General features: G+C 59.4%; 50 protein-coding genes and 3 pseudogenes (2 of these 53 cut by a window edge). 25 read left to right on the top strand and 28 right to left on the bottom strand.

The features are described from left to right. The 6 genes from hslU to E1573_RS05290 all read left to right on the top strand — a co-directional run. On the top strand, window positions 1-862 hold the 3' portion of the coding sequence (gene hslU / locus E1573_RS05315) for an ATP-dependent protease ATPase subunit HslU (RefSeq protein WP_133211348.1). It extends 482 nt beyond the left edge of the window; 862 of the gene's 1,344 nt are visible here — the last part of the coding sequence; its start codon lies beyond the left edge, outside the window; the stop codon is at window positions 860-862. A 93-nt stretch (window positions 863-955) separates the two neighbouring features. Continuing rightward, entirely contained in the window at window positions 956-1,333 is a 378-nt protein-coding gene (locus tag E1573_RS05310; protein WP_133211346.1) for a gamma-butyrobetaine hydroxylase-like domain-containing protein, read from the top strand. A 347-nt stretch (window positions 1,334-1,680) separates the two neighbouring features. Next, on the top strand, window positions 1,681-3,360 hold the full coding sequence (gene phaC, locus E1573_RS05305; RefSeq protein WP_133211344.1) for a class II poly(R)-hydroxyalkanoic acid synthase: 1,680 nt from the start codon (window positions 1,681-1,683) through the stop codon (window positions 3,358-3,360). A 62-nt stretch (window positions 3,361-3,422) separates the two neighbouring features. Next, complete coding sequence (gene phaZ / locus E1573_RS05300; protein ID WP_133211342.1) at window positions 3,423-4,271, top strand: poly(3-hydroxyalkanoate) depolymerase; 849 nt, start codon at window positions 3,423-3,425, stop codon at window positions 4,269-4,271. 118 nt (window positions 4,272-4,389) lie between these two features. Continuing rightward, window positions 4,390-6,072, top strand: a complete 1,683-nt coding sequence (gene phaC / locus E1573_RS05295) for a class II poly(R)-hydroxyalkanoic acid synthase (RefSeq protein WP_133211340.1) — start codon at window positions 4,390-4,392, stop codon at window positions 6,070-6,072. Between the two features lie 13 nt (window positions 6,073-6,085). Beyond that, window positions 6,086-6,700, top strand: coding sequence for a TetR/AcrR family transcriptional regulator (locus E1573_RS05290; RefSeq protein ID WP_133211338.1), 615 nt, complete (start codon window positions 6,086-6,088; stop codon window positions 6,698-6,700). Window positions 6,701-6,771: 71 nt separating this feature from the next. On the opposite strand, the gene E1573_RS05285 is transcribed toward E1573_RS05290, so the two are convergent. The 3 genes from E1573_RS05285 to E1573_RS05275 all read right to left on the bottom strand — a co-directional run bounded on the left by E1573_RS05285 (window position 6,772) and on the right by E1573_RS05275 (window position 8,380). Further along, window positions 6,772-7,509 carry a phasin family protein gene (locus E1573_RS05285; protein WP_133211336.1) on the bottom strand — a complete coding sequence of 246 codons (738 nt, stop codon included), beginning with the start codon at window positions 7,507-7,509 and terminating at the stop codon, window positions 6,772-6,774. Between the two features lie 10 nt (window positions 7,510-7,519). Continuing rightward, window positions 7,520-7,939: a phasin family protein gene (locus E1573_RS05280; RefSeq protein WP_133211334.1), complete on the bottom strand. Its 420-nt coding sequence runs from the start codon at window positions 7,937-7,939 to the stop codon at window positions 7,520-7,522. A 165-nt stretch (window positions 7,940-8,104) separates the two neighbouring features. Further along, window positions 8,105-8,380, bottom strand: a complete 276-nt coding sequence (locus tag E1573_RS05275; RefSeq protein WP_133211332.1) for a polyhydroxyalkanoic acid system family protein — start codon at window positions 8,378-8,380, stop codon at window positions 8,105-8,107. 126 nt (window positions 8,381-8,506) lie between these two features. Here E1573_RS05275 and ubiE point away from each other — a divergent pair, with 126 nt between their 5' ends. The 13 genes and pseudogenes from ubiE (at window position 8,507) to E1573_RS27170 (ending at window position 18,656) form a co-directional block, all read left to right on the top strand. Beyond that, window positions 8,507-9,277, top strand: a complete 771-nt coding sequence (gene ubiE / locus E1573_RS05270) for a bifunctional demethylmenaquinone methyltransferase/2-methoxy-6-polyprenyl-1,4-benzoquinol methylase UbiE (protein ID WP_133211330.1) — start codon at window positions 8,507-8,509, stop codon at window positions 9,275-9,277. After that, on the top strand, window positions 9,277-9,900 hold the full coding sequence (locus E1573_RS05265; RefSeq protein WP_133211328.1) for an SCP2 domain-containing protein: 624 nt from the start codon (window positions 9,277-9,279) through the stop codon (window positions 9,898-9,900). The genes ubiE and E1573_RS05265 overlap by 1 nt, the downstream gene beginning before the upstream one ends. Continuing rightward, the gene (gene ubiB, locus E1573_RS05260) at window positions 9,897-11,498 is read left to right on the top strand and encodes a ubiquinone biosynthesis regulatory protein kinase UbiB (RefSeq protein ID WP_133211326.1); all 1,602 of its coding nucleotides are present in this window, start codon (window positions 9,897-9,899) and stop codon (window positions 11,496-11,498) included. Before E1573_RS05265 ends, ubiB begins: the two co-directional genes overlap by 4 nt. A gap of 74 nt (window positions 11,499-11,572) precedes the next feature. Beyond that, entirely contained in the window at window positions 11,573-11,965 is a 393-nt protein-coding gene (gene hisI, locus E1573_RS05255) for a phosphoribosyl-AMP cyclohydrolase (protein WP_133211315.1), read from the top strand. A gap of 1 nt (window position 11,966) precedes the next feature. Continuing rightward, window positions 11,967-12,302 carry a phosphoribosyl-ATP diphosphatase gene (locus E1573_RS05250; RefSeq protein WP_133211313.1) on the top strand — a complete coding sequence of 112 codons (336 nt, stop codon included), beginning with the start codon at window positions 11,967-11,969 and terminating at the stop codon, window positions 12,300-12,302. A 25-nt stretch (window positions 12,303-12,327) separates the two neighbouring features. Further along, window positions 12,328-12,597: a twin-arginine translocase TatA/TatE family subunit gene (locus tag E1573_RS05245; protein WP_133211311.1), complete on the top strand. Its 270-nt coding sequence runs from the start codon at window positions 12,328-12,330 to the stop codon at window positions 12,595-12,597. 3 nt (window positions 12,598-12,600) lie between these two features. Next, entirely contained in the window at window positions 12,601-12,981 is a 381-nt protein-coding gene (gene tatB / locus E1573_RS05240) for a Sec-independent protein translocase protein TatB (protein WP_133211309.1), read from the top strand. Beyond that, entirely contained in the window at window positions 12,978-13,769 is a 792-nt protein-coding gene (tatC, locus tag E1573_RS05235) for a twin-arginine translocase subunit TatC (protein WP_133211307.1), read from the top strand. Before tatB ends, tatC begins: the two co-directional genes overlap by 4 nt. Beyond that, complete coding sequence (locus E1573_RS05230) at window positions 13,766-14,473, top strand: 16S rRNA (uracil(1498)-N(3))-methyltransferase (protein WP_133211305.1); 708 nt, start codon at window positions 13,766-13,768, stop codon at window positions 14,471-14,473. The genes tatC and E1573_RS05230 overlap by 4 nt, the downstream gene beginning before the upstream one ends. 24 nt (window positions 14,474-14,497) lie before the next feature. Beyond that, window positions 14,498-15,565 (top strand): annotated as a pseudogene (locus tag E1573_RS27185) (methyl-accepting chemotaxis protein); the annotation flags it as partial. 30 nt (window positions 15,566-15,595) lie between these two features. Further along, window positions 15,596-16,468: a methyl-accepting chemotaxis protein gene (locus tag E1573_RS27180; protein ID WP_371925132.1), complete on the top strand. Its 873-nt coding sequence runs from the start codon at window positions 15,596-15,598 to the stop codon at window positions 16,466-16,468. 235 nt (window positions 16,469-16,703) lie between these two features. Next, window positions 16,704-17,798, top strand: a pseudogene (locus tag E1573_RS27175) (methyl-accepting chemotaxis protein); the annotation flags it as partial. Continuing rightward, window positions 17,784-18,656 carry a methyl-accepting chemotaxis protein gene (locus E1573_RS27170; RefSeq protein WP_371925131.1) on the top strand — a complete coding sequence of 291 codons (873 nt, stop codon included), beginning with the start codon at window positions 17,784-17,786 and terminating at the stop codon, window positions 18,654-18,656. The pseudogene E1573_RS27175 and the gene E1573_RS27170, both read left to right, overlap by 15 nt. Window positions 18,657-18,742: 86 nt before the next feature. Here the strand turns inward: E1573_RS27170 and E1573_RS05215 are convergent, their stop codons facing one another. The 7 genes from E1573_RS05215 to pip all read right to left on the bottom strand — a co-directional run bounded on the left by E1573_RS05215 (window position 18,743) and on the right by pip (window position 27,444). Continuing rightward, window positions 18,743-19,477: an amino acid ABC transporter ATP-binding protein gene (locus E1573_RS05215; protein ID WP_133211683.1), complete on the bottom strand. Its 735-nt coding sequence runs from the start codon at window positions 19,475-19,477 to the stop codon at window positions 18,743-18,745. Further along, window positions 19,470-20,432 (bottom strand): amino acid ABC transporter permease, encoded by a 963-nt coding sequence (locus E1573_RS05210; RefSeq protein ID WP_133211299.1) that lies wholly within the window; start codon window positions 20,430-20,432, stop codon window positions 19,470-19,472. The genes E1573_RS05215 and E1573_RS05210 overlap by 8 nt, the downstream gene beginning before the upstream one ends. Before the next feature lie 78 nt (window positions 20,433-20,510). Next, on the bottom strand, window positions 20,511-21,314 hold the full coding sequence (locus tag E1573_RS05205; protein ID WP_133211297.1) for a transporter substrate-binding domain-containing protein: 804 nt from the start codon (window positions 21,312-21,314) through the stop codon (window positions 20,511-20,513). 190 nt (window positions 21,315-21,504) lie between these two features. After that, complete coding sequence (gene mdoH, locus E1573_RS05200) at window positions 21,505-24,078, bottom strand: glucans biosynthesis glucosyltransferase MdoH (protein WP_133211295.1); 2,574 nt, start codon at window positions 24,076-24,078, stop codon at window positions 21,505-21,507. Then, window positions 24,071-25,777, bottom strand: coding sequence for a glucan biosynthesis protein G (locus tag E1573_RS05195; RefSeq protein ID WP_165957294.1), 1,707 nt, complete (start codon window positions 25,775-25,777; stop codon window positions 24,071-24,073). Before E1573_RS05195 ends, mdoH begins: the two co-directional genes overlap by 8 nt. Before the next feature lie 261 nt (window positions 25,778-26,038). Beyond that, window positions 26,039-26,476, bottom strand: coding sequence for a D-aminoacyl-tRNA deacylase (dtd, locus tag E1573_RS05190; protein WP_133211293.1), 438 nt, complete (start codon window positions 26,474-26,476; stop codon window positions 26,039-26,041). Next, a complete protein-coding gene (gene pip / locus E1573_RS05185; protein WP_133211291.1) occupies window positions 26,473-27,444 on the bottom strand; it encodes a prolyl aminopeptidase in 972 nt (323 codons plus the stop codon). The genes dtd and pip overlap by 4 nt, the downstream gene beginning before the upstream one ends. A gap of 193 nt (window positions 27,445-27,637) precedes the next feature. Between pip and E1573_RS05180 the strand changes: the two genes are divergently transcribed. Then, window positions 27,638-33,307 (top strand): NEL-type E3 ubiquitin ligase domain-containing protein, encoded by a 5,670-nt coding sequence (locus E1573_RS05180; RefSeq protein ID WP_133211289.1) that lies wholly within the window; start codon window positions 27,638-27,640, stop codon window positions 33,305-33,307. Window positions 33,308-33,354: 47 nt separating this feature from the next. Here E1573_RS05180 and hutG read toward each other — a convergent pair whose 3' ends face one another. The 7 genes from hutG to hutC all read right to left on the bottom strand — a co-directional run bounded on the left by hutG (window position 33,355) and on the right by hutC (window position 41,752). Next, window positions 33,355-34,158 (bottom strand): N-formylglutamate deformylase, encoded by an 804-nt coding sequence (hutG, locus tag E1573_RS05175; RefSeq protein ID WP_133211287.1) that lies wholly within the window; start codon window positions 34,156-34,158, stop codon window positions 33,355-33,357. 10 nt (window positions 34,159-34,168) lie between these two features. Further along, a complete protein-coding gene (gene hutI / locus E1573_RS05170; protein ID WP_133211285.1) occupies window positions 34,169-35,374 on the bottom strand; it encodes an imidazolonepropionase in 1,206 nt (401 codons plus the stop codon). A gap of 15 nt (window positions 35,375-35,389) precedes the next feature. Next, window positions 35,390-36,799, bottom strand: a complete 1,410-nt coding sequence (locus E1573_RS05165; protein ID WP_133211283.1) for an amino acid permease — start codon at window positions 36,797-36,799, stop codon at window positions 35,390-35,392. 106 nt (window positions 36,800-36,905) lie between these two features. Next, window positions 36,906-38,438: a histidine ammonia-lyase gene (gene hutH, locus E1573_RS05160; protein WP_133211281.1), complete on the bottom strand. Its 1,533-nt coding sequence runs from the start codon at window positions 38,436-38,438 to the stop codon at window positions 36,906-36,908. A 67-nt stretch (window positions 38,439-38,505) separates the two neighbouring features. Then, window positions 38,506-40,185, bottom strand: a complete 1,680-nt coding sequence (gene hutU, locus E1573_RS05155; protein WP_133211279.1) for a urocanate hydratase — start codon at window positions 40,183-40,185, stop codon at window positions 38,506-38,508. Window positions 40,186-40,472: 287 nt separating this feature from the next. After that, window positions 40,473-41,045: a HutD family protein gene (locus E1573_RS05150; protein ID WP_133211277.1), complete on the bottom strand. Its 573-nt coding sequence runs from the start codon at window positions 41,043-41,045 to the stop codon at window positions 40,473-40,475. Beyond that, on the bottom strand, window positions 41,042-41,752 hold the full coding sequence (hutC, locus tag E1573_RS05145) for a histidine utilization repressor (RefSeq protein ID WP_165957296.1): 711 nt from the start codon (window positions 41,750-41,752) through the stop codon (window positions 41,042-41,044). Before hutC ends, E1573_RS05150 begins: the two co-directional genes overlap by 4 nt. Before the next feature lie 142 nt (window positions 41,753-41,894). Here hutC and E1573_RS05140 point away from each other — a divergent pair, with 142 nt between their 5' ends. Then, complete coding sequence (locus E1573_RS05140; protein ID WP_133211273.1) at window positions 41,895-43,259, top strand: formimidoylglutamate deiminase; 1,365 nt, start codon at window positions 41,895-41,897, stop codon at window positions 43,257-43,259. A gap of 75 nt (window positions 43,260-43,334) precedes the next feature. On the opposite strand, the gene E1573_RS05135 is transcribed toward E1573_RS05140, so the two are convergent. The 6 genes from E1573_RS05135 to bamE all read right to left on the bottom strand — a co-directional run bounded on the left by E1573_RS05135 (window position 43,335) and on the right by bamE (window position 46,266). Next, complete coding sequence (locus tag E1573_RS05135; protein ID WP_133211271.1) at window positions 43,335-43,631, bottom strand: hypothetical protein; 297 nt, start codon at window positions 43,629-43,631, stop codon at window positions 43,335-43,337. 172 nt (window positions 43,632-43,803) lie between these two features. Then, window positions 43,804-44,082, bottom strand: a complete 279-nt coding sequence (locus E1573_RS05130) for a hypothetical protein (RefSeq protein WP_133211269.1) — start codon at window positions 44,080-44,082, stop codon at window positions 43,804-43,806. Beyond that, on the bottom strand, window positions 44,079-44,792 hold the full coding sequence (locus E1573_RS05125) for a DUF4225 domain-containing protein (RefSeq protein ID WP_133211267.1): 714 nt from the start codon (window positions 44,790-44,792) through the stop codon (window positions 44,079-44,081). Before E1573_RS05125 ends, E1573_RS05130 begins: the two co-directional genes overlap by 4 nt. Further along, the gene (locus tag E1573_RS05120; protein ID WP_133211265.1) at window positions 44,789-45,274 is read right to left on the bottom strand and encodes an Hcp family type VI secretion system effector; all 486 of its coding nucleotides are present in this window, start codon (window positions 45,272-45,274) and stop codon (window positions 44,789-44,791) included. Before E1573_RS05120 ends, E1573_RS05125 begins: the two co-directional genes overlap by 4 nt. Before the next feature lie 162 nt (window positions 45,275-45,436). Beyond that, window positions 45,437-46,012, bottom strand: coding sequence for a lipocalin family protein (locus E1573_RS05115; RefSeq protein WP_133211263.1), 576 nt, complete (start codon window positions 46,010-46,012; stop codon window positions 45,437-45,439). Then, a complete protein-coding gene (bamE, locus tag E1573_RS05110) occupies window positions 46,012-46,266 on the bottom strand; it encodes an outer membrane protein assembly factor BamE (RefSeq protein ID WP_133211261.1) in 255 nt (84 codons plus the stop codon). The genes E1573_RS05115 and bamE overlap by 1 nt, the downstream gene beginning before the upstream one ends. A gap of 233 nt (window positions 46,267-46,499) precedes the next feature. On the opposite strand from bamE, the pseudogene E1573_RS27165 reads away from it, so the two are divergent. Both E1573_RS27165 and E1573_RS27160 read left to right on the top strand, forming a co-directional pair. Then, window positions 46,500-47,537, top strand: a pseudogene (locus tag E1573_RS27165) (cache and HAMP domain-containing protein); the annotation flags it as partial. A 24-nt stretch (window positions 47,538-47,561) separates the two neighbouring features. After that, window positions 47,562-48,392 carry a methyl-accepting chemotaxis protein gene (locus E1573_RS27160; protein ID WP_371925130.1) on the top strand — a complete coding sequence of 277 codons (831 nt, stop codon included), beginning with the start codon at window positions 47,562-47,564 and terminating at the stop codon, window positions 48,390-48,392. Between the two features lie 87 nt (window positions 48,393-48,479). Here E1573_RS27160 and E1573_RS05100 read toward each other — a convergent pair whose 3' ends face one another. The 3 genes from E1573_RS05100 to E1573_RS05090 all read right to left on the bottom strand — a co-directional run bounded on the left by E1573_RS05100 (window position 48,480) and on the right by E1573_RS05090 (window position 52,683). After that, window positions 48,480-49,076, bottom strand: a complete 597-nt coding sequence (locus E1573_RS05100; RefSeq protein WP_133211257.1) for a DUF924 family protein — start codon at window positions 49,074-49,076, stop codon at window positions 48,480-48,482. Window positions 49,077-49,079: 3 nt separating this feature from the next. Beyond that, window positions 49,080-50,090: a class 1 fructose-bisphosphatase gene (locus E1573_RS05095; protein ID WP_133211255.1), complete on the bottom strand. Its 1,011-nt coding sequence runs from the start codon at window positions 50,088-50,090 to the stop codon at window positions 49,080-49,082. A gap of 142 nt (window positions 50,091-50,232) precedes the next feature. Next, window positions 50,233-52,683, bottom strand: coding sequence for a glycogen/starch/alpha-glucan phosphorylase (locus E1573_RS05090; RefSeq protein ID WP_133211253.1), 2,451 nt, complete (start codon window positions 52,681-52,683; stop codon window positions 50,233-50,235). Between the two features lie 197 nt (window positions 52,684-52,880). Here E1573_RS05090 and E1573_RS05085 point away from each other — a divergent pair, with 197 nt between their 5' ends. Beyond that, window positions 52,881-53,288: a YkgJ family cysteine cluster protein gene (locus E1573_RS05085; RefSeq protein WP_133211251.1), complete on the top strand. Its 408-nt coding sequence runs from the start codon at window positions 52,881-52,883 to the stop codon at window positions 53,286-53,288. Between the two features lie 130 nt (window positions 53,289-53,418). Here the strand turns inward: E1573_RS05085 and typA are convergent, their stop codons facing one another. Continuing rightward, a complete protein-coding gene (gene typA, locus E1573_RS05080) occupies window positions 53,419-55,242 on the bottom strand; it encodes a translational GTPase TypA (RefSeq protein WP_133211249.1) in 1,824 nt (607 codons plus the stop codon). 128 nt (window positions 55,243-55,370) lie between these two features. Next, complete coding sequence (thiI, locus tag E1573_RS05075) at window positions 55,371-56,825, bottom strand: tRNA uracil 4-sulfurtransferase ThiI (protein ID WP_133211247.1); 1,455 nt, start codon at window positions 56,823-56,825, stop codon at window positions 55,371-55,373. Between the two features lie 331 nt (window positions 56,826-57,156). Between thiI and glnA the strand changes: the two genes are divergently transcribed. Next, window positions 57,157-57,671 carry the 5' end (the start) of a type I glutamate--ammonia ligase gene (gene glnA / locus E1573_RS05070; protein ID WP_133211245.1) on the top strand. The gene runs 892 nt beyond the window's last position, so 515 of the gene's 1,407 nt are visible here — the first part of the coding sequence; its start codon is at window positions 57,157-57,159; its stop codon lies off the right edge, out of view.

The following is a 57,671-nucleotide window of genomic DNA, read 5'->3' as shown; positions in this document are numbered from 1 at the left end:
CAAACGTCTGCGTGAAGGGCAACTGGACGACAAGGAAATCGAGATCGAAGTGGCCGAAGCCATGGGCGTCGACATTTCTGCGCCGCCGGGCATGGAAGAGATGACCAACCAGTTGCAAAACCTGTTTGCCAACATGGGCAAGGGCAAGCGCAAGAGCCGCAAGCTGAAAGTCAAAGAAGCACTGAAGATGGTGCGTGACGAAGAAGCTAGCCGCCTGGTAAACGAAGACGAACTCAAGGCCAAAGCCCTGGAAGCGGTCGAACAGCACGGCATCGTGTTCATCGACGAAATCGACAAGGTGGCCAAACGTGGCAACGTCGGCGGCGCCGATGTTTCCCGTGAAGGCGTACAGCGTGACCTGCTGCCATTGATCGAAGGCTGCACAGTGAACACCAAACTGGGCATGGTCAAAACCGACCACATCCTGTTCATCGCCTCCGGTGCCTTCCACCTGAGCAAACCAAGCGACCTGGTACCTGAGCTGCAAGGCCGTCTGCCGATCCGCGTTGAACTCAAGGCCCTGAGCCCGGAAGATTTCGAGCGCATCCTCAGCGAACCGCACGCCTCGCTGACCGAGCAGTACCGTGAGCTGCTCAAGACCGAAGGCCTGCACATCGAGTTCGCACCCGAAGGCATCAAACGCCTGGCCGAGATCGCCTGGCAGGTCAACGAAAAAACCGAGAACATCGGTGCCCGCCGCCTGCATACCCTGCTCGAGCGCCTGCTTGAAGAGGTGTCGTTCAGCGCCGGCGACCTGGCCAGCGCCCACAACGAAGCGCCGATCCGTATCGACGCCGAGTACGTCAACAGCCACCTCGGCGAACTGGCACAGAACGAAGACCTGTCGCGCTACATTCTGTAACTTAGCTGCAAGCTTTAAGCTGCAAGTTTCAAGCTGGACACCGGTGTCTTGCAGCTTGTAGCTTGCAGCTTATAGCCCAAGAGCAATTTAGCCATGCCCCGAATTCCTACCGGTATCAACCTGCACAAAGCCTCCAAGACCCTGTCGCTGACCTACGGGCCTGATGAGGTGTACCACCTGCCAGCAGAGTTCCTTCGCGTGCATTCCCCTTCCGCCGAGGTCCAGGGCCACGGCAATCCCATCCTGCAATTCGGCAAACTGGGTGTTGGTCTCACGCAGATCGAAGCGGCCGGCCAATATGCACTGAAACTGACCTTCGATGACGGCCACGACAGCGGTCTGTTCACTTGGGAGTACCTGGAGCAGTTGTGTTTGCGTCAGCAAGCGCTCTGGGACGACTACCTCCAGGAACTGGAAAAAGCCGGGAAATCCCGCGACCCGTCCGAGTCCATCGTCAAGCTGATGCTCTAGTTCGGGCCTCCCAGTATTTAGAGCGCATTTTCTAATTCTATTTGCTTGAATGCCTGCGTAACGGCCAATGGATGGCCGTCTTGCGCAGCACTCGAAAGTCGGGTAACCAATAGATCTGGCAAGTTCCCTGCATCCTTTTGACGCAGGGTCGGGCCGGTATGTAGGTGTCGCGAGCGAAAGCAGGCCGTCTTCTCAAGCAGAACAAACCCGCATGGCTCATCGTCGTTTGCATCCGGCCACAGGACCGTAGTTCGAAATCACTGGTCACCCGAGCAGCAGTACCGGACCTCGTCTGTGTAACGCGCACAGCACACCGGTACTCGTCTCAGGACAACGGAGCGTCGTAGATGAGTAACAAGAACAACGATGACCTGCAGCGCCAAGCCTCGGAGAACACACTGGGCCTGAACCCAGTGATCGGTTTGCGCCGCAAGGATTTGCTGACTTCTGCGCGCATGGTGCTGGGCCAGGCCATTCGCCAGCCATTGCACAGCGCCAAGCATGTCGCGCATTTCGGCCTTGAGCTGAAGAACGTTATTTTCGGCAAATCTGGGCTGCAACCGGAGAGCGATGATCGTCGCTTCAATGATCCGGCCTGGAGCCAGAACCCGCTGTATCGCCGCTACCTGCAAACCTACCTTGCCTGGCGTAAAGAACTGCACGACTGGATCGACAACAGCAACCTGTCGGAACAGGACATCAGTCGCGGTCACTTCGTCATCAACCTGATGACCGAGGCCATGGCCCCGACCAACACTGCCGCCAACCCGGCTGCGGTCAAGCGCTTCTTCGAAACCGGCGGCAAAAGCCTGCTCGACGGCCTGTCGAACCTGGCCAAGGACATGGTCAACAACGGCGGCATGCCCAGCCAGGTGAACATGGAAGCCTTCGAGGTCGGCAAAAACCTCGGAACCAGCGAAGGCGCGGTGGTGTATCGCAACGATGTGCTGGAGCTGATCCAGTACAAACCGATCACCGAGCAAGTGCACTCGCGCCCGCTGCTGGTGGTACCGCCGCAGATCAACAAGTTCTACGTATTCGACCTCAGCCCGGAAAAGAGCCTGGCACGTTTTTGCCTGCGCTCCAACGTGCAGACCTTCATCGTCAGTTGGCGCAACCCGACCAAGACCCAACGCGAATGGGGATTGTCGACCTACATCGATGCCCTCAAAGAAACCGTCGATGTCGTGTTGGCCATCACCGGCAGCAAAGACCTGAACATGCTCGGCGCCTGCTCAGGCGGCATCACTTGCACCGCATTGCTGGGCCACTACGCCGCGCTGGGCGAGAACAAGGTCAACGCCCTGACCTTGCTGGTCAGCGTGCTCGACACCACGCTCGACACTCAAGTCGCCCTGTTTGTCGATGAACAGACCCTGGAATCGGCCAAGCGCCAGTCCTATCAAGCCGGTGTGCTTGAAGGTCGTGACATGGCCAAAGTGTTCGCCTGGATGCGGCCCAACGACCTGATCTGGAACTATTGGGTCAACAACTACCTGCTGGGTAACGAGCCGCCGGTGTTCGACATCCTGTTCTGGAACAACGACACCACGCGTCTGCCGGCCGCCTTCCACGGCGACCTGATCGAATTGTTCAAAAGTAATCCACTGACCCGTGCCGATGCACTGGAAGTGTGCGGTACCCCGATCGACCTGAAGAAAGTCACCGCAGATATCTACAGCCTGGCTGGCACCACCGATCACATCACCCCCTGGCAGGCTTGCTACCGCTCGGCCCAGTTGTTTGGTGGCAATATCGAGTTCGTACTGTCCAACAGCGGGCATATCCAGAGCATCCTCAATCCACCGGGCAACCCGAAGGCGCGCTACATGACCGGTAGCGAACTGCCAACGCAGGCCACCGAGTGGCAAGAGAATGCGCACAAGCACACCGACTCGTGGTGGCTGCACTGGCAGAACTGGTTGGCGACGCGATCCGGTGAGCTGAAAAAAGCACCGACGCGTCTGGGCAACCGGGCGTACGCTGCTGGCGAGGCCGCACCGGGGACTTACGTACACGAGCGCTGATTGCAACGGCCGCCGAGGTCACTGGCTGGCCTCGGCGATTCATCCACCACAGGGCCTCGCGCATGCCGCAACCGTATATATTCAGAACTGTCGACCTGGATGGCCAAAGCATCCGAACCGCGGTTCGCCCCGGCAAGCCGCACTTGACGCCTTTGCTGATTTTCAATGGCATTGGCGCCAACCTGGAGCTGGTATTTCCGTTCATCCAGGCCCTGGACCCTGATCTGGAGGTGATCGCCTTCGATGTTCCAGGGGTCGGGGGCTCGTCCACACCCAAGCACCCCTACCGCTTTCCCGGCCTGGCCAAGCTCACCGCACGCATGCTCGATTACCTCGACTACGGACAGGTCAATGCCATCGGCGTGTCCTGGGGTGGCGCACTGGCGCAGCAATTTGCCCACGACTACCCCGAACGCTGCAAAAAACTGGTTCTGGCCGCTACTGCTGCTGGCGCGGTCATGGTGCCAGGCAAGCCGAAAGTGCTGATGCTGATGGCAAGCCCACGGCGCTATGTACAACCGTCCCACGTGATTCGCATCGCCCCGCAGATTTACGGCGGGGCCTTTCGCCGCGATCCGGACCTGGCCATGGCACATGCCGCCAAGGTGCGCTCCTCAGGCAAACTCGGTTACTACTGGCAGCTGTTTGCCGGGCTCGGCTGGACCAGCATCCACTGGCTACACAAGATCCAGCAGCCGACGCTGGTGCTGGCCGGAGACGACGACCCGTTGATTCCGCTGATCAATATGCGCTTGTTGGCCTGGCGCATTCCCAATGCCCAGCTACACATAATCGACGACGGTCATTTGTTCCTGATTACCCGGGCCGAAGCCGTTGCCCCAATCATCATGAAGTTTCTCCAGCAAGAGCGCCAACGTGCTGTCATGCACCCTCGCCCAGCGCCTACCTGAGGCGCCGTGGCCGTTTGAGCCTGAGGCAAGACGCCCAGTCACCCGGTACGCGATATGAGGTTGGTGTCGCTCTTGCATTGATCTGTTTGTTGATGGCCTGACGACGGAGTGTTGCCTGATGAAAGACAAACCCGCGAAGGGGTCGGTACCGGTCCCCGCTTCGTACATGAACGTGCAGAACGCCATCACCGGCCTGCGCGGTCGTGACTTGCTGTCCACGTTGCGCAATGTCAGCCGCCACAGCCTGCGCCACCCATTGCACACAGCCAAGCACATGCTCGCCCTTGGCAATCAGCTGGGCCGTGTTCTGCTTGGCGACACCCCGCTCCAACCCAACTCGCGAGACAATCGCTTCAACGACCCGGCGTGGCAACACAACCCTTTCTACAGCCGTGGGCTGCAGGCGTATCTGGCCTGGCAAAAACAGACCCGCCAATGGATTGATGAAAGCCAGTTGGACGCCGACGACCGGGCCCGTGCGCACTTCATCTTTGCCTTGCTCAACGATGCGATGGCACCGAGCAATTCATTGCTCAACCCTGCCGCCGTCAAGGAAGTCTTCAACTCCGGTGGCCTGAGCCTGGTGCGAGGCCTGAACCACCTGCTCGATGATCTGCGCCACAACGATGGTTTGCCGCGCCAGGTCAATCCACAAGCATTCGAGGTCGGCCGCAATCTGGCAACCACCCCTGGCGCTGTGGTGTTTCGCAGTGAGCTGCTGGAGCTGATCCAATACAAGCCGATGAGCGAGAAACAGTACGCCCGGCCAGTGCTGGTGGTGCCACCACAGATCAACAAGTTCTATATCTTCGACTTGAGCCCGGCCAACAGCTTCGTACAGTACATGCTCAAGAACGGCCTGCAGACCTTCATGATCAGCTGGCGTAACCCCGACCCGCGACACCGTGAATGGGGGTTGTCCAGCTACGTCGAAGCCCTCGAAGAAGCCATGAATGTGTGCCGGGCTATCACCGGCAGCCGCGAGGTCAACCTGGTAGGCGCTTGCGCGGGTGGCCTGACCATGGCCGCGCTACAAGGCCACCTGCAAGCCAAGCGCCAGTTACGCCGGGTCAGAAGCGCTACTTACTTGGTCAGCCTGCTCGACAGCGAGATCGACAGCCCCGCCAGCCTGTTCGCCGACGAACAAACCCTGGAAGCAGCCAAGCGCCGCTCTTACCAACGCGGCGTACTCGATGGCCGCGAGATCGCCAGGGTCTTTGCCTGGATGCGCCCCAACGACCTGATCTGGAACTACTTCGTCAACAACTACCTGCTGGGTAAGGCACCGCCAGCGTTCGACATTCTCTACTGGAACAACGACAACACCCGCCTGCCCGCAGCGTTGCACGGCGACCTGCTGGACTTCTTCAAGCACAACCCGCTGACCCACGCCGCAGGCCTTGAGGTGTGCGGCACGCCCATCGACCTGCAGAAGGTCAACGTCGACAGTTTCAGCGTGGCCGGCAGCAACGACCACATCACCCCGTGGGATGCGGTTTACCGCTCTACTTTGCTGCTGGGCGGCGAAAAACGTTTCATCCTGGCCAACAGCGGCCATGTACAAAGCATCCTCAACCCACCTGGCAACCCCAAGGCGAACTACGCCGATAACCCGCGCCTGAGCAGCGACCCACGGGCCTGGTACTACGATGCCAAGCAGGTTGACGGCAGTTGGTGGCCGCAGTGGCTGGAATGGATTCAGGCGCGCTCTGGCGCCCAACGTGAAACCCTGATGACCCTGGGCAACCAGAATTACCCTCCCATGGACCCCGCACCCGGCACCTACGTCCAGGCGCGTTGAACAAGAAGAACGGATGAAAACCCGCGACCGAATTCTCGAGTGTGCCTTGCAGTTGTTCAACCAGCAGGGCGAACCGAATGTATCGACCCTGGAGATCGCCAATGAGATGGGGATCAGCCCAGGCAACCTGTACTACCACTTCCACGGCAAAGAGCCGCTGGTATTGGGATTGTTCGAGCGCTTCGAAGACGAGCTGACACCCCTGCTCGATCCGCCTCTTGAGGTGCGCCTGGAGGCCGAGGACTACTGGCTGTTCCTGCACCTGATCGTAGAACGCATGGCCCAGTACCGGTTCTTGTTCCAGGACCTGTCGAACCTGACCGGACGCCTGCCCAAGCTGGCCCGCGGTATGCGCAACCTGCTTAACGCGCTCAAGCGTACCCTCGCGGCCTTGCTCGCCAGCCTCAAGGCCCAAGGCCAGGTGGTCAGCGACACTCGCGCGCTGGGGCAATTGGTGGAACAGATCACCCTGACGCTGCTGTTCTCACTGGATTACCAGCGGGTGCTGGCCCGTGAAGGTGAAGTGGGTGTGGTGGTGTATCAGGTGATGATGCTGGTGGCGCCGCACCTGGAGAACGGCTCGCGGCATGCTGCTGAGCAGCTTGCCTTGAGGTATCTGGATGGCTGAAAGCATCGCGGGGCAAGCCCGCTCCCACCGGTCACAGGTAGGAGCGGGCTTGCCCCGCGATAAAACCCGAATCAGTTCTGGCTGATTGGGCTCACAGCTGCCGAAGGTGCCGGCGTGACAGGCGCTGCAGTAACAACAGGCGCCGCAGTTGGGGCCGGTGCTGCACTGGCAGCAGGTGCTGCGGGTTTGGCGGCGGCAGGTTTGGCCGGCGCTTTCTTCACCGCAGGCTTCTTCGCTGCTGCCGGCTTGGCGGCTGCTGGTTTCGCTGCGGCCTTGGCTGCAGGTTTTGCCGCAGGCTTGGCGGCTGCGGTTTTCGCCGCAGGTTTGGCCGCCGCTTTTGGCGCTGCCTTAGCCAGTGGCTTGGCTGCAGTCTTGGCGGCTGCTGGTTTGCTGGAGACCGATTTGACCGAAGCACCGGTCAGTTTCTCGATCTGCTTGGTCAAGGTATCGACCTGCTGATGCAGTGCCTTGACCTCATTGCGGCTCGGCACGCCCAGACGCGAAATCGCACTGTTCAGGCGCTTGTCGAAAGCCTCTTCAAGTTCGCTCCATTTGCCCAGTGCGCGGTCTTTCACATCGCCCACGCGCGAGGTGGCGGACTTGGCCGAAGCCTTGGCTGCATCAACAGAGCTCTTGGCTTGTTTTTCAGCTTTCTCGCCGTCTTTGACCAGAGACTCGAACAGCTTGCTGCCGTCCTGGTCGATCTTGGAGTAGATACCCAAACCAGCCAGCCAGATCTTGCGGGAATACTTTTCGACCCCCCCGACCCAGGAGCTGCTCTCTTTTTCGCTATTCTTCTTGCCAGCCATCCCGATCTCCTTATTGTTTACGTTCGACACGTTCAAGCAATGCCGTCAGCTCGTCGAGCTTGGCAGAGAGTGTCTCCACGTCATGTTTAGACGGAATGCCGATGCGATTCAAGGCGCTGGCGACCCGTGTGTCGAAAGCCTTTTCGATTTTGTCGAGCTGAACTTCGACCTTGCCTTTGACGCTGGTGATCTCGCCTTTGACCGAATCGATCTGGCTATTGGCAGCATCGAGCTCGTGATCGATGCGCTTTTTGCCGCGTTTCTCGACCGTCTCGCCAGCCTTGACCAGCTCTTTCAGGTAGTCGGCACCTTCCTGACCGACTCGGGCATAAGCCCCCAGGCCCGCCAGCCAAATTTTGCGCGCGTAGCCGCGCACTTCACCCAGCGTGCTCTGGGCGTCATCTTTTTTCTTCAGATTCACTTTTGCCATGCTCTGCACCTCACGCTCGAAAGATATGGAGGAACTGCCCATGGATGCTGGGCTTGAGCATAAGGTAGGGAGAAAAATTAGAATCCTCACCCTAAGGAGAATTTATCGCGGGGCAAGCCCGCTCCCACCGGAGCTGTGGGAGCGGGCTTGCCCCGCGAAATGGCTTCACACCAGAGCCTTGTCCAAAGCCCGCTCGATCTCGCTTTTGATGGTCGCGCTCATCATCGACAACATCATGCCCAGCTTCAGCTCAACCTTGATGGTGTCTTCCCCGATCTGCACGCTGCCACTGGCGCCACTGCGTTTGACCTCTACGCGGTCACCGTTCCAACGGGCGCTGAGGTCGTACTCGCGGGCCAGTTTGTCGACCAGGGTTTGGGCCTTTTCCCGAGCCGCTTCGCGGCCCAGGTTGTGTTTGCGCTCGACGCTGATCTGGGTCATTCATTCAATCCTGGGTTCAAAGGCATACTGCTTATTATGCCCGTGCCCTGACCTGCGACACACCCCGCCAAGACAAATCCGACCGTACGCCCTAGAATGGCCAGTAATTTTTTCCGGTGAAGCGATATGAACGACCAGCGCAAAGGCGACCACGCCGAACCCACCACCCATTTCGGCTACAAGAACGTGCCGGAAAGCCAGAAAGCAGAGAAAGTCGCTGAGGTTTTCCATTCGGTAGCGGCCAAGTACGACCTGATGAACGATGTGCTTTCCGGCGGCATGCACCGTCTGTGGAAACGCTTCACCATCGAGCTGTCCGGCGTGCGCAGCGGCAACCGCGTCCTCGACATTGCCGGTGGTACCGGTGACCTGGCCGCCAAGTTCTCGAAATTGGTCGGCCCGACCGGGCAAGTGGTACTGGCTGACATCAACGAGTCGATGCTCAAAGTTGGTCGCGACCGTCTGCTCGACCGTGGCGTGGCCGGCAATATCGAATTCGTCCAGGCCGATGCTGAAAAGCTGCCGTTCCCGGACAACCATTTCGATTGCGTCACCATCGCCTTCGGCCTGCGCAACGTCACCCACAAAGACGAAGCCATCCGTTCGATGCTGCGTGTGCTCAAACCCGGTGGCCGCTTGCTGGTGCTGGAGTTCTCCAAGCCAACCAACAAGCTGATGTCCAAGGTCTACGACGCCTATTCGTTTGCCTTCATGCCGTTGGCAGGCAAGCTGATCACCAACGATTCGGAAAGCTACCGTTACCTGGCCGAATCGATCCGCATGCACCCAGACCAGGAAACCCTCAAGTCCATGATGGTTGAAGCCGGTTTTGACCGCGTGACCTACCACAACATGACCAGCGGCATCGTGGCCTTGCACCGCGGTATCAAACCCTGATGCTCCTGGCCGGCGTACTTGCCAGCGTCGAACACGGTTTGAACCGTGTCCTGCGCCTGGACAGCACTGCGCTGCCGCGCCTGGGCGCACTCGATGGCAAAGTGATTGCCATCGACTGTCGCCAGCCGGCACTGCAAGTGTTCATCCTGCCCAGTGACGAAGGCCTGATGCTGGCCTCGCACTGGGCCAATGCGCCCGACTGTACCCTGCGCGCGCCGGCCAGCAGCCTGGCCCGCCTGGCCTTGAGCCAGGACAAGAGCGCCGTGCTGCACAGCCCTCAGGTTGAGCTGGAAGGTGACAGCGCCGTGCTACTGGACCTGGTCGCCGTGCTGCAAGACCTGGAGCTGGACTGGGAGTACGAAGTCTCGCGCTGGCTTGGCCCGGTCGCCACGCAACTGCTCAGCGGCCATCTGCGCAGCCGCGCCAGTTGGACACGCCAGGGCATAGCCGCTATCAGCCAGAATCTCTCCGAGTACCTGGCCGAAGAAGCCCGAACCCTGGTCGGCCAACGCGAAGCTGAAGCCCGCTTCAGTGAACTCGACACCCTCAAAGTCGATATCGAACGCCTCGAGGCGCGCATCGAGCGCCTTGCCCGATCCCTTGATACCAGCGATAACGCATGAAGCTGCTTGCCGTCCGCCGTCTGTTACGCATCCAGCGTGTGGTCATCCGCTACCGCCTCGATGACCTGCTGTTCGACCTGCCCCTGCCTTGGTGGCTGATGGCTTTACGGCATGTGATGCCGTGGCGCTGGTTGCCGCGCAAGCCGCTGGACTTGACCCGTGGTGCGCGGCTGCGCCTTGCCCTGCAGGATCTCGGGCCGATTTTCATCAAATTCGGCCAATTGCTGTCAACCCGCCGCGATCTGCTGCCTGAAGACATCGCCGACGAACTGATGCTGCTGCAGGACCGGGTACCACCTTTCGACCCACAAAAGGCTGTGGCACTGATCGAAGAGCAGCTCGGCGCGAAAATCAGTGAGGTGTTCAGCCGCTTCGACGTCGAGCCGCTGGCCTCGGCGTCGGTGGCACAGGTCCATGCTGCCAAGCTCAAGAGTGGTGAGGAGGTAGTGGTCAAGGTGGTGCGTCCTGGCCTGAAACCTGTGATCGCCCAAGACCTGGCCTGGCTGTTCCTGATCGCTCGCGGTGCCGAGCGGGTGTCGGCCGATGCCCGCCTGCTGCACCCAGTGGAAGTGGTCAGCGATTACGAAAAAACCATCTATGACGAGCTCGACTTGTTGCGCGAGGCGGCCAACGCCAGCCAGCTCAAGCGTAACTTCGAAGGCTCGGAGATGATGTACGTGCCCCAGGTGTACTGGGACTGGTGCCGCCCCAAGGTACTGGTGATGGAGCGCATCTACGGCATTCAGGTTACCGACCTGGCGACCTTGGCCGACCAGCGCACCGACATGAAACTGCTCGCCGAGCGCGGCGTGGAGATCTTCTTCACTCAGGTATTCCGCGACAGCTTCTTTCATGCCGACATGCACCCGGGCAACATCTTCGTCAGCACCGTCAAACCGTGGAGCCCGCAGTACATTGCCATCGACTGTGGCATCGTCGGCAGCCTGACCCCGGAAGACCAGGACTACCTGGCACGCAACCTGTTTGCCTTCTTCAAACGCGACTACCGCCGCGTGGCGCAGCTGCACATCGATTCGGGCTGGGTACCGGCGCACACCAAACTCAACGAATTCGAAGCGGCGATCCGTACTGTGTGCGAGCCGATCTTCGAAAAACCGTTAAAAGATATTTCCTTCGGTCAGGTGCTGATGCGTCTGTTCCAGACCGCGCGCCGCTTCAATATGGAAGTGCAGCCACAGCTGGTGCTGCTGCAAAAAACCTTGCTCAACATCGAAGGCCTGGGTCGCCAGCTCTACCCCGAACTGGACCTGTGGAGCACCGCCCAGCCGTTCCTGGAGCGTTGGATGCGCGACCGGGTCAGCCCCAAGACCTTGCTGCAGAACCTGCATGGCCAAGTTGAGCAAATCCCGCACCTGGCGGGCATGACCCGTGACCTGCTGGAGCGCATGTCGCAGCCGCACCAAGCTGACGCCCCCAGCCAGAAAAACAGCGATGGCTGGGCCTTGCGCCTACTGGGTGCCGGCCTGCTCGGCGGTGGCGCCACCCTAGCCGCCGGTGCGGCCAGCCTCAGCGCCCCGGCCGCCTGGCCCGCGTGGCTGATGCTCGCGGCAGGCCTGTACCTTATCGTGCGTCGATAGCCAGCCGGGCCGCCGACTGGCACACTAGCGCAAGGGGTCGGAAGTGGATCGGGCCCCTAGTTTCGGAGTCGTACATGAAAGACTGGCTGGACGAGATCAAGTGGAACAGCGATGGCCTGGTACCAGCCATCGCCCAGGATCACAAGACCGGGCGCGTGCTGATGATGGCCTGGATGAATCGCGAATCGCTGGCCCTGACTGCCGCCGAGCAGCGGGCCATCTACTGGTCGCGCTCGCGTGGCAAACTGTGGCGTAAGGGCGAAGAGTCCGGGCATGTGCAAAAACTGCATGAAATGCGCCTGGATTGCGATGCCGATGTGATCATCCTGATGGTTGAACAACTGGGGCATATCGCCTGCCATACCGGTCGCGAAAGCTGCTTCTACCGTGTGTACGAGAACGGTGAGTGGAAGACCGTCGACCCCGTCCTCAAAGACCCCAACGCCATTTACCACGCAGGACACTGACATGAGCGACACCCTGAACCGCCTGGCCGAAGTGCTGGAAGCGCGCAAAGGCGCCGAACCTGACAGTTCCTACGTGGCGAGCCTTTACCACAAAGGCCTGAACAAGATTCTGGAAAAGCTCGGCGAAGAATCGATCGAGACCATCATCGCTGCCAAGGATGCCGCCCACAGCGGAGATTACAGCGATGTCATCTACGAGACTGCCGATTTGTGGTTCCATAGCCTGGTCATGCTCGCCCAACTGGGTCAGCACCCTCAAGCGGTGCTGGATGAGCTGGACCGTCGCTTTGGCCTGTCCGGGCACGCCGAGAAAGCCGCGCGTCAGCCATCGGCCTAACTGAATTCAATCGAGGGATTGCACCATGGGTATTTTTGACTGGAAACACTGGATCGTCCTGCTGGTCGTGGTGGTACTGGTGTTCGGTACCAAGAAGCTGAAAAACTTCGGCAGCGACCTGGGCGAGTCGATCAAGGGTTTCAAGAAAGCCATGAACGAAGATGAGACCAAACCGGCCGAACAAACCCCACCACCGGTGCAACCCGTTCAGCCACAAGCCGCCTCGCCTTTGAACCAGCCGCAAACCATCGACGGCCAGGCACACAAGGTCGAAGAGCCGATCAGGAAAGATTGATCAATGTTCGGGATCAGCTTCAGCGAACTGTTGCTCGTGGGCCTTGTGGCCCTGCTGGTGCTCGGCCCTGAGCGTTTACCGGGGGCTGCGCGTACGGCTGGCTTGTGGATAGGCCGTCTCAAACGCAGCTTCAATGCGATCAAGCAGGAAGTGGAACGTGAGATCGGCGCCGACGACATTCGTCGCCAGTTGCACAACGAGCACATCCTCTCCATGGAGCAGGAAGCGCGCAAGATCCTCAACCCGCAAAGCGTCAGCCCTGAGACACCTGCAGCGCCAGTTGCCACCAGCGAAGCCGTCACCACTTCACCTGTCGCCAACGCCGGGACCACGCCGGCCGCCAGCACGACCACTGAACCGACACAGCCACCGCGAGCCCCATGAGCGATATTCCGGAAAACGACCAGCCGATGCCGCTGGTTTCGCACCTCACCGAGCTGCGTACTCGCCTGCTGCGCTGCGTCGCGGCCATCTTCCTGATCTTCGCCGGGCTGTTTTCCTTCGCGCAGCAGATCTACACCCTGGTGTCGGCTCCGCTGCGTGCGCACTTGCCGGCCAATGCGACGATGATCGCCACTGACGTGGCTTCGCCGTTCCTGACGCCGTTCAAGCTGACCATGATCGTTTCGCTGTTCCTGGCGATCCCGCTGATTCTCCAGCAGATCTGGGGCTTTATCGCGCCGGGCCTGTACCGCCACGAAAAGCGTATTGCCATCCCTTTGCTGATCTCCAGCATCATCCTGTTCTACGCCGGGATGGCGTTTGCTTACTTCCTCGTGTTTCCGCTGATCTTCGGCTTCTTCGCCAGCGCCACCCCTGAAGGGGTGTCGATGATGACCGACATTTCCAGCTATCTGGATTTCGTCATGACCCTGTTCTTCGCCTTCGGCGTGGCGTTTGAGATTCCCGTGGCAGTAGTTCTGCTGGTGTGGATCGGCGTCGTCGATGTGAAGTACCTGAAGAAGATTCGCCCTTATGTGATCATCGGCTGCTTCGTCGTCGGCATGATCCTTACCCCGCCAGACATCTTCTCGCAGACCCTGCTGGCCGTGCCGATGTGGTTGCTGTTCGAGATCGGCGTGCTGTTTGGCGGGCTGATCCGCAAGCGCGGCGACCATGCTGAAGACACCACTGACGATCACAACGACCAGCCGCCAGCGACTCAGCCGTGAACCTGCTGTTACTTGAAGACGCCGACTTCATCGCGGCCGACCGCGTCGTTCTGGCTGATCGGCGCTTTACCCACATGCAAGAGATTCACAAGGTCGAAGTGGGCGATACCCTGCGCGTCGGGCGCATTGGCGGCCTCATGGGTGAGGCCCGGGTGCTGCGCCTGGAGGGCCATGAAGCCGAGCTGTCGGTCAGCTTCGACCGCGAACCTCCCGCCAAACTGCCACTGACGCTGGTGCTGGCGTTGCCACGTCCGAAAATGCTGCGTCGGGTGTTCCAGACCGTCGCCACCATGGGCGTACCGAAGCTGATTCTGGTCAACAGCTACCGGGTCGAGAAAAGCTTCTGGCAAACGCCGTTCCTTGAGCCTGAGGCTATCCGTGAACAGCTGGTCCTCGGCCTGGAACAAACCCGCGATACGGTACTGCCCGAGGTCATTATCGAGAAGCGCTTCAAGCCGTTCGTCGAAGACCGCCTGCCCGCCATAACCCAAGGCACCCTCGGCCTGGTCGGCCACCCGGGGCCATTTCCGCCCTGCCCGCGCGGCCTGAACGAGCCAGTAACGCTGGCGATCGGCCCAGAAGGCGGCTGGATTCCCTACGAAATCGACTTGCTCGGTAAAGCCGGACTTGCCCCTGTGCAATTGGGGGAGCGCATCCTGCGCGTAGAGACCGCTGTAACCGCCCTGCTCGCTCGTCTGTTCTGACTTCAGTTTTGCGATCTGGCGCCGATGCATGGGCACCAGAACAACAAATCGCCCTGCCGATCGCAATGGAGTCCCACCATGTACCGTTGGTTAGCCCAGCACCTGGGCAACGTAAGCGTCAATCGAAAACTCGGCATCGGCTTCGGCCTGGTCCTGCTGCTGACCTTGAGCATTACGCTGACCGGTTGGCAGGGGATGAGCGGCATCATCAACCGAGGCGACACCCTTGGTGGCATCTCCCAGGTGACGCAAGCCACCCTTGAACTGCGCATCGCCCGTCAGAACCTGCAAATCAAGGGCGATGACGCGGCAGCGCAGAACCTCAACAACGCGCTGACACACCTGGAACGCCAGCTGCAGAGCGTGGGCCAGCGCATTGTTCTTGCCGAGAACCTACAGCGCATCGATCAGCAGAAAGAAGCCGTGCGCCAGTACCGCCTTGCCCTGGACAGCGCGGAAAAAGCGGCCCGTCAGCGTGAAGCCAGCCGTGCGGTGCTCGGCAGCAGCGCCGATGAAGCGGCCAAGTTGACCACCGAGGTCGAGCAACAACTGCTCAGTGGCAGCGACCTGAACCTGTTCAATAGTGTCGTCGGGGCCAACAAACTGCTGCAACAGGCGCGCTTTCAGGTGCGCGGCTACACCTACAGCGGCAAGGTCGAGTTCCAACAGACGGCCCTTGAAGCCATCGATCAGGCAATCTCACAACTGAAGACTCTGGCCGATGTGCTGCCAGCGAACTACACCGGCAACCTCAACCAGGCGGCCCGCGCCCTGGGTAATTACCGTGCGGCGGTGATCGAGTTCGGCACCGCGCAGAACGCTTCGGAACAGGCGGCGCAACAGATGTCTGTTCAAGGCCAGACCCTGATCGAACAAAGCCAGCAACTGACCAGCAACCTGACGCAACTGCGCGACGAAGAATCGCAGCACGCCAAGTTCATGCTTACTCTGGCCACAGTCATTGCCTTGCTGTTTGGTTTGCTTGCTGCCTGGGCAATCACCCGCCAGATCGTCATCCCGCTGCGTCAGACCCTCAATGCTGCCGACCGCGTCGCCAGTGGCGACTTGCGCCACGACCTGGTCATCGAGCGGCGCGACGAGCTGGGCCAACTGCAGGGCAGCATGCAACGCATGACCGTCAGCCTGCGCGAGTTGATTGGCGGCATCGGTGATGGCGTTACCCAGATTGCCAGCGCGGCTGAAGAGCTCTCGGCAGTGACCGAGCAGACTAGCGCAGGGGTCAACAATCAAAAGGTCGAAACCGACCAAGTGGCCACCGCCATGAATGAAATGGCTGCCACCGTACAAGAGGTCGCGCGCAATGCCGAAGAAGCCTCGGAGGCCGCGCTGGTAGCCGACCAGCAGGCCCGCGAGGGTGATCGTGTGGTCGGCGAAGCAATTGCTCAGATCGAGCGACTGGCCACTGAAATGAACCACTCCAGCGAAGCCATGGGCCTGCTCAAGAGCGAAAGCGACAAGATCGGCAGCGTACTGGATGTGATCAAATCGGTCGCCCAGCAAACCAACCTGCTGGCCCTCAACGCCGCCATTGAGGCCGCCCGTGCAGGCGAAGCCGGACGAGGCTTTGCCGTGGTCGCCGATGAAGTACGCAGCCTGGCCCAACGCACCCAGCAATCGACCGAAGAGATCGAAGCATTGATTGCCGGTTTGCAAAGCGGTACGCAACAGGTCGCCAGCACCATGGACGCCAGCCGCAACCTGACCGACAGCAGCGTCGAGCTGACCCGTCGTGCCGGGACCTCGCTGGACACCATTACCCGCACCGTCTCCTCGATTCAGGCCATGAACCAGCAGATCGCCGCCGCCGCCGAACAGCAAAGCGCAGTGGCTGAGGAGATCAACCGCAGTGTCATGAACGTACGCGACGTATCGGACCAGACCTCCGCCGCCAGCGAAGAAACGGCAGCTTCCAGCGTCGAACTGGCCCGCCTCGGCACCCACCTGCAGGGCCTGGTAGGAAAATTCCAGCTCTGAGCTTAAACAACCTGTGCTACCGCTCGGGCAGCACAGGTTGAACTTCCCCGTCTGCCTGCCAATTGCCCTCGGGCAGCCTTCCTACATTTCCCGAAATTCAGTCTTTTTCCTTACTTAGTCAGTCGAAGTTTCCTACATGGTTTGCAGGTCGAGCCTGCTTCGTGTCTGCCGATCAGCAAAGAGCAGCGCCTGATTCCTTCAGAGCGCGTGCCCCCCTTAACTGCTGGAGCCCACCATGTTCGGAGCTATGAATCGGATGCTAGGCAACATGAGCGTCAGGCTGAAACTGACCCTGGCCTTTGCCTTGGTCCTGTTGCTGACCCTATTGATCACCTTCAGCGGCTGGCGCGCCCTGGAAGACGCCATTGTGCGTTCGGAAAAACTCCAGGAAATCGCCCGCCTCAACGACATCGGCAAAGACCTCAGGGCCGAGCGCATCACCTTTCGGGTGCTCAATGATGCCCAGAGCAAAGCGCAAGTCGAACTGTCGCTGACCGCCTTGCAGGAGCTACTGACCAGCATGCGCAATCGCTATGAGGCGCCCGACGATCGGCAGATGATCGAAGACATGCAGCAAACCGTTCAGCGCTTTACCCAAGGCTTCGAGCACTTGCAACAAGCGGTAGCGTTACGCCTTGCGCGGCAACAGGCCTTGTACGCTGCTGAGCAGCGCTTGGTCGAACTCAGTGATGAACTGCAAGGCCAGGTGTTGGCGACCAGGCGTGACGATAGCCTGCAAAGCACCCAAGGCCGCTTGTTGAACCTGATCGAAGCGTTCGCACGGCATATCGACGTAGCCAACCAACAGAGCCAGGCTCCAGCCTATACCTTCGAGCCAATCGACAGTTACAGCACTGTCGGTCAGGTTGCGGTCGACGCCGCCGGGCAAGCGATTAGCCAATTGACGCCGCTGATGCAGCAGTACAGCCTGCCGGGCATCATGCTGGAAAACCTCCAGACGGCACTACCGGGCTTTCATAGCAACCTTGATCAGTATCGCCGTGCAGCCATTGAGGTAGAGAAGTTGCAGGACACGCTTGAACAACTAGGCATACGGCTGCGCGATATCAGCCGCGAACTGAGCGAGCAGCAGATTGCGCAGCGCGATGCTGAAGCGCTGCAAGCCGAAGCCGCCCTGACATTCCAGGTAGCCCTGGCGCTGATACTGGGCGGCCTGGCAGCCTGGTTGATCACCTTGCAGATCACCACCCCGCTCAAGCACACCCTGGCGCTGGCTGCACGCATCGCCAACGGCGACCTGCAGCATGCCGAGAAAGTCCAGCGACGTGACGAGATGGGCCAGTTGCAGAACAGCATGTACGCCATGACCCTGAGCCTACGTGAATTGATTGGCGGCATCGGCCAGGGCATCACTCAACTGTCTTCAGCCGTCGAACAACTGGCTGCAGTCAGTGAGCAGACCAAGGTCAGGATCGCTCAACAGAAAGATGAAACCGACCAGGTTGCCACGGCCATGAACCAGATGAGCGCGACCGTTCATGAAGTCGCCCGCAATGCCGAGCAGGCCTCGCAAGCTGCCACCGCGGCGGATCAGCAGGCACAAATCGGTGATCGCGTGGTAACCGAGGCCGTTGAGCAGATCGAAGAACTGGCCAAGCAAATGGACCGCTCGATCAATGCCATGCATCAGTTGGCGGGCGAGAGCCAACGTATCGGTAGCATTTTGGATGTGATCAAGTCGGTGTCGGAGCAAACCAACCTGCTGGCCCTGAACGCAGCCATCGAAGCGGCACGGGCCGGCGAAGCGGGCCGTGGTTTTGCCGTGGTCGCCGATGAAGTTCGAGGCCTGGCGCAACGGACCCAACATTCAACCGAAGAGATCGAGCTGCTGATTGGCAACTTGCATGAAGGCACCGATCAAGTCACTCGCCTGCTCGACAGCAGCAAGGGCCTGACCCGCGAAAGTGTCGAACTGAGTCGCAAGGCCGGTGATGCGTTAGGGCAGATCACCTATACGGTGTCGAACATTCAGGGCATGAACCAGCAGATCGCGACGGCCAGCGAACAGCAAAGCGCCGTTGCAGAAGAGATCAACCGCAGTGTGATCAACGTGCGCGAGGTATCGGATCAGACCAGTAGCGCCAGCGAAGAAACGGCGGTTTCCAGTGGTGAACTGGCACGTCTGGGGCGCCAGTTGCAGACCCTGGTGGGCCGTTTCAACCTATAACTGCCCCCCCTGTGGGAGCGGGCTTGCCCCGCGACTGCGATGTAGCTGATATACCGCAATCGCGGGGCAAGCCCGCTCCCACCGGGTTACAGCACCTGACGCAGGAAGGCTTGGGCGCGCAGGTCTTTGGGCGAGGTGAAGAACGCTTCGGGCGGCGAGTCTTCCAGCAATTTGCCATGGTCGAAGAACAACACGCGGTCCGCCACTTCGCGGGCAAAGCCCATTTCGTGAGTCACGCAGACCATGGTCATGCCTTCCAGGGCCAGGGTTTTCATGACGTCGAGCACTTCACCGACCATTTCCGGGTCGAGCGCTGAGGTTGGTTCATCGAACAGCATCACCTTCGGGTCCATCGCCAATGCCCGGGCAATGGCAACCCGCTGCTGCTGACCACCGGAAAGGCGCGATGGGTACTCATTGGCTTTCTGACCAATACCGACCTTGTCCAGCAACGCACGGGCCTTGGCCTCACGCTCCGCCTTGCCACGCTTACGCACAACCTTCTGCGCCAGGCACAGGTTCTCCAGCACGGTCATGTGCGGGAACAGGTTGAAGTGCTGAAACACCATGCCGACTTCACGGCGGTAGGCGTTTACGTCGGTCTTCGGGTCAGCCAGTTGCAGGCCATCGATCGCCACTGTGCCCTCGTCGAACGACTCCAGGCCGTTCAGACAACGCAGGAAGGTTGATTTGCCCGAACCCGACGGCCCGAGTACCACCAGTACTTCACCCTTGGCCACGTTGGTGCTGACGTGATCGACCGCACGCACAACCTGGCCACGGGTATCGAAGACTTTTACCAAGTCACGGACTTCAATCACTTTGCGCAAGCCTCCGCTCAAGCCGGCTGGCTATCTGCGACAGCGGCAGGTTGATCAACAGGTACAGACCGGCAACGCAGAACCAGATCTCGAACGTCGAGAACGAGGTGGTGATCGCTTCGCGCCCGCTTTTGGTCAGTTCGGTAATGGCAATCACCGACACCAGCGAGGTGTCTTTGACCAGGCTGATGAACTGCCCGGCCAGCGGTGGCAGCACGCGCTTGAAGGCTTGTGGCAGCACCACATGGCGCATCGACTGCCCCGCGCTCAGGCCCAGCGAACGAGCCGCTTCGCCCTGCCCCTTGGCAATCGATTGCACGCCGGCACGCACGATCTCGGCAACATACGCCCCCGTGAACAAGGCCAGCGCAGCAACACCTGCGAACTCGCGGGACAGGTTGAGCACCGTGCCGATGAAAAAGTAAAAAATGAAGATCTGAACCAACAGCGGCGTACCACGGACCAGTTCAACATACACCGTCGACAGGTCACGCAAGGTCGGGTTGTTGGACAAACGGCACAAGCCGGCGAACAGGCCAATCACCAGGCCCAGCACGCCAGAGGCCAGCGAGATCCAGATCGTTGTCCACAAGCCCCACGCCAACGGGCCGGCGGCCCAGTGATGGGTCACACCAATCAGGTCGCCTTCTGCCACATCGTCGCCGCGCGACAGGATCAGGCTGGCCGACTCGACGTTGAACACCTGTTCGCCACCACTCTCGTCGCGCAGGGTAACGCTGACCATGTCACCTTTGCTGGTGATCGACTCGATGGTGCCATTCTCACTGGCGCGCTGGGCTACTTCAGCCTGGTAGGCAAAATACTGCGGCACCCGATTCCAGCTCCATTCATAGGAGATCATCGAGGTCGCGTAGTACAGGCTAAGCGCCAGGCCTACCAGCACCAATGCTGTCAGCCCGTGCCAGGGCCACTGGGCTTTCTTGTGTTTGATCACTTAAGGGTACTTCCGTAAAAGCGAACGCGCAGGGCCAGCCTGCGCGTCGGGTTTCAAACCGGGCTTGGTGCCTCGGCCTTATTCCATGTCCTTGAGCCAGGCGGTGTCCTTGAACCACTTGTCGTGGATTCGATCGTAGGTACCGTCGTGCTTGATCTGGTGCAGGAAGTTGTTGATGAAGTTAATGCTGTCGTAGTCGCCTTTCTTCAGGCCAAAGGCCAGCGGTTCAAAGGTGAACGGCTTGTCCAGGAAAATCAGCTTGCCAGCACCGGCTTTGTTGACCGCGACGACGTTGTACGGGGCATCGTAAACAAAGGCATCGGCCTTGCCGTTGACCACGTCCATGACCGCTTCTTGCTCGTTGTCGTAACCGTGGTACTTGGCTTTACCGATCAGCTTCTTGGCGACCATTTCACCAGTGGTGCCGAGCTTGGAGGTCAGGCGGTACTTCTCGTTGTTCAAATCCTTGTAGGACTTGATCTCGCCCGCCAGTTCCTTGCGGATCAGCAGGGTCTGACCGACCACGATGAAGGGTTCGCTGAAGTTCAGCTTGAGGTTGCGCTCCTGGGTCAGGGTCATGCCGCTGCTGATGATGTCGAACTTGTCGGTCATCAGGGCCGGAATGATGCCGTCGTAGGAGGTGGAAACCATTTCCAGCTTGACGCCCATGGACTTGGCCATGGCTTTGAGGATGTCGACCTCGAAACCGACGATCTCGCCGCGCTTGTTGGTCATCTGGAACGGCATGTAGGTCGGGTCCATGCCCGCACGCAGGGTGCCGCGTTTAACCGCCTCATCAATAGCGCCGGCTGCCTGGGCAGCATTGACTGCCATCAGCGCGGTGACGCCGACCAGCAGCATCGACAGATATTTTTTAAACATCACCAGATCCCCCAGCAAGAAAGCTCGAATTTTATTCTTGGCGCGAACCGTCCTACAGACGGGTGCGAGATATTCGGGAGGGATGCTAACGCATGGGCAGCGTTGTGGGTATCAGAAAAAGGGCTGAAACAAATCGCGGGGCAAGCCCGCTCCCACAACCGTTGTGGGAGCGGGCTTGCCCCGCGATCAATCAGGCACTGGCCAGAGAAGGCTGAGCCACAGGCTCCGGATGCAACGGCAACAATGGCGAGTGCGGATCGTTGGCAATCGACTTACGCCAAACGCCCAGCCAAGCCTCGTTGTGCTCATTCCAGACCCGTGTATGTAAACGGGCCAGGGCGACCGGGTCGCTGAGCAGGGCTAAACGGGTATTACCATCCAGGCCACCCGGCCCCACCTCCAGCGCCTTGCCGATGCGTTCGGCACGCAGCGACTCAATCGGTGCCGCGACACCATGACGCGCAGTGGCCAGGGCACAGGCCAGGGCGTTCTGCTGCGGATCAACCACTGCCCGGACAAAACCATCGTGCATGGCATGCCAGCGGTTTTCGTGGGTGTACTGATCGGTTGCCAACAGCTCGCGTGGGGTCGCGTATTCCTCAGGGATCAGGAACAGGCTTTCATCCTTGGCACGCAGGCCCAGATGCACGCGGCTGGAGATCACCGAAACCGGGATCGACAGCATCAGCGAACCGACAATCGGCACCAGCCACCACAGGAAGCTCGGGTTCAGCCAAGCGACCAGCAGGGCCCAAGCCACGCCCAGCAAGGTTTGCGGGCCATGACGGCGCACTGCCTCGCTCCAGGGAGTGGAGTCGTCGTCACGCTGCGGCGAGTTCCAGGTCGCGGCCCAGCCGAGGAACGCGGCCAGTACGAAACGGGTGTGGAAAATCATCCGCACTGGCGCCAGCAGCATGGAGAACAGCATCTCCAGCAGCATCGACAGGGTGACTTTGAAACGACCGCCGAACTCTTTCGCGCCCTTGGCCCAGATCAGGATGACGCTGAGCAGCTTGGGCAGGAACAACAGCACAATGGTGGTAGAGAACAGCGCAATGGCCTTCTCTGGGTGCCACTGTGGCCACAACGGGTAGAGCTGACGCGGTTCTAGGAAGTACTGCGGCTCCATCAGGGTGTTGGTCGCCAGCAACGCCGTCGACAGCACCAGGAAGAAGAACCACAGCGGTGCCGACAGGTACGACATGACGCCAGTCAGGAACACCGCACGGTGTACCGGGTGCATACCCTTGACCAGGAACAGGCGGAAGTTCATCAGGTTGCCGTGACACCAGCGCCGGTCGCGTTTGAGCTCATCGAGCAGGTTGGGCGGCAGTTCTTCATAGCTGCCCGGCAGGTCGTAGGCAATCCAAACGCCCCAGCCGGCACGACGCATCAGCGCGGCTTCGACGAAGTCGTGAGAGAGGATCGCACCGGCAAAAGCGCCCTTGCCCGGCAACGGCGCCAAGGCGCAGTGCTCGATGAACGGCTTCATGCGGATGATCGCGTTATGGCCCCAGTAGTGCGATTCGCCCAGCTGCCAGAAGTGCAGGCCGGCGGTGAACAGCGGGCCGTAGACGCGGGTCGCGAACTGCTGCATGCGCGCATACAGGGTGTCCATGCCCGAGGCTTTTGGCGCGGTCTGGATGATGCCAGCGTCCGGGTTGGCTTCCATCAAGCGCACCAGGCTGGTCAGGCATTCGCCACTCATCACGCTGTCGGCGTCAAGGACCACCATGTAACGGTAGTCACCACCCCAACGGCGGCAGAAGTCGTCGAGGTTGCCGCTCTTGCGCTTCACACGGCGACGACGGCGGCGGTAGAAGATTCGCCCGAAACCCTTGGCCTCGCGGCACACTTCCAGCCAGGCCTGTTGTTCGGCCACGGCAATGTCGGTGTCGTTGGTGTCACTGAGCACAAAGAAGTCGAAGCGGTCGAGGTCACCGGTGGCAGCGACCGACTCGAAGGTCGCACGCAAACCGGCAAACACCCGTGGGACGTCTTCGTTGCAGATCGGCATGACAATCGCCGTACGCGCACCGGCCTCGATTGGCTCGTTACCGGCGCTGCTGCCGGAAATACGGTACTTGTCGCGCCCGGTCAACAGTTCCAGGAAGCCCATCAGCGCGGTCCAGAAACCCGCCGACACCCAGCAGAACAGGATGCCGAACAGAATCAGGATGCTGGTCTGCAGCGCATACGGCCACACCTGCGTGACGGTCTGCATCAGCGACTGGTGCATAACTTCGTCGAGATCGACAAACGACCAGCCCTGGTACGGCAAGATGCCTTTCATGTACCAACCGGCAACGATGGTCTGCCCCAGCATCAGGGCCAACAGGATGTAGCGGCGCATCGAACCGACCCAGCGCCAGCGAGCCTTGGGCAGCTCACGCTTGGCCGGCGCCGGAGCGTTGGTACGCCCGGTCAAGCGACGCCAGGCACGGATCAGAATATTGGTACGCCACGGCTCAGGAATCACCCGAGTACGGCGGATCGGCGGCGTCGCCTTCAGGCACACACGCCCGCTGGCATCCAACGCCAGCATTTCGGCGTCGTGCATGTCCTGGGCGCTGTTCAAGGTCAGCCGCTCGCCTACCGAAGCCTGCACGGCTTCGGCGTCGCGAGTGCCCGGCTGGGCCGACAATCGTTGGTGCAGCTCGCTGAACGAGGTGCAGCTGGCAAGTTCCGCCCGCTGCTCATCGCTCAGTGGTAAGTGGGCCAGGTATTCGCCAAGCGATTCTGGCCGTGCTTGAGAGTTACTCATCGGCAGGCAACTGATAGCTCCAGGTCTCGGTCAACACCTGCTCGGTGGTGGCCGGTGCCCCAGTGGTGGACGCCGCATCGGCGGCAGGTTGCTCGGCAGGTTTCTCGGCTTTGGCAGTCTTGGCCGCAGCTTTGTCCTGTTTAGCTGGCTTTGCTGGCTCGACCGGAACGTCACGCAGCAACGCGGCACGCATTTCCACGGACTTGCTCGGGTCTTTGACATTCATCCGCAAGGTCAGACGCCAGCCTTTGATTTCCGGGTTGTAGCGCAGGTTGTTTTCAACCAGTTCGGCGTTGTCGCCGATGCTGACCTGGCTACGTACAGCGGTGTCTTCCGGCAGCTTGGCCAGTACCGGGCCTTCAAAGTCGACCAGGAAGGCGATAGTGCCATCCGGTTGACGGATCAGGTTGGACTGCTTGACGTCACCGGTCGAACGCAGGGTCTGCTTGACCCAACCCAGGTTTGGCGAGTGGAACTCGGACTCGTCAATAGTCCAGTGTAGACGGTAGGCATATTCGAACGGCGTGCCTGGCTCCGGCAGCTTTTCAGGGCTCCAGAAGGCAACGATGTTGTCGTTGGTTTCATCGGCTGTCGGAATCTCGACCAGATCGACAGTGCCCTTGCCCCAGTCACCCACCGGCTCGATCCAGGCGCTTGGGCGCTTCTGGTAGTTGTCGTCGAGGTCTTCGAACTGGCTGAACTCACGCTGACGCTGCAGCAAGCCGAAACCACGCGGGTTTTCCACGCTGAAATTGCTCACGGCCAGGTGTTTCGGGTTGTTCAGCGGGCGCCACAGCCATTCGCCGTTACCGGCGTGGATCGACAGGCCTTCGGAGTCGTGCAGGGCCGGACGGTAGTTCGGCACTTTCGATGGCTGGTTGCCACCGAACAGGAACATGCTGGTCAGCGGGGCAATGCCCAGGCGGCTGACGTGGTCACGCAGGAACACCTTGGATTTGACATCAACAATGGTGTCGCTGCCCGGACGCAGGGTCAGCTTGTAGGCGCCGGTGGAACGCGGCGAGTCGAGCAGCGCGTAGATCACCAGGTGCTTGTCGGTCGGCTTTGGCTTCTCGACCCAGAACTCGGTGAAGCGGGGGAATTCTTCGCCCGACGGCAGTGCGGTGTCGATGGCCAGGCCACGTGCGGACAGACCATAGACATGGCCCTTGCCGACGACGCGGAAGTAGCTGGCGCCAAGCAGGGTCATGATCTCGTCCTGCTTGTCAGCCTTGTTGATCGGGTACAGCACGCGGAAACCGGCGTAGCCGAGGTTTTCGGTAGCCTTGGCATCAAACTGCACGTTGCCGAAGTCGAAACGGCTCGGGTCGTACTTGATTTCCTCGACCTTGGTCGCGGTCACTTCGTTGATTTTCACCGGCGTGTCGAAATGCATGCCCTGGTGATAGAAGGACAGCTTGAACGGCGTTTTGTCCTTGGCCCACTCAGCTTTTTCCGTCAGGAAGCGGATTTGCTGGTAATCACCGTACTTCATGTCACGGAACACGGCTGGCAGGTTGCTTTTCGGCGCCTCGTATTTTTGCCCGGCAAGATCCTTCGCCTTGGCCGCAACGTCGTCAAGGTTGAACGCCCAGAGCTGGCCAGCGCTGAACAGGCCTACCAGTGTTGCGCCTGCCAACCAGGCTTTACGCAGCCGATTGCCAGAGGTTCTTGGTGCATTACAGGGACTTACATTCACGAGCAACCCTCGCCGAAAACAGATCAATAAACCAACGGCCAGCTACAAATGCCAGGTTGGCGAGCACTGTTCGGACTCCGAAAGGGCGCAATGATTCCCCAAACGGTTCCGGACAGTCTCAAGTCAGAGTAAAACGAACCCACGAACGCGGGTCTTCTAAGCGCGCGATTATCCAGCAGGCTGCGTTACAACGCATCAGGCCAAATGAACTATTTCTGCTAAAAAACCGCTTGTTCGCTTACAAACAGGGGGTTTTTGCCATCAGATTTGTAACATAAATGTTACGGGGCCATCATTGACCAGATGCACCTGCATGTCAGCCCCGAACTGACCGCTGGCTACCGTGCCATGCTTGGCCTGGGCCTGGGCTAATAAATAGTCGAACAGCTGCTCGCCAAGCGCCGGAGGCGCCGCTGTGGAAAAGCTCGGGCGCAGGCCACTCTGGGTGTCCGCGGCCAGGGTGAACTGCGAAACCAGCAGCAACCCACCGTCAACATCCTTAAGTGACAGGTTCATTTTGCCTTGCGGGTCGCTGAACACGCGATAGTTAAGCAGCTTATGCAGCAACTTGTCGGCGTGCGCCGGGGTGTCACCCGGTTCGACGGCAACCAGTACCATTAACCCCTGGTCAATGGCACCTACGGTTTTACCCTCGACATCGACTCGTGCGCCGCGCACGCGCTGTAGCAGCCCCTTCATGCTTCTTCCAGCGGCAGATCAAGCAGACGGCGGGCCATCTGGTCAGCTGCCCGCACCAACGCATCGGTGATACCAGGCTCGGAGGCGGCGTGACCCGCGTCGCGAATGACCTTCAACTCGCTGTTCGGCCAGGCCTGATGCAGTGCCCAGGCGTTGTCCAGCGGGCAGATCACGTCGTATCGGCCATGCACGATCACCGCCGGCAGATGGGCAATCTTCGGCATATCGCGAATCAGCTGGTCCGGCTCAAAGAAGGCATTGTTGGTGAAGTAGTGACATTCAATTCGCGCAATCGACAGCGCACGCTGCGGCTCGGAGAAGCGGTCAACCACCAGCGGGTTAGGGCGAAGGGTTGCCGTACGGCCTTCCCAGGTGGACCACGCCTTGGCCGCATGCATCTGGGCAATCTGGTCGTTGCCGGTCAGGCGCTTATGGAAGGCTTTGACCAGGTCACCACGCTCTTCGGCAGGAATCGGCGCAATATAATCCTGCCAATAGTCCGGAAACAGTCGGCTGGCGCCAGCCTGGTAGAACCACTCGATTTCTTGCGGGCGGCACAGGAAGATGCCGCGCAGGATCAGCCCGTGAACACGCTCGGGATGCGTCTGGGCGTAGGCCAGAGCAAGGGTCGAGCCCCAGGAGCCGCCGAACAGCACCCATTTCTCGATACCCAAGTGCTTGCGGATACGTTCCATATCTTCGACCAGGTGCCAGGTGGTGTTGTTTTCCAGGCTGGCATGAGGCGTGGAACGCCCGCACCCTCGTTGATCGAAGGTGACAATCCGGTACAGATTGGGATCGAAGTAGCAGCGGCTCTGGGCATCGCAACCAGCGCCAGGGCCACCATGGATGAACAGCACCGGCAGACCTTCCGGCGAACCGCTCTCATCGACATACAGCACATGCGGTGCTTCCACGGCCAGATCGTGCCGGGCGTAAGGTTTGATCTGCGGGTACAAGGTCTGCATTACGCACTCCGTGTGGGAATTATTCTGCCGTGGGCATCATAAACCTGAATCGTACTTTGAGCATGCCTCTGTGCTATGTCGTTTTGTCATGCCAAACGCGCGAGGGAAACAGGCACCTCTGATAGATCATGTTATGCACTTGTCGGTAAAAATGGGCAATAGCATCAGGAGCCCCATCACTTGAGGCTCCTCCATGACACCGCTCCAGAAAGCCCCCGACGCCAATCCTGACTCCAGCGACAGCTCCCTCCCCCGCGCACAACGGCTGATTGCAGGCAAGGTGCCCGGTTGGTTAGCCAGCGCCAGCCCCGACGTGCTGAATCAGCTGCGCCTCTCCAGCAAAACGCCGGTGCCGTGGTTTGCAGCCGCCTGCCGGAGCCATCCGCAGGAAGCTCGCCTGCTGGTGCAGGAATATGGCGCGCTTCAACAACACCTGGCACAGGTTCAAGCACTGCTAGAACCCTTGCCCGACCTTGAGCAGTTCGCTACCCAGCAGCTGAGCCAAGCGATCAAGGACCGCTTCGAGCTGGACCTGGACGTCAGCAAAACCTACCTGATCAACGCCAGAAAAGCCGCAGACTACAAACTGAGCATGAACGGCGATCCCGCCGTCGACGCCCAACGGGCCTTGAAACTGGCCACGCAATCCTTGCTGCATTGCGCCCTGCAGAATTTCGAAGCCGCAGAAGCGCAGCCCTCAGGTCTGGATGCCGATGCATTGCCTTCGGCAATCGTTGACAGCAATGAGTTCGTTTACCTACAGCCAACCGGGAACAAGGTAGACATAGTTCCCGAGACGTTCGCAGCCTTGTCTCGCAAGCTGGATATCGGCGGTCAATACCAGGCGCTTATTGATGCGGTATTTAGCCCTGCGACCGAGACCAGCGACAACACGGCTGACGAAGTACTGCAAACGTTCAAAAATGCCGAGCAATCGGCCTTTCGCCTGCACGTGCACCGGGCTTATCTAAGCCAAGCGATCGACCAGCCCCTGTACGAGGCGCTGCTCAAGCTTGCTAGCGGTGAACAAGCGCAGTACCAGGGCAGCCCAATGCGCTGCGGGTTCATGAAGATCTTTGACGTTACGCTGGTCGGGGCTTTGGTCATCGGCGTGGTGCCGTCCCCGGAACTGCTGCTGGCGTACGACCCGTTGTTACTGCCGCACAAAGGCATGTTAGTCACCTATGTGCCAGGGCTACCCGTCCCCTTGAAGAAACACTCTTCGATTCATGAGGCACAGGCCTACCTGCGGGAACAGTTGTGGGCAGCCCACGTTCCACATTTGCTGGAGCTGGTGCCAGCGCGTCACCGTTACGCGCTCACCAACACGCTGCGCGACTGCTTGCAGCCGGCCATCTGGAACACCGCGACGCAACAGTACGACCGCAACCGCGATACCACTGCCTGGATACCGGTGACGCTACAGCCCTTCACCCAGCCATTCCTCGACGAACTGGCCAGCCAGAAACAACAGCGGCTAAAAGACGATGCGCTGTTCCATGCAGTTTCCACCGCCCTCGAAGACCAGAAAACCGCGCAGAAGCGCAATGCCTACTTTTCCCAGCTGGCGTTCACTTCGTTGGCTATCGGCGGCTTTTTCATCCCTGGCCTGGGTCAACTGATGCTTGGGCTGAGCGTCATCCAGTTGAGCTACGAGGTGTACGAAGGCGCCGATAGCTGGGCCAAAGGCGAACGCCAGCAAGCGCTCGACTATCTGGTAGATGTAGTGGAGAACGTGGCGCTTACCGCAGCCCTGGGTGCTGCAGGTGCCGAAGCCGGAAAACCGGCTGTCGAACGGATTCCAGTGGAGGTACCGTCGTTTATCGAAGAGCTCGAACCGGTGCAATTGCCCAGTGGCCAAGACCGCCTCTGGAAGCCTGACCTGCAACCGTTCGCCCATGACATCGTGCTGCCGGCCGACCTTGAGCCAGATGAATTCGGTTTGTATCACCATGAGGGCAAAACCTGGCTCGCGCTGGAAGACCAGACCTACGCCGTCAAGCAATCTGAGGCCACAGGGGAATACCGGCTCGAACCCTTCGACAGCGCCTTGAGCTATGAACCACCACTGCGCCATAACGGCGCTGGCGCCTGGTTGCACGGCCTGGACCGGCCACGGGAATGGCAAGGGATACGCCTGTTCCGACGCCTGGGCCATGTCAGTGCGCAATTTAGCGATGAAACTGCGGTGAACATCCTGCGCGTCAGCGGCATCGATGAGGCTGCGCTGCGCCGGATGCTCAGCGAGAGTGAGCGCCTCCCGGCTCAACTTGAGGACACGATGCAGCGATTCAAGTTGGATCAGGACGTCATGCAGGCGTATGCCGACGCTGAACCAAGTCTGCGTAACAGCGAATTCGACAACCGCTACCGCAACCTGCCCGCCAACCAGGCACCGGAAGCCGCAGTGATTCAACGGGTGTACCCGCAACTTCCGGCTGCCGTTACCGAAGAACTACTGCGCAGCGCCACTGCTCAAGAGCTGCAATCTTTGGTTGAGGGCAAAGTGCCCAAGCGCCTTGGCGAAGAAATCCGCCTCTATCAGCAACACGTGCGCATTACCCGTGCATACGAAGGGTTGTACTTGCAGTCGGTGCCCAATGCCGACACCGACCGTTTGGTCCTGCACAGCCTCAATCAGCTCCCCGAGTGGGCAGCCGAAACGGCCATCGAGTTTCGTGAGGGTAAATTCTCCCCCGGTCTGATCGACAGCATCGGCCCTGTCGATGCTCCGGGGCGCAAGATCATCACCCGCTACCCCACCGGGTACGTGATGTCACCACCCTTCGCGTCGAGTTTCCCGCAGACCATGCATGAAACACTTTACGGGGCGCTGTTTGAAGCACTGTCCGACACCCAGCGCAGCGCCTTGGCATCCTCTGGAGTGACAGATGCCCTCACCCTTAAAGCGCATATTCAACAGGCACCGTTGTTGCCTCGCTGGCGCCTGCGCAACATTCTGGGCATGCAGCGCCCCGCCTTCAGATCGCCCATGCGCCTGGCCGACGGACGCCTGGGTTACCCCCTCAGTGGTGGCGGCAATCTGAGCGATGAGTTGAGCCGTAGCAGGCTGCTGACTCAAATCAGCGACATCGGCCTGCCGCAACGGCTGACGGCTTCGGCCGAAGACATCCTGACCAGTCTGCAACAGACCGAGCTGTCGCTCGCACAAATTCAAGCGCGTCTCGAGCAACTGAACGCCGAACACCAAGAGCTGCAAGAAAGTCTGGCCCAATGGCGCGCAACCCCTGGAGCGATCACTGACCAGGCCAGCCGGGAGGCCAGCCGACAAGACATTGAACAGGCTATCTGGCAACAGTGGTCGCACAGTGCCTTACCAGAACTCAGCGAGCAGTCGCAGCCATTACACTTGCACCAGGTGTTCATGGCGGAGTTCCCTACGCACCTTCCAGACTTCATCTCCTCGCGCACCCGACAGTTGCGACTCAACGACGTTTATCTGGATCACTCTGCGGACCATTCACTAACGTGGCCGCAGCAGGAAACGTTCTTGAGCACTATGTTCCAGCACTTTCCTGATCTGCAACGACTGGACATAGAGCGCCCCTACGATGCCAGCGCACAACCGTCCGAACTGTCCGCCAGCCTTGCCCTGATCGTCCGGAGCTTCCCGCAACTCACCACGTTGAGATTCGTCAACCAGAACCATGTGCTGACGGCTCTGGACATCGAACAGCTGGCCACACGAGAACACCTGGCCCACCTCGATCTCAGCGGCAACAGCTTCGAACGCAGTTCAACGTTGCGCCTGCCCGACTGGCAACTCGATTACCTGGGCCTGGACCGCATGCGTTTCACACGCTGGCCGACGTGGCTGAACAGCGATAGCCTTGAGCGTCTTGGCGAAGTCTCGCTGCAGGAGAACAGCTTCACCTCAGTGCCCGAGTTTTTAGTCAGCAACGAAATCAGCCCTTATCACCATTCACGGGTGGCGCTGAACAACAATGCAATTCTCCCCGCTCAGTTGCAGAACATGCACCTGAGCCAAGATGGCCAACAGCGCCGGTTCAGTTTCACCCTCGACCTGCCTGCGGCCATTGAAGCGCGCCTGTCGGCGCTGATGGAGGAGCGGCAACAGTTACGCGAGGCCACCTTTGAGTACGTGAACGCCTCAAGCTCGTCGCTCCCGATCAGCAATGAAACCTTGCTGGCACGTACGCGCATAAGCGAGGCCATCCAGAACTTTTGGGAAACGGTTGCACGGGGAGCAAGCCTTTCGCCCCTGCACCTGGAAGACCTGGCGCTGAGCGACTTCCCTTCGCGCTTGCCGCCGTTCTTCTACGACTATGTCGGGCACCTCAGGCTCAGTCGTATCGACACCTCGCCAGAACTGCTCGATCAATTCCTGCGCCGTTTCCCGACATTACGCTCGCTGATGTTAGAAGGGCATGTTCAGCCGTTGCGTGCACTGCCGCCAGCGCTGGCCGAGTCTGCCACCCTCACTGAGCTGAGCTTGCTGGAACAGGGTCTTGAAATCGATCAACCGGTGATCAATGACTTGGCACGCATGCCTGCACTGACGGTGCTCGACTTGTCAGGCAACCGGTTCAGCCCGGCGCTGCGAGGCCCGATTGAGTTTGGTCACACTTTACATCGCCTCTACCTGCGCAACATGGGCCTGCAAAGCTGGCCAGCATGGCTCGACGATTTGATGCCTGAGCATGTGCTTGATCTGAACGACAACCTACTGATCGAGCTGCCCGAACACATCCTCAGCAACCCCGAAAATGATGACGGTTTCACCTCTATCTCACTGATCGGCAACCCGCTGAGCGATGAGAGCATGCGTCGTGCCCACCTCTCCCAGGGCCGCCATCGGGGCTACACCTTCGAGATGGATCTGCCTTTTGAAATCCTTAGCCTGCAGCCGCTGGACTACCACTCCAGCACTGGCTCAGGCAGCTCGCCCGGCAGCAGCCCTGGTAGTAGCACCGGCAGCACCGGCAGTGCCACCCTTGCCCATCGTCACAGCCCGGTGCCCTGGGCGCCAGGCGATGTGCCAAACGTCGAGCTTTGGTTACAGGGCTCAGAGCAAATGCGCGCCGTCCATAGCGAACAGTGGCACGCGCTTGAAGAAAGCGCTGAAGCCGCAGACTTGTTGAACCTGGTCGGACGCCTGACACAGTCCGCGCCTTATCGCACCGTCACCTCACGCTCCGAATTCATTGACCGGGTCTGGCGGGTTCTGGACATGGCTGCTGGCATGAGTGATCAGCGCCAACTGTTCAATGGCATGGCCCAGGATGGCGCTTCGAACAGAACTTGCCACGATGGTGCTTTGCTGGTGTTCAAGCAGATTGAAGAGCAGCACCTGATCAGGAGCGAGGGCACGGCGCCGCGCACCGATAACCATGAGCAGTCCATGTATCAACTGACCCGCCGCCTGTTCCGCCAGCGTGAACTGGACAACATCGCCCGCGAGCAAGCGGGCAGCCGGGACGAAGCAGAACTGCGCCTGGCCTATCACCGTCGCTTGGCCACAGCACTGGACCTGCCCGCCCCTGCCGACCACATGCTGTATGAAAGCAGTGTCAGGCTACGCCGAGGGGAACGTGAGAATGTTGAAGCACGGGTTCGCGAAGCGCAGGACGGTGAAGCCTTTCTGCAATTTGCGGCCGAATTCGAACTGTGGACGAACTGCCTGCGTGAGGTGCATGCCGAACGTTTTGAAGCGATAACCAACGCCTACCACGAAGGTGAGCGGCTGCTGTTCGAGCAGTTCCCGGATGAGCCGATCGATGCACTCGAACCGCAGATCCTCGCGCTCAGGGAAAACATGGTAAATGAGGAGCAGGCGCTGATTCGCGAACTGACCAACCAAGCCGGTGGACACCAGCCGTAATCACCCCAAGCATCGCCCGCCCTTTTATCAAGGGCGGGTTTCATGCATTACTGCGCGTAGCGGCCTTGAGCCCAGGTCAGGGTCGCTTCCAGTAAGTGGCGCAACACCACTTGAGTCGGCTGTGCCAGGTCTTCGCGGTACTTGAAAGGCTCAAACTCTTCCATGTAGGTACTCTGCGCCAACTCCAGCTGTACGGCGTGGATGTGATTGGCCGGGTCACCGTAATGGCGGGTGATATGCCCACCCTTGAAGCGGCCATTGAGCACATGACTGTACTGTTGCGCCGAAGCACAGACCGCCTGAAGCTGCTCGGCCAACTGCGGATCACAACTGGCGCCGTTAAAAGTGCCCAGGTTGAAATCCGGCAGTTTGCCGTCGAACAGGTGCGGGATATGCGAGCGAATAGAATGTGCATCCCACAGCAATGCATAACCGAACTGCTCGCGCAGGCGCGCAAGCTCACGGCGGATCGTGTCGTGATACGGGCGCCAGATGCCTTCCAGGTACTCGGTACGCTCTTCCGGCGAAGGCTCCTTGCCCGCCTGGAACAACGGCTCGCCTTCGAACAAGGTGGCCGGGTACAGGCCTGTGGTAGCGCCCGCGTACAGCGGTTTGTCATCCTCAGGGCGGTTCAGGTCGATGACAAAACGCGAGTACTCGGCCGCCACCACACTGGCGCCCACTTCACGGGCAAAGTCGTACAGCTGCGGAATATGCCAGTCGGTATCGGGCAAGCTTTGCGCTTGCTCAACCAAACCGGCCTTGACCACAGGCGTCAGGCGCAGGCCGGCATGAGGCATGCTGATCAGCAGCGGCAGGCTGCCTTGATGAAAACTCAGTACCTTGTCCATCGGCCCTCCTTCAATTGAAAATTTCACGGCCCAGGCGCACCACCCGCTTGGGCAAGTCACCGCCCAGCCAGTAGCACAGATCTGCCGGACGCTCGATTTGCCAGGCCACAAAATCTGCCATCTTCCCCACTTCCAGCGAACCATGACTATGCCCCAGCCCCAGCGCTGTCGCCGCATGCAGGGTTACGCCAGCCAATGCCTCCTCGGGCGTCATGCGGAACAGGGTACACGCCATGTTCAACATCAAACGTAGTGACAGTGCCGGCGAAGTGCCCGGGTTCAGGTCGCTGGCAATTGCGATCTTCACCCCGTGCTTGCGCAAGGCATCCATGGGCGGCAGTTGGGTTTCACGCAGGAAGTAGAACGCGCCCGGTAGCAGGACCGCAACCGTACCGGATTCAGCCATGGCAATGGCATCTTCTTCGGTCATGAACTCCAGATGATCAGCCGACAGCGCCTGATAGCGCGCAGCCAGGCTTGAACCATGCAGCGAAGACAATTGCTCGGCATGCAGCTTCACCGGAAGCTGCAGTTCCCGCGCCTTGATGAATACGCGCTCGACCTGATCCGGCGAGAAGGCCAGGTACTCACAGAAGGCATCCACCGCATCGACCAGCCCCTCGGCCGCCAGCGCCGGGAGCATGTCGTCACAGATGTGGCTGATGTAATCGTCTGCCCTATCCTTGTACTCCGGCGGCAGGGCATGCGCCGCCAGGCAGGTGCTGCGCACGGTCAGCGGCAGTTCCTCACCCAGACGACGAATGACTTTCAGCAGCTTACGTTCATTGGCCAGATCCAGGCCGTAACCCGACTTGATCTCCAGCGTGGTCACGCCATCGCGCATCAGCGCTTGTACCCGTTGGCGAGCGCTGGCGAACAGCTCATCTTCGCTCGCCGCGCGGGTTGCACGCACGGTGCTGGCAATACCGCCGCCTTGTGCGGCGATATCGGCGTAGCTGACCCCTTGCAGACGCTGCTCGAACTCACCGCTGCGATTACCACCGAATACCGCATGGGTGTGGCAGTCGATCAGCCCCGGCGTGACCCAGGCGCCGCCCAGGTCAACGGTTCTGTCAGCGCTCAGGGGCGGCAGCGACGCCTGCGGGCCGATCCACTCGATGTGGCCGGCGCTGGTAACAATCGCTGCATCCTCGATAATCGAGTAAGTGCCTTGAGCCATGCTCGCCACATGGCAGTGCTGCCAGAGGGTTTTCATACAATCTCTCCGTTGTTAGCGCTGAAGTTGGGACGGATCCTGGGCCGTCAGGGCTTCGACTTTCGCTGCCCGAGGTTTGCACCACAGCAGGTAGGAAGCGACCAGAAACAGCACCCAGACCAAGCCAACCAGCAGCGCTGCCTGCGTATCAGGGAAATAGCCGAGCACACCGAACACGAACACCATGAAGGCAATCGCCAATGCGGGTCCATAGGGCCAGAACGGCACGGGGAACTTCAACTCAGCGACTTGTTCAGGGCTCATGCTGCGGCGCATCGCAACTTGAGTGAGCAGGATCATCAGCCACACCCAGACGGTCGCGAAGGTAGCGATCGAGGCAATCAGCAGGAACACGTTTTCCGGGATCAGGTAGTTGAGCACCACACCACCGAGCAACGCTGCGCCCATGACCAGAACGGTCATCCATGGCACACCGTGCCGGGAAATCTTGGCGAAGCCTTTCGGCGCATGCCCCTGCTGGGCCAGGCCGTACATCATCCGGCCGGCACCAAAGATGTCGCTGTTGATGGCCGACACCGCCGCCGAGATCACCACAATGTTCAACACGGTTGCTGCCGAACCGATGCCCAGGTTACTGAAAATCTGCACGAACGGGCTGCCCTGGCTACCAATCTGTGGCCATGGATACAGGCACATCAGCACAAACAGGGTCAGCACGTAGAACAACAGAATGCGCATCGGTACAGCGTTGATCGCTTTGGGAAGCACGCGCTGCGGATCTTTGGCCTCACCGGCAGTGATACCGATGATCTCAATGCCACCGAAAGCAAACATCACCACGGCAAACGAGGCGATCAGGCCACCGATTCCGTTGGGCATGAAGCCGCCGTGGGCAAACAGGTTGCTGACACCCACAGCGTTTTCGGCACTGGCGTTACTCAGGCCAAAGACCATGATGCCGAAGCCGGCGAGGATCATTGCAACGATGGCGCCGACTTTGAGCAACGACAGCCAGAATTCCATTTCGCCGAAGACTTTGACGTTACACAGGTTCAGGCCGCCGATCAGGAAGACGATCCCTAGTACCCAGATCCAGCGTTCGACTTCAGGGAACCAGAAGCCCATATAAATACCGAATGCGGTCACATCAGCGAGGCAGACGATGATCATTTCAAAGGCGTAGGTCCACCCCAGGATGAACCCCGACATGGGCCCCAGGTAGGTACTGGCATAGCTGCCGAATGAACCGGAGACCGGGTTATGCACGGCCATTTCGCCCAGTGCGCGCATAACCATGAAGACTGCGGCACCACCAATCAGGTAAGCCAGTAATACGGCCGGACCAGCCATCTGGATGGCTGCGGCAGAACCGTAAAAAAGACCGGTACCGATTGCCGAGCCGAGCGCCATAAAGCGGATATGGCGGGCCGTCAGGCCACGTTTGAGCCCTTCTGCTTGTTGCATGTCACGTCCTTATTGTTGTTCTGGTCGTGAGGGGGATGATCGCGGGGCAAGCCCGCTCCCACAGGTTGACTGCGGTGGGAGCGGGCTTGCCCCGCGATAGGCCGAATTACAGGCTAGGCAGTACCTTGGCCGGCAACAGCGCGGTCAGCGAGCCTTCAGCCAACAAGGCGATTGCCGCCTCGATGTCGGGTGCAAAGAAACGGTCTTTCTCGTAGAACGCCACTTTGCCACGCAGTGCCTGACGCGCTTGCTCAAGCTTCGGCGAGGTTTTCAGACCTTCGCGCAGGTCCAGCCCTTGAGCAGCGGCCAGCCATTCCACGGCAACGACGCCACGGGTGTTCTCCGCCATTTCCCACAGACGCTTGCCAGCAGCCGGTGCCATCGACACATGGTCTTCCTGGTTGGCCGAAGTGGGCAGGCTGTCGACGCTGTGCGGGTGGGCCAGCGCCTTGTTCTCGCTGGCCAGTGCGGCAGCGGTCACTTGAGCGATCATGAAACCGGAGTTCACCCCACCATTGGCCACCAGGAACGGCGGCAGCTGGGACATGTGCTTGTCCATCATCAGCGAGATACGGCGTTCGCTCAGCGAGCCGATTTCAGCAATCGCCAGGGCGATGTTGTCGGCCGCCATCGCCACCGGCTCGGCATGGAAGTTACCACCAGAGATCACGTCACCTTCAGCGGCGAACACCAGCGGGTTGTCGGACACCGCGTTGGCTTCAATGCCCAGCACTTCGGCAGCTTGGCGCAACTGAGTCAGGCAAGCACCCATGACTTGTGGCTGGCAGCGCAGCGAGTACGGATCCTGCACCTTGCCGCAGTTCTGGTGCGACGCGGACACTTCACTACCATCGCCGAGCAAGTCGCGGTAGCAGGCAGCGGCGTCGATCTGACCACGCTGGCCGCGGGCAGCATGGATACGGGCATCGAATGGCGAACGCGAACCCAACACGGCTTCGACGGTTAGCGCACCGATCGACGTAGCTGCAGCGAACAGGTCTTCACCTTCGAACAAGCCGCGCAGCGCATAAGCGGTGGAGGCCTGGGTGCCGTTGAGCAGCGCCAGCCCTTCCTTGGCCGCCAGGGTCAGCGGCTCAAGGCCAGCAACCGCCAGGGCTTCAGTGGCGGGTAGCCACTGGCCTTTGTGGCGCGCCTTGCCTTCACCCAGCAACACCAGCGACATATGCGCCAGCGGTGCCAAGTCACCGGAGGCACCCACCGAGCCTTTGAGTGGAATGTGCGGATAAACCTCAGCGTTGATCAGGGCGATCAGCGCGTCGATTACTTTGCGGCGAATGCCGGAGAAACCACGGCTCAGGCTGTTGATCTTGAGCACCATGATCAGACGCACCATGGCATCGTCGAGCGGCTGACCAACGCCAGCGGCGTGCGACAGTACCAGCGAGCGCTGCAGGTTTTCCAGGTCATGGCTGGCGATACGGGTCGAGGCCAGCAGGCCGAAACCGGTGTTTATGCCGTAAGCGGTGCGGTTTTCCGCCAGGATCTGCTCGACACAGGCAACGCTGTCATCGATCTGTTGATCGGCGCTGGCATCCAGCTTCAGTTTCACCGGCTGCTGGTAGATCGCACGCAGCTGAGCCAAGGTCAAGGTGCCAGGCTTCAGGGTCAATTCAGTCACGTTAATGCTCCGTACTCGTGAGGCGCTTTGGCCTGCATAGATATCAGTATCAACCATTTACCGCAGATCAGCCTGTGATCATCGGCAGGTTCAAGCCCTGTTCCTTGGCGCAGTCGATGGCGATCTGGTAACCGGCATCGGCGTGACGCATGACACCGGTGGCCGGGTCATTAGTCAGTACGCGAGCGATACGTTCAGCGGCCTCGTCGGTACCGTCACAGACGATGACCATGCCCGAGTGCTGGGAGAAGCCCATGCCTACGCCGCCACCGTGGTGCAGCGAAACCCAGGTCGCGCCGCTGGCGGTGTTGAGCAGGGCGTTGAGCAGCGGCCAGTCGGAGACGGCATCGGAACCGTCACGCATGGATTCGGTTTCGCGGTTAGGGCTGGAGACCGAACCGGAGTCCAGGTGGTCGCGACCAATCACGATCGGCGCCGACAGCTCGCCGCGGCGTACCATTTCGTTGAATGCCAGGCCCAGCTTGGCGCGCAGGCCCAGGCCAACCCAGCAGATACGCGCTGGCAGGCCCTGGAAGCTGATGCGCTCGCGGGCCATGTCCAGCCAGTTGTGCAGGTGGGCGTCGTCAGGGATCAGTTCCTTGACCTTGGCGTCGGTCTTGTAGATATCTTCGGCATTACCCGACAGCGCAGCCCAGCGGAACGGGCCGATACCACGGCAGAACAGTGGACGGATGTAGGCCGGTACAAAGCCTGGGAAGTCGAAGGCATTGCTCACACCTTCTTCCTTGGCCATCTGACGGATGTTGTTGCCGTAGTCGAAGGTCGGCACACCTTGCTTCTGGAATTCCAGCATGGCTTTAACGTGCACAGCCATGGATTGCTTGGCCGCTTTGACCACTGCAGCGGGTTCAGTCTGGGCGCGATCGCGGTACTGCTCCCAGGTCCAGCCGGCAGGCAGGTAGCCATTGAGCGGATCGTGGGCACTGGTCTGGTCGGTGACCATGTCTGGGCGTACACCACGCTTGATCAGCTCAGGCAGGACTTCTGCAGCGTTGCCCAGCAGAGCGACGGAGATGGCTTTGCCTTCAGCGGTGTATTTGGCGATACGCGCCAGGGCGTCATCCAGATCCTTGGCTTGCTCGTCGACATAACGGCTGGCCAGGCGGAAGTCGATGCGGCTCTGCTGGCATTCAATGTTCAGCGAGCAGGCGCCGGCCAGGGTGGCGGCCAGTGGCTGGGCGCCGCCCATGCCACCGAGGCCTGCGGTCAGTACCCACTTGCCTTTGAGGCTGCCGTTGTAGTGCTGGCGGCCGGCTTCTACGAAGGTTTCGTAGGTGCCCTGAACGATGCCTTGGCTACCGATATAGATCCAGCTACCGGCAGTCATCTGGCCATACATGGCCAGGCCCTTGGCATCCAGTTCGTTGAAGTGTTCCCAGTTGGCCCAGTGCGGTACCAGGTTGGAGTTGGCGATCAGCACACGCGGCGCGTTGGCGTGAGTCTTGAACACGCCGACCGGCTTGCCCGACTGCACCAGCAGGGTTTCGTCTTCGTTGAGGTTGGTCAGGCTCTCGACGATCTTGTCGTAGCACTCCCAGTTACGCGCGGCACGGCCAATGCCACCGTAGACCACCAGTTCTTTCGGGTTTTCCGCCACTTCCGGGTCGAGGTTGTTCATCAGCATGCGCAGCGGCGCTTCGGTCAACCAGCTCTTGGCGGTCAGCGTGTTGCCACGCGCAGCGCGGATTTCGACGTCACGGAATTTATTGGATTTATTGTCAGTCACGGAAACGGCTCCTAAGCGATCAGTTCAAACCAACCCAGGCATTGGGTGTGTGATGGTGCTTATACAAACACATATTTACTTGTATGTACAAGCATAGGCAATTGAAAAGCCAACTCACCGCAATCCCCCTCGCACCGGCTGGAGCGCAGGCAGCAGAGCTTCGCAACGCGTGTGAATGGCGATGAAAAAAATTTCTCAAGGAATAAGACGTGCAGCAAAACCGACCAGTGGCGTTGCACCACCTCGGGTCAGCCTCAGCCGATTCGCTCGGCCGAGGCGTAACAATTTCAGTGCGCGATAAGCTCGATCAGGCAGCAACGGCCTTGCACGTTCAAGGTCTGCAAGGTGGCGTTGGCTTCAAACTGCAAGCAGTCGTAACGACCGAGCTGCTGCGGCGCCTGACCGCTCAGTGCCACATCCACATGGGCTGCTGCTGCAAACAACAACAGCGTCGAAGCAGAGCTGAATACCCGCTGGCTGCCATCGAGCCACTGCAAACGGGCACGGTAGCGCTCGGGCGAATAGATCAGGTTGAAATCGCGGATCGAACCGCCGAGCAAGGTGCAGCTGACCTGGCTTTCGCCACTGAAGGCAAACGCATCGAACGGCAGCAGAGGCCGGGTGGCCTGGCCATCCACCTGCAAACGCATGCCCTCGCCTTCAAGCACGGTGATGATCCGCTGATACCCGGCAAAACTGGAGAAACCGCCCGACTCGGCGATGTCGGCAATCGACAGGCGCCAGCCGAACCCATCAAGGCCTTCGCCGGCATCGCGGGCGATCTCTTCGGTACTGCCGCCGCCGTTCTTCCACGGCATGCGGGGGTAATCTTTGGCGCGTAAAACCTGCAACTGGCTCATTTACTGAAGCGTCCTTCCAGACGGTGACGGGAACCGGGGTGAATCAGACGAGCGGCAGTCACCGGCTGACGCCCCGACCAGGTACGACGACGAATCAGCAAGCACGGCTCGCTCGGTTCGATCTGCAACAAACGGCATTCTTCCGGCTCGGCGAGGATCGCTTCGACCACGTGTTCACCCTCGGTCAACGGGGCGACCTGGGACAGGTAGGCGTAGGGCGTCTGCCGGGTGAAGTCTTGCTTGAGGTAATCCGGAGCGATTTGCGCGTTGACGAAGCGGTCTTCGATCTGCACGGCAACACCGTTCTCGTAGTGCACGATCAACGAGTGAAACACCCGCTGACCCTCACGCATGTCCAGGGCCAGGGCGCGCTCGGAACCGGCCACTTCTTCGGCCAGGGTGATGACCTTGCAGGTGTGCTGGTGGCCGCGAGCAGCGATTTCGTCAGCAATGTTGTTGACCTCGAACAACGCCGAGCGGGTCTTGGGTTCGGCCACGAAAGTGCCAACGCCCTGCATACGCACCAGCAAACCTTCGGCGGTAAGTTCGCGCAACGCGCGATTGATGGTCATGCGACTGAAGCCCAGCTCGCTGACCAACTCGCTTTCCGACGGCACGCGGTAGTGCGGCGGCCAGCTACCATTCTGGATTTGCTGGGCAATCATCTGCTTGACCCGGGCATACAGCGGCGCCGGCCCCTCGCCCATCTGGGCAACCAGCGCGGAGACAGGAGGTGTCGGCACGGAAAATGTCCTTGTTCGGTTGAATGAACGTAGCTTGCCGGAGTTTACCCAGCAGGCAAACGTCTGTATATGTATATACAAATAATCACAATGAGGTGTTGCACCGATGTCCGTCTTCTTTGCCGAGCGCGCGCTGCTGCCTACGGGCTGGGCCGAAAACGTCCGAATCGAGGTCGGTGCCGATGGTTTGCTCAGCCGTATTCAGCCTGGCGCCCAAGCAGAAGGCGCCGAACGTCTGGCTGGCCCGTTGCTGCCGGGCATGCCCAACCTGCACTCGCATGCGTTTCAGCGAGCAATGGCCGGGTTGGCAGAGGTCGCGGGCAACCCTAACGACAGCTTCTGGACTTGGCGCGAACTGATGTACCGCCTGGTCGGCAAGATCAGCCCCGAGCAATTGCAGGTGATCGCCCGCCAGCTGTACATCGAGATGCTCAAGGCCGGCTACACCTCCGTTGCCGAGTTTCACTATGTGCACCATGACAGCCATGGCCAGCCCTATGCCGACCCAGCCGAGCTGTCGCTGCGTATCAGCCAGGCGGCCAGCGCCAGCGGCATCGGCCTGACCTTGCTGCCGGTGCTGTACAGCCATTCAGGCTTCGGTGGGCAGGCGCCAAACGAAGGTCAGCGACGCTTCATCAACAGCACCGAACAGTACCTGAACCTGCAAGCGCGGCTCGCGCCTCACCTGGCGAAGCAGCCTGTCCAGGCGCTGGGCCTGTGCTTCCATTCCCTGCGCGCGGTGACTCCAGAGCAGATTGCCCAGGTGCTGGAGGCTAGCGACAAGGCCTGCCCAGTACATATCCACATCGCCGAGCAACAGAAGGAAGTCGACGACTGCCTGGCCTGGAGTGGGCGCCGCCCTCTGCAATGGCTGTACGAAAACACCGAAGTTGATCAACGCTGGTGCCTGGTTCACGCGACCCATGCCGAGCCCGACGAAGTCGAGCTGATGGCCCGCAGCGGAGCCGTCGCAGGCCTGTGCCTGACCACCGAAGCGAACCTTGGCGACGGCATCTTCCCGGCAGTGGACTACCTGGCCCAGGGCGGACGCCTGGGTATCGGTTCCGATAGCCATGTATCGCTGAGCGTGGTCGAAGAACTACGCTGGCTGGAATACGGCCAGCGCCTGCGTGACCAGCGCCGCAATCGTCTGTATCGCGGCGATCAGCCGATGGTTGGACGGACCTTGTATGACGCCGCGTTAAGCGGTGGTGCGCAGGCGCTGGGACAGCCGATTGGTGAACTGGCCGTGGGCAAACGGGCGGACTGGCTGGTGCTTGATGGTGCCGATCCGTATCTGGCGACTGCCAGCGAGGATGGCATTCTTAATCGCTGGTTGTTCGCCGGAAGTGATCGTCAGGTGCGGGATGTGATGGTCAATGGCCAGTGGGTGGTGCGCCACGGGCGGCATGCCCAAGAAGAAGAAAGTGCGCAGGCGTTTGCCGGTGTACTGAAGGCGGTTTTGGGTTGATATACAAAAAATGCCTTACTCTGCTCACAGGGCAAGGCATCAAAAGCAATGACATCGATGCATGTCATCTAAAAATCAGCTAGCTGATGCAGGCTCCGTCTTTAACGGAAGGAAGGTCGCCTGAACAAATGCACTAATAAGTGAAAAAAATATAACCACCGGATGCTTTTCAAGCAAACGAGTGATATCGCCAACAAACAACAGGTCTTGATAAAACGCAACACCTAGATGAACGCAAACTAGAAAGCAAGCAAATAGAATACAGAGCAGTGCTACGGGAATGCTTAAATCAGGCCCAGTGAAGCGAATTTTCAAAAGGTATCCAGACCAAAGCCCCAGAAAAGATACAACCACATAAATCCATATAGTCATTAGCAAAACTCTTTTTGCACCTGGCAAATACTTTGACCATTAGCATTCACCTAAGTAATTAGAGGCACTTTACCAGTTGCACTGCAAGACCTCACATAGTCACTCGGAAACCAATAAAAACCGCTGACAACTGAAGTTTCTAGAGCAAGCAACTCAACCACCCTGCAAGCGCTCAGTCCTTTTTTGGAATAAATGTCGCCTGTACAACTGCAGCAACTATCGCCAACCAAAGAACAAGTGGATACTCATCGACACTGCTGGACACGTCACCAACGAAAAATATATCTCCATACGTGACAATATCCAAATGCAGCGCGATAAAAAATCCATTAAACAAAAAACAAAAGAAAACCCCTGGAAAGCCCAAATCTGGACCTGTGAAAGCTCTCTTGAAGTAACGACCAAGACAAAGCCCAGCAATGAGCAAAGTCAAATACAACAGAAGCTTCAATTATCCAGCTCCTCTTGTATCTGCCGAACACTTGAAATATTTGACCCCGCCTCCACAGACAAAGAAAAAACACCTGCACTATTGTAAGCACGCATGTAATCAGAGGGCATACGATAAAACAGGCGCCAGGCGCCAGGTTTCACAACCATTCTAAATAGGCTATAACCCGATAACCCTATGTCCGTAGCCGCGTATGCGACATTCCCTGCGGACTTTGTCCCCCCTAGCCCTTCAGCGATTTTTTGATACCCCTTCCTTACCGGCCCCTCTACATCAGTGCGATCTTCAAAGATATTCCGGCCTCCCTCATACATATTGTTAGCCCCATGCGCCATCAGTGGAATACCCGCCACCACACAAAGCGTCCCCGCTGAGCCGTAGCAAATACCTACCCCAGTTGCTACCTGCGCGCCACCAGCTACTACACCTATGCTTTTCCTCCCTACTTCAACAGTCGCCACCGCCAATCTGCGCATCGTCTGAATGAGTTCAGCAAGCCCCGACTCAGGCGTTCTATTACCCAACTCAACATCATCCACCACCCGCTTGGCGTAATAGGCAAGCTCCCGATTGAACTGCATCCGCTGCCTACCATCGCGCAGCAGCCGTGCACTCGATGTGCACGCCTGTTTCGTCAAGCGGACGGCCGCATCGTTGACCTCCCAAAAAGCGTCACTGTCGAGCCGCAAAGGCGAAGGTCGACTGCTCATTCATCTTCCTCCCAGAAGCTGATGCCGCATGTGCCCGCAAGGTGATGAGTCCAGGTAATAGTGCGATAGCGAAAGGAAATCTGCTCTTGCGCTTCGGCATCGCTGTGTAGCACGGCGTGAGGCAAATCGAGCAGCAGGTCAGCGACTTGGCCACCTTCCAGCTCGATGGTGTAGTACTTCTCTTGAGTACCGAAGGCAGACGTGCGGTAGAAGCGGATGGTGCACTTAATCTCTTCCCGATTGCTCAGGGCCTGCGCCAGCAACGGTGAGGATTTGTCGACATTCTTGGTAATTACGATTGGTGTGTGCGTGGCGCGTTTGATGTTGCCCACGTTGGCCATGCGGTGATTCAGCGCCAGCACCATGATCTCGTCGGTATGGGCGGCCTGGCATTTGTTGCCGATCGAATCCTGAGTTGAACAGCCTGCCGAGATAAGACCTTGCGTCTTACCGGTGATGGTCATGTAACCGTAGCTTGCCATATGCATTACTCCCTGTAGTCAGAGAGCGAAGCCTAGCGGGCAGGCGCCAGGGGATATGTAGGGCGCTTCCGATAATTGTTACAAGAGCTGGTATTTGATCATCGCGGGGCAAGCCCGCTCCTACCGATGCGGTGGGAGCGGGCTTGCCCCGCGATCAGGCCATCAAGGCTTATGCACAGCGATATCAGTATCCGACACCCGCCAGATCAAACGGGTAGTGTCATAACCTTGCTGGCGTGCCTTGGCCAGCAGGCTCTCACGCTGCCAGGCCGGTACGGTTGGCGTACGCGACAGTATCCACAGGTACTTGCGATCCGGGTTGCCGACCAACGCTGTCTGGTAGTCGTCGCTGACATACAGCACCCAGTACTCACCCTTGGCCACACCAGGCAGCACTTTCGAGAACCAGTTGTCGAACTCCACCCAGAGCTTGTCGGTTTTTCCCGGCACTTGTGCTGTGGCCGTTCCACTGGCTTCCTGCCACTCACCTTCTAGCGTCAGGCAACGGTTGAGCACACCCACCGAGCCATCCGGTCTGAGGTTGTAATGCGCTTCGGACTGGGCGCAGTCGCGCTGGAAGAACATTGGCAGACGCGCCAGCTCAAACCACTTGCCCTGGTAACGCTTGAGGTCGACGCTTGCGACCGTTTTGGGCGGTATCGGCCCTGTCCCCGAACTTGCGCAGCCCCCAAGAATCAGGCCGGCACACAGGGCCAGCAGCAGATACACCGGTTTCATTATTTGAGCCCCTGCCCTGAATACATCAGCACCTTGTCGGCAGCGTATTGCACGCTGATAAAGCTCTTCTCGTCACCCCAGGTGCAACTGGACATGCCCAGTGCACCAGAGCACTCCTTAGGAGAACCGAGCAGCTTTTCAACCTCGGCCTTGGCCATGCCGGCCTTAAGCTGTGAATAGTTTTCCTGATTGATCTTGTTGCACGCAGTCAGAAACACGCACAAGGACAGCAGGGCGAGGGAACGCAACGACATGAAAGGTCACTCCTGGACATGAGGGCGTAGGCGCGGTGGCCTACTGACAGCTTAGAAGGGCAAATCCGGCTCTGGTTCCCAAGCCCGCGCGCTTTCCTGCCGCCAATTGCGTACCTTTGGTCGTATAGACCGATTCGGGGTTAATCTTTTTCCGGCACCGGACGACACAGGAAAGCGCTGCGACGAATTGCCGCGCCCTCCCGTTGACCCGCTGTGTGCAGATAGACCTCGCAATGACAAAAAACCTGAAGTTCAGCCACAAGATTTTGCTGGCCGCCGCCCTGGTGGTCGCTGTTGCCTTTACCTGCTTTGTCCTGTTCAACGATTACCGTCAGCGCCAAACCTTGCGTAATAACACCGAAGCGTCCATGCAAGAGCTCGGCAGCCTGACCAGTAGCAACATCCAGACCTGGCTGCAAAGCCGTGTGCAAATCCTGCAGTCGCTGTCTCAGCAACTGGCTGTAGAAGGCGCCAATAAAGATATCCTGACCCGTAGCCTCAACCTGCCGGTGTACGGCAGTAATTTTCTCCTGACCTATTTTGGTGGCCAGGATGGTTACATGCAGTCGGTGCCGCTGGGCAGTCGCCCCGCTGACTACGACCCACGCGTACGCGGCTGGTACAAAGCCGCCAGCAGCGCGGGCCAGACCATCATTACCGAGCCGTATATTTCGGCGTCCGCGCAAAAGCTGGTGATCACCCTGGCCACGCCAGTGCTGCACCAAGGCCAATTGATCGGTGTGAACGGTGCCGACACTGATCTGGACAGCATCAGCGCAATCATCAACGCACTGAACTTCGACGGCCATGGCCAGGCCTTTATCGTCAACGGCGCCGGCAAAATCCTCGTGCACCCCGATACCAAGCTGGTACTCAAAGACCTGAGCGAAGCTTACCCCCATAACACTCCGCAGATTGGCAGCGGCCTGAAAGAGGCTGAGCAAAACGGTCATCAACAGTTCATCACCTTCACCAAGGTCAACGGCGTGCCGTCGGCGGACTGGTATGTGGCTCTGGTACTCGACCAGGACTTTGCCTTTGCCATGCTCAGCGAGTTGCGCACCTCGGCAATCGTGGCCACGGTGATTGCGGTGCTGATCATCATCGCCCTGCTCGGCGTACTGATCCGCGTACTGATGGAGCCGTTGCACGTCATGGGTCGCGCGATGCATGACATCGCCGAAGGTGAAGGCGACCTCACCCGCCGCCTATGCATCCACGGCCAGGATGAATTCGGCAGCCTCGGGCAATCGTTCAACCGCTTTGTCGAACGCATCCATGAGTCGATCCGTGAAGTGTCGTCGGCCACCGGGCAGGTCAACGAAGTCGCTCTGCGTGTCATCAGTGCCTCGAATGCGTCGATCCATAATGCTGACCAACAGGCCAGCCGCACCAGCAGTGTGGCCGCTGCAATCAACGAGTTGGGCGCCGCCGCTCAGGAGATCGCCCAGAACGCCGCCCTCGCCTCGCAGCACTCCAGCGATGCGCGCAGCCTGGCGGAAGAGGGCCAGCAGGTGGTGGAGCAAACCATCGAGGTCATGCATCAACTGTCGAACCGCATCAGCGATTCGTGCGGCAACATCGAAACGCTCAATGCCAACACGGTGAACATCGGCCAGATTCTGGAAGTGATCAGCGGCATCTCGCAACAGACCAATCTGCTGGCCCTCAATGCCGCCATCGAAGCCGCACGCGCCGGTGAAGCCGGGCGCGGCTTCGCCGTGGTTGCCGATGAAGTGCGCAACCTGGCCCACCGCACTCAGGATTCGGCACAACAGGTGCAGCGCATCATCGAAGAGCTGCAGGCGGGCGCGCAAGTGGCGGTCAGCACCATGACCGAAAGCCAGAGCCACAGCCAGCACAGCGTCGGTATTGCCAATCAGGCGGGTGAGCGTCTGGGCAGCGTGACCCAACGCATTGGCGAGATCGATGGCATGAACCAGTCGGTCGCCACCGCCACCGAAGAGCAGACAGCCGTGGTCGAGTCGATCAATGTCGATATTACCGAGATCAACATGCTCAATCAGGAAGGGGTGGAAAACCTGCAAGCGACATTGCGCGCCTGCAATGACCTGGAGAATCAGGCCAGCCGTTTGAAGCATCTGGTGGGTAGTTTCAGGATTTAAGCGTGAAGCAATCGCGGGGCAAGCCCGCTCCCACAAAGGTGATTCACCAACCTGTGGGAGCGGGCTTGCCCCGCGATGCAGTTCAGCTCAAAACCGCGACCCTGGCTCCAGAAGAAAATCCATTTCTTCATCGGTACTCGGTCGGTTCAGCACCAGGTTACGGTGCGGGAAGCGACCAAAGCGGGCAATCACCCGCTGGTGCTGTTCGGCGTAGTCAAGAAACCCTTCGAACAACACCCGGTCACGCTCTGGCTGGGCGTCGAGCAGCATCTTGCTGCGCTCGACACTGATGTTCTGCCAATCAAGCACTTCGGCATGCTCCAGCACCAGCAGGACAAACACCCGCTGGATCGGCAGCAATTGAAAGTCCCAGTTCTTCTGCAGCCCCTGCATGACCACCACCTGCGCACGCCGGTCGCCTTCAAAGGCGCGCGGCGTATCGCGGTAGATCATGCGTGGCAACTGATCCAGCAGCAGGATCAGCCCCAGCCAGCCCTGCGGGCTTTGCTGCCACTCATCCAGGCCGCCAGCCAGGGCATGCTCGACCAGGTCACCGAAGCGCTCCTGCGCCTCGGCATCATGGTGCTTGCCGAACCACAGGGTACTCTTCTCGTCAGCGACGCTCTGGGGGCTGGTGCCCCATCCGAACCACCACTCCAGTAACGGCTGCCAAGGTGCGAGCATGACTTACTCCTGGTGATAACCGGTAACGCGCTCGACTTCCTGCTTGGAACCGAGGAACACTGCCACACGCTGGTGCAGGCTATCGGGCTGGATGTCGAGGATGCGCTGGGTGCCGTCGGTGGAAGCACCGCCAGCCTGTTCGATGATGAACGACATCGGGTTGGCTTCGTACATCAGGCGCAGTTTGCCTGGCTTGGAAGGCTCACGGGCATCGCGCGGGTACATGAACAGACCGCCACGGGTCAGGATGCGATGTACATCGGCAACCATCGAGGCAATCCAGCGCATGTTGTAGTTCTTTTTCAGCGGGCCGGTCTCGCCTTCGAGCAACTCGCCAACGTAGCGCTGAACCGGGGCTTCCCAGTGACGCTGGTTGGACATGTTGATGGCGAATTCAGCGGTGGTTTCCGGCACCTTGATGTTCTCGTGAGTCAGCACGAAGCTGCCCAGTTCGCGGTCCAGGGTGAAACCTTTGACACCGTTGCCCAGGGTCAGGATCAGCATGGTCTGCGGACCATAGATCGCGTAACCGGCAGCGACCTGCTTGGTGCCTGGCTGCAGGAAGGCCTGCTCGTTGAGGCTTTCGTTCTGGCTCAGGTATTCGTTAGGGCAACGCAGCACCGAGAAGATGGTACCGACCGACACGTTTACATCGATGTTCGACGAGCCATCCAGCGGGTCGAAGACCAGCAGGTAGGCGCCTTTCGGGTATTTGCCCGGAATCTGGTAGGCGTTGTCCATTTCTTCGGACGCCATGCCGGCCAGGTGACCGCCCCACTCGTTGGCTTCGAGGAGAATGTCGTTGGAGATCACGTCCAGTTTCTTCTGGACTTCGCCCTGCACGTTTTCAGTGCCCATGCTGCCCAGAACACCACCCAGGGCGCCCTTGGAAACGTTGTGGCTGATCTCCTTGCACGCACGCGCCACCACTTCGATCAGGAAGCGCAGATCGGCAGGAGTACTGTTGCTGCGGGTCTGCTCAATCAAATAGCGACTCAGGGTAACGCGGGACATGTAAGGCTCCGAAGGAAGGGGGGAATAAAAACCCCCGCAGTTTACAGGGAGAGAGCAGCGCTAGCGAGCGATCCGATACGCTTGCCCGATCAGACGGCATGCAGGCCCGAGAGTTCACTGCTCCCGGGCCTTCATGCACAGCTTAGTCGAGGGCTTTCCAGATCTGCGTGGCATATTCGCGAATCGTTCGATCCGACGAGAACCACCCCATCCGCGCGGTGTTGAGCACGGCGATACGCCACCACTGCTGGGGGTCATGCCAGAGCGCTTCGACACGCATCTGGGCGTCCCAGTAAGCATCGAAGTCAGCACACACGAGAAAGCGGTCATGGGCCACCAGCGAGTCCACCAACCCCACATAGCGCGCCGGGTCATCCGGGGAAAATACTCCGCTGCGAATCGCCTGCAGGACGTCATTGAGGCGATGCGAGGCACCGATTGCGGCACTGGCGCCAAAGTCACCGCTGCGCTTGCGCGCTTCCACTTGCTGAGCGCTCAGGCCAAAGATAAACATGTTTTCGGCGCCCACCTGCTCGCACATCTCAACGTTGGCGCCGTCCAGCGTGCCGATGGTCAAAGCGCCATTGAGGCCGAACTTCATGTTGCTGGTACCGGAAGCTTCGTAACCGGCTGTGGAGATCTGCTCGGAAAGGTCAGCTGCCGGGATGATGCTTTCTGCCAGGCTGACGTTGTAGTTGGGCAGGAACACCACCTTGAGCAAGCCGCGCACGGTCGGGTCGTTGTTCACCACACGGGCAATGTCGTTGCTCAACTTGATGATCAACTTGGCCTGGTGATAACTGGCGGCCGCCTTGCCGGCAAAGATTTTCACCCGCGGCGCCCACCCTGCCCCCGGCTCGGCACGAATCGCCTGGTGCAGAGCCACGGTGTGCAGCAGGTTCAGTAGCTGGCGTTTGTATTCATGGATCCGTTTGACCTGAACATCGAACATCGCCTCGGGGTTCACGGTAACGCCCAGGCGCTCCTGAATCAGGTTGGCCAATGCTTTTTTGCTGTGCAGGCGCTGCGCGGCGAATTGCTTGCGAAAGCTGACCTTGTCGGCAAATGGGTCCAGGCCACGCAAGCGGCTTTCAGGGTTATCGAGCACCTCTTCTCCCAGCGCCTCAACCAGCATGCTGGTCAATTGCGGGTTGGCCTGGAATAGCCATCGACGGAAGGTGATGCCGTTGGTCTTGTTGTTGATCCGCTCGGGATACAGCTTGTGCAGCTCGGCGAACACAGTGCTGCGCATCAATTTGCTGTGCAGCGCCGACACGCCATTGACGCTGTGCGACCCCAGAAACGCCAGGTTACCCATGCGCACGCGACGACCATTGTCTTCTTCGATCAGCGATACGGCACGTAGCACATCGAAATCGTGAATGCCCTTGGCGCGCAAAGCATCAATGTGAAAGGCGTTGATCAGGTAGATGATCTGCATGTGCCGCGGCAGCATGCGCTCCATCAAGCTGACTGACCAGGTTTCCAGCGCCTCGGGCAACAGCGTGTGATTGGTGTACGCCAGGGTATCGACGGTCAACTGCCAGGCGGTATCCCATGGCACTTCGTGCTGGTCGACGAGCAAGCGCATCAACTCGGCCACAGCAATCGATGGGTGGGTATCGTTGAGCTGGATGGCGGCCTGCTGCGGCAGATTCAGCAGCGTGTCATGCATGTTCAGGTGACGGCGCAACAGGTCCTGCAGCGAGGCACAAACGAAGAAATACTCCTGGCGCAGGCGCAGCTCCTGACCGGCTTCGGTACTGTCAGCCGGATACAGCACCCTTGAAATGCTTTCGGCACGCGCCACCTCGGCCACGGCACCCAAGTGGTCGCCGGCGTTGAAGCGTTCCAGATGCAGTTCCTCAAGCGCCCGTGCACGCCAAAGACGCAAGGTGTTGACGCTGGCTCCACGCCAGCCGACCACCGGAGTGTCATAGGCAACGGCCCGCACGGTTTCCGCTGGCCACCACACCTGGCGCTGCTGGCCATTGGCGTCTTGGACGGTTTCGACACTGCCACCGAAACTGATCGGGTAGATAACCTCGGCGCGCTCGAACTCCCAGGGGTTGCCGAAATCCAGCCAATTCTCGGTTTGCTCCTGCTGCCAGCCATCGACCACAGCCTGACGGAACAGGCCATGTTCGTAGCGAATACCATAGCCATGGGCAGCAATACCCAGCGTTGACATGCTTTCCATGAAGCAGGCAGCCAGCCGGCCAAGGCCACCATTGCCCAAGGCTGCGTCTGGCTCCAGCAGACGAATGCGCTCCAGATCAACGTCCAGACCACTAAGCGCCTCACGCGCAATTTCCAATAGCCCCAGGTTGCTCAAGCTATCGTAGAGCAAGCGACCGATTAGAAATTCCAGAGAGAGGTAATACACCCGCTTCTGGCTCTTGCGGTAAATCTGGCGGGTGTGATCCATCCAGTGATCGACCATGTGATCACGGGCTGCCAGAGCGATGGCTTCGAACCAGTCGTGTTCAAAAGCATGCTCGGGGTCTTTGCCGACCGCGTAAGTCAATTTATCCAGTACAGCGGTGCGGAACGCGGCCACCTCTGCGTCACGAGCGAGTGGTTCCTGAGACATGCGACGTCCTCGATCAGGTTGACGAATGCGGATGGAGATTTCTCAGCCTAGACCGTTCGACACAGAGCGACAGCGCTGGTTCTGGTTTCTGTACAAAAGTGCGACCTAATGATGACGTAATCGGCAAATGGTTGTTCACATTTTGATCAACTCCGGTATGATCGCGCGCCTACCAAAACACCTAAAACCAGAACCTGATGAAACCGACCCTAATTGCCGCGGCCGAAGTCGACCGCCTGGAAACCTGGCAGAAGTACCAAAGCCACATGTGCGGAGGCTGCAACTCGACCTGCTGCACCTTGCCAACGGAAGTGAAAATCAAAGACCTGATCCGCATGGGCGTGGTGGACGAGTTCGAGGTGGGCGAGCCGCCGAAGAATATTGCCAAGCGTTTGCAGAAGGACGGGATCATCCAGCGCTTCAACCAGAAGTCGGGGATTTTCACCCTGGCGCAGATGAGCAACGACGACTGCATCTACCTGGATCGTAAAAGCCGCCTGTGCACCATTTATGACACACGCCCGGATACCTGCCGCAACCATCCACGGGTGGGGCCGCGGCCGGGGTATTGCGCCTACATTCCCAAACCTGCGGCGCGGCGCTAAACACATCGCGGGGCAAGCCCGCTCCCACAAGCAATCACCTGTAGGAGCGGGCTTGCCCCGCGATTGGTTTTCCAGACAAACAAAAACGCCCCCGGCCTTGCGACCGGGGGCGTTTTCGTTTCAGCCGGGCTTAGTTAGCCTTGGCTTTCTTGGCAGCGCGGGTACGCTCGCCTTCGTCGAGGATCTTCTTACGCAGACGGATCGACTTAGGAGTCACTTCGCACAGCTCGTCGTCCTGGATGAATTCCAGAGCCTGTTCCAGGGTGAAGCGAACCGGCGGAACCAGAGCGATGGTTTCGTCTTTGCCCGAAGCACGCATGTTGTCGAGCTTCTTGCCTTTGGTTGGGTTAACACCCAGGTCGTTGTCACGGCTGTTCAGACCAACGATCTGACCGTTGTAGATCTCCTGGCCGTGTTCTACGAACAGCTTGCCACGAGCCTGCAGGGTTTCCAGGGAGTAGGTCAGAGCCTTGCCGGTTTCAACCGAAACCAGTACGCCGTTCTGACGGCCGGACATGTGGCCGGACTTCATCGGAGCGTAACGATCGAAGATCGAGGTCAGGATGCCTGCACCGTTGGTCAGGGTCAGGAACTGGTTACGGAAACCGATCAGACCACGGGCTGGAATGTTGTACTCCAGACGAACACGGCCTTTGCCATCCGGCGCCATGTTGGTCAGGTCGCCTTTACGCAGACCCATTTCTTCCATGACCTTGCCCTGAGATTCTTCAGGGATGTCGATGGTGACGTTTTCGAACGGCTCGTGTTTGGCGCCGTCGACTTCGCGGATGATTACTTCCGGACGACCAACACCCATCTCGAAGCCTTCGCGACGCATGGTTTCGATCAGAACCGACAGGTGCAGCTCACCACGGCCGGACACCTTGAACTTGTCGGCCGAGTCGCCTTCTTCAACGCGCAGTGCAACGTTGTACAGCAGCTCTTTGTCCAGACGCTCTTTGATGTTACGGCTGGTGACGAACTTGCCTTCTTTACCGCAGAACGGCGAGTCGTTGACCTGGAAGGTCATCGAAACGGTTGGCTCGTCAACGGTCAGCGGCTTCATCGCTTCTACCGCATCAGGGGAGCACAGGGTGTCGGAGATGAACAGCTCATCGAAACCGCTGATGCAGACGATGTCGCCAGCCTGAGCTTCTTCGACGTCAACGCGGTGCAGACCGTGGTGACCCATCAGCTTCAGGATACGGCCGTTACGCTTCTTGCCTTCGGTGTCGATGGCAACAACCGGGGTGTTCGGCTTGACGCGGCCACGAGCGATACGGCCAACGCCGATAACACCCAGGAAGCTGTTGTAGTCCAGTGCCGAGATTTGCATCTGGAACGGACCGTCACGGTCAACGGCTGGCGCTGGTACGTTGTCGATGATCGACTGGTACAGCGGGGTCATGTCTTCAGCCATGTCGGTGTGGTCCAGACCGGCAATACCGTTCAGGGCCGAGGCGTAGACGACTTTGAAGTCCAGCTGTTCGTCGGTGGCACCGAGGTTGTCGAACAGATCGAAGATCTGGTCCAGAACCCAGTCAGGACGCGCGCCCGGACGGTCAACCTTGTTGATGACCACGATTGGACGCAGGCCGGCTTCGAACGCCTTCTTGGTCACGAAACGGGTTTGCGGCATAGGGCCGTCTTGGGCGTCGACCAGCAGCAGCACGGAGTCAACCATCGACATTACACGCTCAACCTCGCCACCGAAGTCGGCGTGGCCGGGGGTGTCGACGATGTTGATGTGGTAGCCGTTCCAGTTGATGGCGGTGTTTTTCGCCAGAATGGTAATACCGCGCTCTTTTTCCTGGTCGTTGGAGTCCATGACGCGCTCGTCGTTGAGCTCGTTACGCTCCAGAGTGCCGGACTGACGCAGGAGTTTGTCAACCAGGGTGGTTTTACCATGGTCAACGTGGGCGATGATGGCGATGTTACGCAGATTTTCGATCACGTGTGTATCTCGATCAGAGGATTCGGGTTGCCGCCCAGTCTAGGCGGCGAATATGAATGAATGGCGCTCAAACGGCCCGGTGGTCGGGAGGGCGATGGCGGATGCTCCCGCCATATAGCCCCGGCGTTTTATGTCGGACGATAAACGCGCACATTGGCATGTCCCTCACTGAGCAAATGATGGGCGTGCAGGCGACTCATTACCCCCTTGTCGCAATACAACAGGTACTGGCGCGTAGCATCCAGCTCCTTGAAGCGACTGTTCAGGGCGTAGAACGGCAAGGCCTTGACCTCGATGCCGTCCAGTTCCAGGGGCTGGTCTTCCTGGGCATCGGGGTGACGAATATCAATCACCACCTGCCCGGCCAGCGCCTGGCTGACTTCTTCAATTTCAATATCCTGACCGAGTTCATCGATCACATTGTCGATGGACACCAGGCGAGCACGCTCCAGAGCGCGCTCAAGCACAGCCATGTCGAACTGCTTTTCTTCATGGTCAACGCGGTGACGCTTGGCACAGGTAGTCGGGTTCACCGAGATCACGCCGCAGTATTCCGGCATGTGCTTGGCGAACTCGGCGGTTCCGATCTGGTTGGCCTGATCGATAATGTCTTGCTTGTGGCTGGCCAACAGCGGGCGCAGTACCAGCTTCTCGGTGGCCGAATCGATCACCGCCAGGTTCGGCAGGGTCTGGCTCGACACCTGCGAGATCGCCTCACCGGTCACCAGTGCATCAATTTCAAGGCGATCCGCGATGTTGCTGGCAGCACGCAGCATCATGCGCTTGAGGGTCACGCCCATGTAGCTGTTGTCGACCTTGCCGAGAATCTCGCCGACCACTTCTTCGAACGGTACGCTGACGAACAGCACGCGCTGGCTGCTGCCGTATTTTTTCCACAGGAAGTGGGCAACTTCCATCACCCCCAACTCGTGGGCACGGCCGCCGAGGTTGAAGAAGCAGAAGTGGGTCATCAGGCCGCGACGCATCATCTGGTAGGCCGCGACCGTGGAGTCGAAACCACCGGACATCAGCACCAGGGTCTGCTCCAGGGCGCCCAGTGGGTAGCCGCCGATGCCCTTGTGCTGGTTGTGAATCACGTACAGAAGCTTGTCTCGCACTTCGATACGCACCTCGACCTCGGGGTTGCGCAGGTCGATACCGGCGGCGCCGCACTGCTGACGCAGCTGGCTGCCGACATAACGATCGACATCCATCGAAGTGAAGTCGTGATGGCCGCCACGCTTGCAGCGTACGGCGAAGCGCTTGCCGGCCAGCAGGTGACCGAAGTGCGTTTTGCACTTGGCGACGATGTCGTCGAAGTCACCCAGCGGGTATTCGTCGACCTGCAGGAAGTGGGCGATGCCCGGCATGCAGGTCAGGCGCTCGGTCATCTCGCGCAGGACTTTTTCGTCCTCGATGCGGGTGACCACCTCGAGGTTGTCCCAGACACCGTCAACCGCGAGCGCAGGATCGAGGTCCTTGAGCACGGTACGGATGTTGCGGCCCAGTTGACGGATGAAACGCTTGCGAACCGGGCGGCTCTTGATGGTGATCTCTGGGAAGACTTTTACGATTAGTTTCATGAAAAACAGCGCGCGAGGTGCCGACTAAAAAAGTGGGGCGCGGATTATAGCGGAAATTGCTCAAGGTTTAACCAATTAATGTACAGAAGGTTTCTTGCGCACCATTTCGGTGCAATGCACCTTTTTAACGCCTCTTAAGGGTGCACAAAACCACCTGCTTTTGAGCCAAACACCGCTGCAGTGCCTGAGAATCGGGCAAAAAATCCAAACCGGGGCACTGGCATGCAATTTGCTCCCTTGTGAGGCAGGTTGCCTTGGCCGACTATTCGCGCCCGGCATCACCCAAATTAAAGGGCTGCACAGGCAAGCTCTACCCCACCCGGAGGACACTATGTCGAAGTCGGTTCAACTCATCAAAGATCATGACGTTAAATGGATTGATCTGCGCTTCACGGACACCAAAGGCACCCAGCACCACGTGACCATGCCAGCTCGTGATGCGCTGGAAGACGACTTCTTCGAAGTCGGCAAAATGTTCGACGGTTCCTCCATCGCTGGCTGGAAAGGCATCGAAGCCTCCGACATGATCCTCATGCCAGTCGACGATACCGCCGTGCTGGACCCGTTCACCGAAGAGCCGACCCTGATCCTGGTCTGCGACATCATCGAACCTTCGAGCATGCAAGGCTACGACCGCGACCCACGCGCTATCGCCAAGCGCGCTGAAGAGCACCTGAAAGCCACCATGATCGGTGACACCGTGTTCGCCGGTCCAGAGCCTGAGTTCTTCATCTTCGACGAAGTGAAGTTCAAGTCCGACATCTCCGGCTCGATGTTCAAAATTTTCTCCGAGCAAGGCTCGTGGATGTCCGACCAGGACGTCGAAGGCGGCAACCGCGGCCACCG

Source organism: Pseudomonas sp. H9, from assembly GCF_004353925.1.
In the GTDB taxonomy this organism is placed as follows: Bacteria; Pseudomonadota; Gammaproteobacteria; order Pseudomonadales; family Pseudomonadaceae; genus Aquipseudomonas.
This window is presented reverse-complemented; position numbering and strand designations above follow the sequence as displayed.

Coding starts and splice junctions, on each gene's coding strand:
- E1573_RS05085 (WP_133211251.1), top strand. CDS start 52,881: ATGAAACCGACCCTAATTGCCGCGGCCGAAGTCGACCGCCTGGAAACC.
- phaC (WP_133211340.1), top strand. CDS start 4,390: ATGAAAGACAAACCCGCGAAGGGGTCGGTACCGGTCCCCGCTTCGTAC.
- E1573_RS05180 (WP_133211289.1), top strand. CDS start 27,638: ATGACACCGCTCCAGAAAGCCCCCGACGCCAATCCTGACTCCAGCGAC.
- E1573_RS05285 (WP_133211336.1), bottom strand. CDS start 7,509: ATGGCTGGCAAGAAGAATAGCGAAAAAGAGAGCAGCTCCTGGGTCGGG.
- E1573_RS05090 (WP_133211253.1), bottom strand. CDS start 52,683: ATGTCTCAGGAACCACTCGCTCGTGACGCAGAGGTGGCCGCGTTCCGC.
- pip (WP_133211291.1), bottom strand. CDS start 27,444: ATGCAGACCTTGTACCCGCAGATCAAACCTTACGCCCGGCACGATCTG.
- E1573_RS05150 (WP_133211277.1), bottom strand. CDS start 41,045: ATGAGCCAGTTGCAGGTTTTACGCGCCAAAGATTACCCCCGCATGCCG.
- E1573_RS05275 (WP_133211332.1), bottom strand. CDS start 8,380: ATGACCCAGATCAGCGTCGAGCGCAAACACAACCTGGGCCGCGAAGCG.
- phaZ (WP_133211342.1), top strand. CDS start 3,423: ATGCCGCAACCGTATATATTCAGAACTGTCGACCTGGATGGCCAAAGC.
- E1573_RS05140 (WP_133211273.1), top strand. CDS start 41,895: ATGTCCGTCTTCTTTGCCGAGCGCGCGCTGCTGCCTACGGGCTGGGCC.
- hisI (WP_133211315.1), top strand. CDS start 11,573: ATGAAAGACTGGCTGGACGAGATCAAGTGGAACAGCGATGGCCTGGTA.
- E1573_RS05165 (WP_133211283.1), bottom strand. CDS start 36,799: ATGCAACAAGCAGAAGGGCTCAAACGTGGCCTGACGGCCCGCCATATC.
- tatB (WP_133211309.1), top strand. CDS start 12,601: ATGTTCGGGATCAGCTTCAGCGAACTGTTGCTCGTGGGCCTTGTGGCC.
- hutG (WP_133211287.1), bottom strand. CDS start 34,158: ATGGACAAGGTACTGAGTTTTCATCAAGGCAGCCTGCCGCTGCTGATC.
- E1573_RS05120 (WP_133211265.1), bottom strand. CDS start 45,274: ATGGCAAGCTACGGTTACATGACCATCACCGGTAAGACGCAAGGTCTT.
- phaC (WP_133211344.1), top strand. CDS start 1,681: ATGAGTAACAAGAACAACGATGACCTGCAGCGCCAAGCCTCGGAGAAC.
- E1573_RS05250 (WP_133211313.1), top strand. CDS start 11,967: ATGAGCGACACCCTGAACCGCCTGGCCGAAGTGCTGGAAGCGCGCAAA.
- E1573_RS05100 (WP_133211257.1), bottom strand. CDS start 49,076: ATGCTCGCACCTTGGCAGCCGTTACTGGAGTGGTGGTTCGGATGGGGC.
- dtd (WP_133211293.1), bottom strand. CDS start 26,476: ATGAAGGGGCTGCTACAGCGCGTGCGCGGCGCACGAGTCGATGTCGAG.
- E1573_RS05280 (WP_133211334.1), bottom strand. CDS start 7,939: ATGGCAAAAGTGAATCTGAAGAAAAAAGATGACGCCCAGAGCACGCTG.
- E1573_RS05115 (WP_133211263.1), bottom strand. CDS start 46,012: ATGAAACCGGTGTATCTGCTGCTGGCCCTGTGTGCCGGCCTGATTCTT.
- E1573_RS05245 (WP_133211311.1), top strand. CDS start 12,328: ATGGGTATTTTTGACTGGAAACACTGGATCGTCCTGCTGGTCGTGGTG.
- E1573_RS27170 (WP_371925131.1), top strand. CDS start 17,784: ATGTACGCCATGACCCTGAGCCTACGTGAATTGATTGGCGGCATCGGC.
- E1573_RS05265 (WP_133211328.1), top strand. CDS start 9,277: ATGCTCCTGGCCGGCGTACTTGCCAGCGTCGAACACGGTTTGAACCGT.
- E1573_RS05205 (WP_133211297.1), bottom strand. CDS start 21,314: ATGTTTAAAAAATATCTGTCGATGCTGCTGGTCGGCGTCACCGCGCTG.
- mdoH (WP_133211295.1), bottom strand. CDS start 24,078: ATGAGTAACTCTCAAGCACGGCCAGAATCGCTTGGCGAATACCTGGCC.
- bamE (WP_133211261.1), bottom strand. CDS start 46,266: ATGTCGTTGCGTTCCCTCGCCCTGCTGTCCTTGTGCGTGTTTCTGACT.
- tatC (WP_133211307.1), top strand. CDS start 12,978: ATGAGCGATATTCCGGAAAACGACCAGCCGATGCCGCTGGTTTCGCAC.
- thiI (WP_133211247.1), bottom strand. CDS start 56,825: ATGAAACTAATCGTAAAAGTCTTCCCAGAGATCACCATCAAGAGCCGC.
- E1573_RS05310 (WP_133211346.1), top strand. CDS start 956: ATGCCCCGAATTCCTACCGGTATCAACCTGCACAAAGCCTCCAAGACC.
- E1573_RS05135 (WP_133211271.1), bottom strand. CDS start 43,631: ATGACTATATGGATTTATGTGGTTGTATCTTTTCTGGGGCTTTGGTCT.
- ubiB (WP_133211326.1), top strand. CDS start 9,897: ATGAAGCTGCTTGCCGTCCGCCGTCTGTTACGCATCCAGCGTGTGGTC.
- ubiE (WP_133211330.1), top strand. CDS start 8,507: ATGAACGACCAGCGCAAAGGCGACCACGCCGAACCCACCACCCATTTC.
- hutI (WP_133211285.1), bottom strand. CDS start 35,374: ATGAAAACCCTCTGGCAGCACTGCCATGTGGCGAGCATGGCTCAAGGC.
- E1573_RS05290 (WP_133211338.1), top strand. CDS start 6,086: ATGAAAACCCGCGACCGAATTCTCGAGTGTGCCTTGCAGTTGTTCAAC.
- E1573_RS05095 (WP_133211255.1), bottom strand. CDS start 50,090: ATGTCCCGCGTTACCCTGAGTCGCTATTTGATTGAGCAGACCCGCAGC.
- hutC (WP_165957296.1), bottom strand. CDS start 41,752: ATGGGCGAGGGGCCGGCGCCGCTGTATGCCCGGGTCAAGCAGATGATT.
- E1573_RS27180 (WP_371925132.1), top strand. CDS start 15,596: ATGCAACGCATGACCGTCAGCCTGCGCGAGTTGATTGGCGGCATCGGT.
- E1573_RS05125 (WP_133211267.1), bottom strand. CDS start 44,792: ATGAGCAGTCGACCTTCGCCTTTGCGGCTCGACAGTGACGCTTTTTGG.